Here is a 54,829-nt window from a genome sequence, read left to right as displayed (position 1 = left end):
TCCGTAATTCCGGAAATCCGCATCACCGACAAGGGCCTCGTCCTCGTGCCCGGCATGCGGATCGTACCCCTGTTCGAGCCTGCCTGACCCGCGGGCCGCTTTTTTGCCGGCTCGGAAGGAACCGGGCTCGCGTATCAAAAGTTGTGAAAGCGGGTCTCAACAGCCTCGCTTCCTCCCAAGCCTCTCAACAGCCTGTTCGCCCCTCGCGGTGACGGGCTGCTTCTTTTTGGGCACTCATGCGTTGGGAGGCGGGGCCCGGTGATCGCCAGCCTCACGTCGATCGACGGCCCGTCCTCGGAGCGAACTCATGCGTAGCCTTCTCACCCTCGTCATCGTCGGCGCCATCGCGTTCATCCTCGTCGGCATGTACGTGGCGCCGTCGCAGCCCGAACTGCGAACCTGGTACCTGCGCAACGCCTGCGAGCATCTCGACAAGATGAGCCCGAAGATCTGCGCACCCATCCGTGACGGCGCCGGAACCGAACGCACCTGAGCGCTTTCATTCGCGCCCGCGACTGGCTGCTGCGCAACCGACGCACCGGCGCCCTTACCATCGGGCAATGGCCGAACGCCCCGCTCTCGATCTTCGCGATTTGTGCAAGCGCCGACTGGGCCCTGGCCCCGGAGGGACCGGCCGGGACGATCCTTCGCGGCGTCGGCACGGTGGCACTGGTCGTCTGGGCAGCGGATGAGCTGGCGCGCGGCGTCAATCCCTTCCGCCGCATCCTGGGAGCCGGAGTGCTCACCGTCCTCGCGGCGCGCTGGATCGTTGGCGCGGTAGGATAGGACGCGTTCCGTGCGCAGGCTGCGTTTGCCCGCTTGCGGTGCGACGCAGGGCGCCTATCATCGGACTCCTGGATGCGAAACGAGGCGATACGGATGGCCTTCTTCATCGGAATAGCCTGCCCCTGGCTGGTGGTCGCCTTCCTCGATCTCATGGCGCTCAATCGAAGCCGGGACTTGGCTGCCGCCGCAGAGTAGGCGGCTTTCGCGAAAGGCCGCTGCGTCGCCGGGGGGCGTTGCCCTTCCGCTGAGCCCCGTCTACCTCCCCGGTCACAGGTGACAGCCGCCGGGTGGCGGGGCGGGATCGCGCGATGACGAGCAAGACTACAACTGGCCGCGAGAACGGACAACGCGCCGTGCGCGCCTGGCTCTACGTGCTGGCCGCCCTGGTGGTCTGTATGGTGGCCGTCGGAGGCACGACGCGTCTGACCGGCTCCGGACTGTCCATCACCGAGTGGCGCCCCGTCACCGGCGCCGTTCCCCCACTCTCGGCCGAGGCCTGGACGGCGGAGTTCGAGAAGTACAAGGACACCCCGCAATACCGCATCCTCAACCAGGGGATGGGCCTGTCCGACTTCAAGACGATCTACGCCTGGGAATGGGGTCACCGGCTCCTCGGACGCTTCGTGGGTCTTGCGTTCTTCCTACCGCTGCTGTGGTTCTGGTGGCGCGGCGCCCTGAGCCGTCGCCTCGGTCTCGGGCTCCTCGGGCTTGGCATCCTCGGCGGCCTGCAGGGCGCCATCGGCTGGATCATGGTCGCCTCCGGCCTGCAGCCCGGCATGACGGCGGTGGCACCGCTCAAGCTCGCCCTGCACCTCACCACCGCGAGCCTGATCCTCGCAGGCCTCGTCTGGCTCGCCGCGGGCCTGCGCACCGTGCCCGCTTCCCCGGTTCCGGTCCGGCTCGCCCGCACGGCTGTCGCCATCATGGTCCTGGTCCTGGCGCAGATCTTCCTCGGCGGTCTCGTGGCCGGCTCGAAAGCCGGGCTCGTCTACAACACCTGGCCGGGCATGGACGGCGCCTTCGCACCACCCCTGGCCGACCTGTTCGCCGTCCGGCCGTGGATCGAGAACTTCGTCGACAACCATGCCCTGGTGCAGCTCAATCACCGCCTCGTCGCCTACCTGCTCTTCGCGGTTGCGGTGATTCATGCGTTCGACGCCCGTCGGACGCTGCCGGGCAGCGGCACGGCACGGCGCGCCACGGGTGTGGCCGGCCTCGTCCTGGCGCAGGCCGTCCTTGGGGTGACGACCCTGCTCCTGGCCGTACCGCTCTGGGCGGGCCTCGCCCATCAGGTCTTCGCCATGGCGGTGCTGATGATGGCCACGGTGCATGCGCGCCTCAGCCCCGGCGCGACGGTGCAGCCAACCCGTTCGGATGCGACACCGGCCTTCGGTTTCGAAACCTTGTCCGGCCGCGCGGCCTGAATCGGCGCACCGGATTTCAATCCTGGCCGGCGCGCGCTTCGTGACACCGCACACGCACGCCGACGGATGTCCCTTTTCATCGGGATCCGCAGGCCGCATCTCTGGGACGAGCGAGTTTATTGCATCGCAGCGAACTCAGTCGGCACCTGGACGTTGTTCACGGTGCAGCGCCTGAGATCACGCGTTTCGCCCCCACACGACCATAGAGGATCAAGACGGCATGACGCTTGGTACACCCGTGTCGAACCGGACCGACGCGAGCAGGACTTCAGAGACCGGATCGCCTCGGCCCCAGGAAACCGTCACTCGGCGCCGACCGCGCGATCGACATACCCGCCGCATCGTCTTCGGTCTTGCCAGCATGCTTGGAATCGCCTGGGCCCTCGTGATCGCGAGCCGCTATCCCGACATCCTGCCAGGTCTCCTTCCCGGCTGATCCGGCGTCCGGATCTGCCGCAATCGTGCGCAATCCTGTGGAGGACACACGCTGGGTAGTTTTCCGCGGGAACGCTTTGAGCGGTCCAAGCGTAGCTTTCCCATGAACAGACGGAGCGGAACACTTCGGAGTCGGCAATGTTCCTGGCAGAGGACGGGCGCCCCGCGGGGCTGATCTGGAACTACACCCGTCGGGAGATTCTAGCGGACGGGATCGTCCACCTCCTCGGCGTCGCCCTCGGTCTCGCCGGGGCCATCGCGATCGTGATTCTCGCCGCACTGGCACCGTTAGCGGCGGTCGATCAGGCAGCCGTGGTCGTCTACGCCGCCGCTCTCGTCTCGATGCTCGGTGTCTCGGCCACCTACAACATGTGGCCCGTTGGTCGCCGAAAATGGCTCCTGCGCCGCGCCGACCACGCGCTGATCTATCTCATGATCGCCGGAACCTACACGCCCCTCGTGGCCTTGGTCGGCGCTGGCGGGACCGCGTGGAGCCTTCTTGCGGGCGTGTGGCTGGTGGCCGGCCTCGGCATCGCCCTCAAACTGACGATGCCCGGCCGGTTCGACCGCGCCGCCATCGGGCTCTACCTGCTTCTTGGTTGGAGCGGGCTCGCGGCGTATGACTCGGTGATTGCGCAGCTCCAGCCGGATGCCCTGTGGCTCCTGGCCGCCGGGGGGCTGCTCTATTCCTTCGGCGTCGTATTCCACGTCTGGCGTAGCCTGCCTTACCAGAACGCCATCTGGCACGCCTTCGTTCTGGCGGCCACGGCCTGCCACTACGGCACGGTCCTGACCACCGTGCTCAACGCAGGCGCCTGATCGAACGCTAAGTGAGCACGGTCTACTTGCCGGCGCAGAGGCCACGATCGGCAAGGGACGAGTGGTCCCGCGGATCGCAGTCCGTGGCAAGGAACGACGCCCATTCGGCCGTGGTGCCGTAGAAGGCGTTGCGATCGACGTCCCCGCGCACCCCCGGCACCCGGCCGGTGGAGGTGAACTGCCACAGCATCCACTTGCGCTTGGCGAAGCGGTGCTCGGGCTCGGCCGCCGTGGAGCGGACCCAGTGCGGGTAATCCGGCAGTTCGTCCTCGAGGACATCCTTGTGGAAGGTGATGTCCGTGTAGATGATCGGTCGCTTGCCCGTGTAACGCTCCATCTCGTCGAGCATGTAGCGGATCATCGCCAGGGCCTGCGCCTTGGGCAGCTTCTTCGGGCAGAGCTGAGAATGGCCGTTCCACTCGACGTCGAGGACCGGGGGGAGGGCGGTGGGATCGGACGGGACGTTTTTCTTGAACCACGCCATCTGATCCTGGGCTGAGCGGCACCAGAACACGAAGTGGTAGGCGCCGCGCGGCACGCCGGCGCGGGCCGCCCCGTCCCAGTTGGCGCGGAACCGCTCATCGACATGATCGCCGCCCTCGGTCGCCTTGATGAAGGCGAACTGGGTGCCGGCGGCGCGCACGGAGGTCCAGTCGATGGGCCCCTGCCACTTCGAGATGTCGATGCCCTGGATAGGATGCTGCTTGGCTCGGGCGACACCCGGATGGGGCTTCACATCGCCCTTGGTCGGGTAGAAATCCGTCGACGTCCCGGAGCAGGCGGCGAGGGCCGCGACGAGCGCGGCGCCGGCTACGCGGGCCGTCCAGCCGCCGAGGCCCACTTTGCCGTTGCGGTTGCGAAAGAGGGTCGGGGCAGTCCCGTTCGTCAGCGACATCGATGCCCGGCCCATCACTTTCCACGCACGCAACATTGGCTAGGAATGCCGGTGCGCGGTTAACAGAGCTTTGACGGCAATGCGGCGGTTTTCGGGAAGCCGTGGCGGCGTAGACACATACGCCGCAGGCGAGGTGATTGGCAGCACTGGCGCCCACAGCATAAGTCTTGGTTGCAGTTCGCCTTTTATCCAGGAGTCCGGATGCGCAAGACTGTGTTCACCATCGGCTACGAAGGCCTCGATCCGGAGCGCTTCACCATGGCGCTGACGGATGCGGGCGTCGGTACACTGGCCGACGTGCGCGCCGTCGCAAATTCCCGCAAGCGCGGTTTCTCCAAGAACGCGCTCAAAGCGGGTTTGCACGCGGCGGGCTTGGCCTACGATCACGCCCGAACCCTCGGCACCCCGAAAGCCGGGCGGCAGGCGGCACGGGCGGACGATGCCGCGCTCATGCGGAAGATCTACTGCGAAGAGGTCCTCGACACCGCCGATGGCAGCCTCGCCCTCGACGCCTTGTGCGACCTCGCCGTCCGCAGCCCGACCTGCCTCATGTGCTTCGAGCGCGACCCGGCGCGCTGCCACCGTCGGGTCCTCGCCGAGCGCATGGAGGCGCGCGGTTTCATCACCGTCGACCTGTTCGGTGCCGAGATCTGAAAGGAGATCAGACGATGCCGCCATCCGGCGACGGCCAGGATTTGCCGAGATGCGCCGCGACGGCGCCGGGGTCCTGACCGACGGTCGCGACGGCAGTCTCGATCTCTTCGACCGGTACCTCGAAGTACCGGGCCCAATAGGCTCGCGTCCATGGCTCGGTGACGTTCACCGTCCTGGGGGCGTGCGGATCAAGCGTCTGGTTGCTGGTCATCGGTGGTCCCTGGTCATGAACGTCGAGCGGTCCGGGACCAACGCTTGGCGCGACGTCACGGTTCGCAGAGGACACGACTCACGCGCTCGAACGCTGTGAGCTCTGACATCCAGCGCGGGGGAGGCCGGATATCGACCCATTTCTCCGGCGCAGTTCCTCACCTGCGCCACCAAGGACCCACTCGAACGGCGATTCTCAAAGAGGACAACAAGCGGGGGCATGTATTTCTGCCGTCCGCGAACCAATACGAGCTCCGGTGCGTTTACCGCCCAACGCAAACATAGGGACGAAACGCATCATGCGCACGAAGACATTCGCTATCGCCACGTCGATGATCCTGTCGCTGACGGGAGCCGCCTTCGCCCAGACTGCGGCAGGAGGCGGAAGCGCCACCGGCAACATGAACAACCCTGGTAGCGTGAAGAGCAATGGGGAGAAGGCGGACGAGCGCATGACCGGCTCCGCCACCGGCGGCACCACGGGCACCGTCGGCAGCCCCCCCGGCCGCGAAGGCGGTGCGGGCAACATGGGTGGCGGCACTGGCACCAGCTCCAACACCGGCGTCGGTATGGGTGCGGCTGGCAATTCGCAGGGTCCGCGCCAGTAGGAAGGCTTTCGCGGAACTCCCGGTCACAGCCGGTCCTTCCGTGAGTTCGATGGGTGCGCCTGCAGTTTTGCACGACTCATCACGGAAGCCCGATCCCCGGGTCGGACATCCAAGGTCGGAGCTCTGCTCCGGCCTTTTTCGTTTTGGACCGTATCGCCAGGACATTCGTCCAAGCGGGAATCGGCACAGGCATCCACGACCTGGACGTCATCGCTATCACGACGCTGTCCGAAGCCGGCGCTGCTCGGACGCACGAGCTACTGGGGTGATCACCTGGGCTCGGCCAATGAGATCGGGGCGCGAGATTGACTCAGACGTCCGGCAGGCCCCGCGCGAAGCACGGTCATCGAGCACAATGTCTGCCGATCAGAAACAGAACTTCGTTCTGTAAGCCGAGGTTGGCGGATGAACCGTCGCCAAACCTCCGAAGTCTCATGCACCAACACAAATGTGTTGGTGCGGCCAAGAGGACTCGAACCTCCACCCCTTGCAGGACTAGCACCTCAAGCTAGCGCGTCTACCAATTCCGCCATGGCCGCATCGTCGTCACCATCGTCTCGGAGCCGGCCGGTTAAGGCGTGGCGTCCGTTTCGTCTGGCGCGGCGCAGCAACTAGCAGATGGATCTGGAGCCGACAAGCGGGTTCGGAGGAAATTGCGGGTTCGGAGGAAAATGCGGGTTCAGAGGAAATCGACGCCGTCGAGCACCGGAACTGCGCCTTCGCCGATGGTGACGCCGGGCAGGCGCACGACTTCGGCCTTCCGGATCAGCTCGGTGACCTCGACGGAGATGCGGTTTCCCGTCACCACGATCTGTCCGCGCGCGATCGGGTGGTCGTTGGCCAGAATCTCGACCATATCGGTTTCGGTGGATTCGAGTTCGATCACCGCGCCGCGTCCCATGCGCAGCAGGAGGTGCAAGGGCATGTGCCGCCGCCCGAGCACCACCGTGAGATCGACCTTGAGGTCTTCGAGAACCGCCACGCGACCCGTTCCTTGCCCGTGGGACCGGCCGCGACACCCGCACCCATCCCCGGAGCCGACTGTCCATGCGTGATGGTGAAGTCTTGGTAAACGAAACCCGACCCATCCCGCGCCTCGCCGTCCCATCGGGGGACTTTTTCGCGGCGCCGGGCTCGCCGCCCGTCGAATGGCGAGTCAGCGACGGGCTCGTCCCCTATACGCAGGCGGTGGCCATCATGGAGACGCGGGCCGCCGATATCGCCGCCGGGCGAGCGCCGGAGTGCGTGTGGCTCCTCGAGCATCCACCGCTCTACACGGCCGGCACGTCGGCGCGGGCGGCCGACCTCGTCGATCCGGGAGGGTTCCCCGTCCATCGCAGCGGTCGGGGCGGGCAATACACCTATCATGGCCCCGGCCAGCGGGTGGCGTATGTGATGCTCGACCTCAACCGGCGACGCGCGGACCTGCGCGCCTACGTGGCCGCCCTGGAGGCCTGGATCATCGCCACGCTGGAGGCCTTCAACGTGCGCGGCGAGCGTCGCGAAGACCGCGTCGGCGTCTGGGTGCGCCGACCCGAGAAGGGGCAAGGGAACGGCGAAGGGGTCGAGGAAAAGATCGCCGCCATCGGCATTCGCGTCCGACGCTGGGTCAGCTTCCACGGCGTCAGCCTCAACGTGGAACCGGACCTCAGCCATTTTTCCGGCATCGTGCCGTGCGGCATCACCGGCCACGGCGTCACCAGCCTCGTCGATCTCGGCCGCCTCGTGACCCTGCCGGAGGTGGACATGCAGCTGCGCGCGCAGTTCGAGGCAATCTTCGGGACCACGGAAATGAAGGATTAGACCACCGGCACGCCGCGCCCCTTGGCCTGCTCACCGGGCTCCACGTGGATGACCACGACGGCCCCCTCGATGGCGCCCTCGATCGCCGCTTCCAGGCGGTCGCAGATCTCGTGGGAGTCCCGCACGGTCATCTCGCCCGGCACCACGAGGTGAAAGTCGATGAAGGTGGCCTGGCCCGCGTGGCGGGTGCGCACGTCATGGGCCTCCAGGGCGCCCTCGCCGTGGATCGAGATCAGCTCACGAATCTGGGTGACCATCTCCGCCGGGGCCGCACGATCGAGGAGGCCGCTCACGGAGTCGCGCACCATGGTCCAGCCCGACCACAGGATGTTGAGGGCGACGAGCCCGGCGATGACGGGATCGAGTACCACCGCACCGGTCAGGAGGACGAGGCCGAGGCCGATGAGGACGCCGAGCGAGGTGACCACGTCGGCCATGACATGCCGCGCATCGGCTACGAGGGCGGGAGAGCGCCAGGCCTTGCCGCGCCCGAGCAGGTAGACGGCCCACACGCCGTTGATCGCCGTCGCCACCCCGTTCACGGCCAAACCCAGGAATGGGGCGTCGAGGGGCTTCGGGTCGAGGATGCCGTGGAAGGACTCACGCAGGATCAGCATCGCCGCCGCAATGATGAGCGCCCCCTCGATGACGGCGGAAAAGTACTCGGCCTTGTGGTGGCCGTACGGGTGGTCGTCATCGGCGGGGCGCGCGGCCACCCGCAGGGCCACGAAGGCGAAGGCCGCAGCCACCACGTTGATGATGCTCTCGAGGGCATCCGAGTAGAGCGCGAGGCTGCCCGTCAGGGCGAAGGCCGCAAACTTGAGGCCCGTGACGAGGGTGCCGATGCCGGCACTCGCCAATGCGGCTTTCTGGGTGCGGTCCATAAAGCGAGTCCCGAGGTCCGATGACCTCGCCTTTAGCGGCCCTGGGCTGCGCAAGGCCACGGCAAAGGTTGAACCCGCCGCTGAACGATTGAGGCCCGGCTATGCCGCTCCGCCCTCACGCGCTCGGCGCGCGATCCTCGTTCGCGGCCTCGGGCGGAGCGGTCACGATAGGCTGGTCGCGTGCGGCTTCACGTCCGGCGCTGCGGGCGGCCTGTGCACGGGCACGCTCGGCCTTGCGTGCGTAGCCCCGGGCGATCCAGCCCCAGCGCGCCGCAGCTGCCAGGGCATCCAGGCGCCGCGCCTCACGCTCCCAGTAGGTCAGCAACTGGTGGTCCAAGGTGACGCGCCGGCGTGGTGCGCCGGACTTTGCGGAGGGCGTTGGCATCACGTTGACTCCCAGGGCGGCCGAAGGGCCGGATCGATCGCCAGAATCAGGCGGGCGGTGGGCTCGGGGGCTCCGAGGCAGCCTCGACGAGAAGCGCGTCGGGTTCGTCACGGAATCCGGAGCCGCCGGCATCGGCCACGGGAGAACCCGGTGTCCCGAACGGGCGACTCGGATAGGCCGCGCTGAATTTATCTCGGGCGGCTTGCGGATCGTCGGCCTTCAGGGTGATGCTGGGGCTGTCGGGAAGGGGCCAGCGCGGATCGGCGGGATCGCGGGGGCGCAATGCGTACCAGGCCATTCGGGGATCAGCTCCTGTCGGCACCCGCCCCGTTCACGCGCGGGTTGCAGGAATGAACCGGTGCGCTGCCTAGCGGTTCCCGCTCCGCGAAGCCGGAGGCCATTGATCCGGCGGGGTAAACCGTGCTGTTGGCGCGCCATGCGCGTCGATCTGTTTGATTTCGAGTTGCCGGAGGCGAACATCGCCCTGCGGCCCCCGACTCCACGCGACGCGGGCCGCCTTCTCCTGGTGCGACCGGGCGAAGCGTTGGCCGATCGGGCGGTGCGCGACCTTCCCGGCCTCCTGCGGGCCGGCGACGCCCTGGTGTTCAACGACACCCGCGTGATTCCGGCCCGGCTCCACGGCATCCGCCACCGCCCGGGGGCCCCGGGCCTGCGGATGGAGGCGATGCTCCATCTGCGTGAAGCGGCCGATACCTGGCGCGCCTTCGCCCGGCCCGCCAAGCGCCTCACCCCCGGCGACCGGGTGGTGTTCGGCAGGCATGGGATGAGCGACCCATGCAACCTCGGCGGCCTCGACGCGACCATCGCGCGGAAAGGCGACGCCGGTGAGATCACCCTGCGCTTCGACCTCTCCGGTCCGGCCCTGGACGCGGCCATCGCCGCAACGGGTGATCTGCCGCTGCCGCCCTACATCGCCGGCAAGCGCCCCACCGATGCGCAGGACGCCACCGACTATCAGACCGTCTACGCCGATCAGCCCGGCGCGGTGGCCGCCCCGACGGCCGGGCTGCATTTCTCGGAGGCGCTTCTTGGCGCCCTCGACGCCGCCGGTATCCGCCGCCACACGGTGACCCTGCATGTGGGGGCGGGCACCTTTCTGCCCGTGAAGGCCGACGACACCGACGACCACCGCATGCATGCGGAGATCGGCATTCTCTCGGCGGACACGGCGGAGGCCCTCAACCGGACCCGCGCGTCCGGCGGGCGCATCGTGGCGGTGGGCACCACGGCCCTGCGCCTCCTCGAGAGCGCCGCCGACGCCGAGGGACGCCTCCAACCGTTCTCAGGCCCCACGGAAATCTTTATCACTCCGGGCAAACCCATCCGATCCGTCGACGCCCTCATGACGAACTTTCACCTGCCGCGCTCGACTCTGTTCATGCTGGTCTCGGCGTTCTCGGGGCTCGAGACCATGCGGGCGGCCTACGCGCACGCGATCGCCCGCGGGTACCGGTTCTACTCGTACGGGGATTCGAGCCTGCTGTTTCCGGCCGGGCGTTAGGGCGTCACCCGCGGCGGCGGCGCGCCGCCTGCCCATCCGGCCGATCCGGTGCTAAAGGGCGCCGATGTCCGATCCGTCACCGTCCACCCTCCCGCAAGACTTCACCTTCCGGGTGGATGCCACCGACGGGTCCGCGCGCACCGGCGCCATCAGCATGCCGCGCGGAACCATCCGGACACCGGCCTTCATGCCCGTCGGTACGGCCGCCACCGTGAAGGCGATGTATCCCGGCCAGGTCCGCGACCTTGGGGCCGATGTGGTACTCGGCAACACCTATCACCTCATGCTGCGCCCCGGCCCCGAGCGCATGGCGCGGCTGGGCGGCCTTCATCACTTTATGAACTGGCCCCACCCCATCCTCACGGATTCCGGCGGGTTCCAGGTGATGTCGCTCTCGGCCCTGCGGAAGCTCGACGAGGAGGGCGTCACCTTCCGCTCGCACGTCGATGGATCGACCCACCACATGAGCCCCGAGCGGTCCATCGAGATCCAGGGTCTGCTCGGCTCCGACATCCAGATGCAGCTCGACGAGTGCGTGCGCCTGCCCGCCGACCACACGACCATCGAGAAGGCCATGCATCTGTCCCTGCGCTGGGCCGAGCGCTGCCGAATCCAGTTCGGCGAGCAGCCCGGTAAGGCGATGTTCGGGATCGTCCAGGGCGGCGATGTTCCGGCGCTACGCACGGAGAGCGCCCGTGCCTTGGTGGAACTCGACCTCAAGGGCTACGCCATCGGCGGCCTCGCGGTCGGGGAGCCGCAAGAGGTCATGCTGGCGATGATCGAGACGGTGGCGCCACACCTGCCGGACGCCAAGCCCCGATACCTCATGGGTGTCGGCACTCCCGACGACCTCATGCGATCGGTCTCGCGCGGCATCGACATGTTCGACTGCGTAATGCCGACGCGGGCCGGACGCCACGGCCTCGCCTATACCCGCCACGGCCGGATCAACCTGCGCAACGCCCGCCACGGCGAGGACAACCGTCCGCTGGACGAGACCTCGTCCTGCCCTGCGGCACGGGACTACAGCCGCGCCTACCTTCACCATCTCGTCCGCACGGACGAGATTCTGGGGATGATGCTGCTGACCTGGAACAATCTGTCCTACTATCAGGACCTCATGGCCGGGATGCGCGCCGCCATCGCGCACGGGCGCCTGGCGGAGTTCTGCGACGAGACCCGGCAGGCCTGGGCGAGGGCCGAGGCCGAGCGCGCGGCATGAACCGCCCTCAGGGGCGAGACAGCACACGGTAGAACCCGTCCGGATCGTCCGCACCCGTCGCGACGGCAGTCCCCAGGGCGGTGACGATGCGTGCCGCGATGGGCAGCCGGTAGTGCAAGGCATCCCAGTAATCCGTGTCCCGCGTCGTCACCGGCGAGGAAATGCGAAAGTCCACGACGCTGGTTCCGCGCCGGGCGCCGATCTCGGCCACACGCGCCTTGCAGGCGGCCTCGCGCGCGCCCTTGGACGTGCCGGGCAATCCCTGCGCTGCGACGTGAACCGGCATGAAGGCGACGACCTTGCGTGTCTCCGGCGGCATCCCGCCCAAAAGATCGTCGAGCCAAGCGAGGGCCGGCATGGGCGCCTCGACGGGATCGAGGGGCGGATCCGCCGGGGCCGCCTCGGGCATTGCCGCGCCGCCGCCGTGAATGTGGGCAGCGGCGCGCTTGGCGTCGTAGGTCGCTTCGGGCGGGGTGAAGACGGCGTAGCCGTCCGCCCGAAGGCGCGCCGGCAGGCCCGCCCAGCGGTGCAACGCCACCCGGGCGGCGGTGGCGAGACTCTGCCCATTGACCTGCCGCAGGAATCCCCACGGGGTCCCCTCGGCATAGAGCCAGGCCGGGAACGGCCGGAAGGTGAGGCGCTTCGTGTCCGCGTCGGCCGCGCACCAGTTGGCGTCGAGGCCGAACACCACAGATTTCGGACTCACGCGGCGCAGGAACACCCGGGCGATGGCCGCCTGCTCGAACGGGGTCGCGGCGTTCATGGCGAAATTGGCGAAACGCCCGCCGAGCACCGGCTCGAGTTGCTCGGGATCGAGGAGCCGTGACGTTGAGGAGCCGAACACCGCCGCGTCATAGAGGCCACTGCGGGCGATCTGCGGATACATGAAACGCTGGTTGCCATCCATCAATGGCCCCGGTGCCCGACCCGGCGCGACGCGCAGGCCGTAGGGATCGAACACCGCGACGAGCCCGATCACCCCGAGCCCGAACGCTGCCACGGACAGCCCGAACCCACGCACGAACCCGCGCCATTGCCCCGCCGTCCAATCCCTCGCCACCTCGCCCATCACATCCCGGCCGCTTGTCCCACGCGAAGCCGGTTTGACGCGGTTGACCCCCACCCGTCGAGCCCCTATTGCGGGCGTCGCTTCCCGACGGTTTCAGGCCCGAGAGCCACCGCCATGGACGCGAGCGCGTAGCTCAGCTGGTAGAGCAACGGACTTTTAATCTGTAGGTCTTGGGTTCGAACCCCAACGCGCTCACCACACATTCCCTGTGAGATTCATCTTTTGAGCCGCCTGCCATCGGCGTGGAACGGGCGTCGCCGCTCGTCGAACCCTCAATGGCATGAACGCTCGGACGTTCACGCCACCCGGCTTGGCAGGCAACCGTCGGTGTCGCCGCTGCCGTTCGGCGGCCGACCGTGATGCGGATGAGGGGGCTGGAAGCGACCCCGCGTAGCCTGGCTTTCAGCGTGCCACGGCGCCGACCATCGGCCCCAATGGCCGACTGAGATCGGAGCGGTTCATGGACGGCGCGTAGAGGCTCGACACGCTGCCGTCGAGGAACAGGGCGTTGCGGCAGCTCAAGGTATCCTTGAACAGGCGCGCGAACGCACCGAAGCTCACGGGGCGTTCCGAAATGGCGAAGACCGCCGTGCGGCCCTCGTCGCGCACACCGACGCCGTTGCGGATCTTCTGGCTCGGCCCGTCGCTGGAGATCTTGGGGTGGATATGCCCGTCCACCACCAGCATCGGCCCCGACTGCGTCGCGAAATCCGGCTTCGGGTTCACCCGGAGGTAACGGGTGGTGTCGAGGACACCGGCCCGGTCGCCCTTCACGTAGAAGACCCCGTTGGGTTTGAGGTGGAAGTTGCCCGGGCCGCTAGCGGTTGAAACGCCCTTCAGTTCGCGCCCCTCCTCGACATAGAGCCCCACGGGCGCCTGGTCCTTGTCGTACATGCCGGCATTCATGGCGAAGCGTAAGGACGGTCCCTGTCTGTCGCCGAGGGTTGAGAGCGACGAGTAGGGCTGTCCGTCCGCCCCGCGCCAAAACAATCGCACCTTGTCCCGGCGCAGATCGACGGTGCAGACCGTGTAGGTCTCGCCTTCCGCCTGGACCGGACGGCACGGCGCCGGCGCCGGAGCGGCGAGGACCGGCCCGACGAAGGTCAGGCATGCGGCGAGGGCGGGTGCGATCCACCACGGCATCCTGACGGCGGCATCCTGAGTTTCGAGACCGTACATCGCGATGGCCTTGCGGAGGGATGGGGGCAGGACGCGCTTCCTCGCCCGAAAGCGGATCGGTTTTCAAGCGTGCCGTCGTCGACGGGCATCGTCCTGCCGGTCCTTCACGTTTGCGGCAAGACCGGTCGATCCCTGAACCGTTGCGTGCATCGCTGCGTTTATGTGCCGTTGGGGGACGTTCGAATATCTCTCGGAGAGTGTGAGATGAAACGAGTGGTTCTGGCCTCGGCGGCCATGATCGGCGCGCTCGCCATGATTCCCGCCACGGCGGAGGCCCGTGGCGGCTTCGGAGGTGGTGGGTTCCGCGGCGGTGGTTTCCATGGTGGTGGTTTCCATGGCGGCGGCTTCGGCGGTGGCGGATTCCGGGGCGGCTTCGGTGGAGGCGGTTTCCGGGGTGGATTCGGCGGCTATCGCGGCGTGGGCTTCGGCGGCTACCGGGGCGGTTTCGGGGGCTATCGCGGTGGCTTCTACGGCCACCGGGGCGGTTTCTACGGCGGTCGCGGCTTCGGACGCGGCTACGGCTACGGGCTCGGAGGCCTTGGACTTGGGGTGGGTCTCGGCCTCGCGGCGGGCGGACTCTACGGCGGGTACGGCCCGGGCTATGGTTATGGCTATGGCGGCGGCTACGCACCCGTGGGGTACGGCGGGTACGATTACGGCTACGGCGGCGGATGCTACACTGTCCCGCGCGTGCGCTGGACGCCTTACGGTTACCGCCGGGTGTTGGTAGAGCGTTGCTTCTGAACGACCGTCATCATGGATGAACACCGGGGGCCGCCTTGCGCGGCCCCTTTTTCGTCTCAGCGCCCGATCTCACCCCGGCGCTTCGCCTCGTCTCGACGCATGGGCATGGCGTCGATGGTGGAGAACAACGCCTCGACCGGCAGCGGCTCAGCCGCAATACGCTTGGCTTCGCCGTCCTTGCCGACGAGGACCACCCGGAACGTGTCCGGCGGAAGCTTCAGGGATTCGCGCAGGCGCCGGGCCGGGGCTTCCGCACCCACGGCTTCCAGCACCACGAGGTCCCGTGCCCGCAGCGCGTCGGGCAGGGCCGCCAGGGCGGCTCGCTGGGCCAGCAGGCGGGAATCATCAGTGGCGGGCGCCGAAATCACAACGACCCGATGCGCCCAACGATGGGCCCCCAGGGGATCGTCCGCGGCGCGCGCGCCGGTGCCCGCCAGGAATACCGCCATCGTCAGCAAGAATCCGCGTATCATCGTGCCCTCCCAGGATACGGGTCAACGCACGGGAACGGCCCACGAACTCCATCCGAAATTGCTTTTCGGACGCGCGCACCAATCTGCGACCCAAACCCGATCCGCAGGAGCCCGACCATGACCACCGCGAGTCCCATGAACCGCCGTATCGTCCTGGCCGCCCGCCCTCACGGCGAGCCCAACGAGAACCATTTCCGCCTGGAGGAAGGCCGGGTGCCGACGCCGCGTGATGGCGAAGTGCTGCTCGCCAACCGCTTCCTCTCCCTCGACCCTTACATGCGCGGGCGGATGAGCGCGGCGAAGTCCTACGCCGAGCCCGTGGCCATCGGCGACACCATGGTGGGTGCGACGGTGGCCGACGTCATCGCTTCGAACCATCCCGGGTTCGAGGTCGGCGAGACCGTGGTGGGCTTCGGCGGTTGGCAGGAGTTCTACACTTCCGACGGCGAGGGCCTGCGCAAGCTCGACCCCGCCGTGGCGCCCGTCAGCACGGCACTCGGCGTCCTCGGCATGCCGGGCATGACCGCCTATACGGGGCTTCTGAACATCGGTGCCCCGAAGCCCGGCGAGACCGTGGTGGTGGCCGCGGCCACCGGCCCGGTCGGCTCCCTCGTCGGGCAGATCGCCAAGCGGAAGGGCGCTCGTGCCGTCGGTGTCGCCGGGGGACCCGAGAAGTGTACCTACCTCATCGACACCCTCGGGTTCGACGCGGCCATCGACCACCGCGCCGACGACTTTACCGACGCCCTCGCGGCCGCCTGTCCGGATGGCATCGACGTGTATTTCGAGAATGTCGGCGGTGCGGTCTTCGACGCCGTGCTGCCGCTCCTGAACACGTTCGCGCGCATCCCGGTCTGTGGCCTCGTATCGGGCTACAGCGCCACCGACCTGCCGCCCGGCCCCGACCGCATCCCGCTCCTCATGCGCGCGGTGCTGTCGAAGCGTCTCCGCCTGCAGGGCTTCATCGTCTGGGATTTCGCCGCCCAGGAGGCCGAGTTCCTGCGCGAAGTCGGCGGCTGGCTGAACCAGGGCGCCATCGTTCACCGCGAAGACATCGTGGAAGGCCTGGAAAACGCGCCGACCGCCTTTGCCGGGCTGCTCAAGGGCCGCAACTTCGGCAAGCTGCTCGTCAAGATCGCTTGATCAAACCAGGCGGCGCCTTGTCGACCAATTCGGACAAAGATAGAACATTTGCGGCGCGCGAGACGACCCGTGAGTCTCGGGGACAACCCGTCTGCCGACGATTGCCGGCGCTCCCAACTGGGCCCATGACAGGCGACGCCGACGCGTGCGGCCCGTCACCGGGCCGGGCTTCGCTCGGCGCGCGGTGAGATCGATCGAGAGGAGAGAGCGGCATGGCCGGCAGCGTGAACAAGGTGATTCTGGTGGGCAACCTCGGGCGCGATCCCGAGACGCGGCGCCTCGCCTCCGGCGATCCCGTCGTCAACTTGCGTATCGCCACATCGGAGTCCTGGAAGGACAAGATGTCGGGCGAGCGCAAGGAGAAGACCGAGTGGCACGCGGTGGTGATCTACAACGAGAACCTTGCCCGGGTCGCCGAGCAGTACCTGCGCAAGGGCTCGAAGGTCTACATCGAGGGCCAACTCCAGACTCGCAAATGGGCCGACCAGTCCGGCGTCGAGAAGTACACCACCGAGGTGGTGCTTCAGCGCTTCCGTGGTGAACTCACGTTGCTGGACGGCCGCTCAGGCGGCGGCGGCGGCGGCGAGATGGGCGCCGACGAGGAGGGCGGCGGCCAGATCAGCCGTGGCGGCGATTTCGGTGGCGGTGGCGGCGAGTACGGCGGAGGTGGCGGCGGTCGGTCCTCCGGCGGCGGGCGTCCTTCGGGCGGCGGCGACCGGCGGCCGGCCCCCTCGAGCGGCGGCGGTGGCGGTTCGAAGCCGAACTACGACCTCGACGACGACATCCCGTTCTAGCTTTCACAGGGTAGGGCGCGGCACCGAAGGGTGTCGCGCCCTTCTCGATTCCTCCGAAGCGTCGCCCGTTCCAACGAGCACCGGCAGAGTGGGACGGTACGGGCTCGGGCGAAACGCGGGTGACGCGCACGAATTCCGGTGCGTCCGGTACAAGCCGTTGCCGATCCATGGCTTTCCCGCGGCGGGATGCGGCGATCTGTGGCGGGTCGCTTCCTAATCGTTTATAGGAAGCGATAGGGGCAGGCGCGGCCCGGTTCGCCCGTGCGAACCAGGGCGATTGCCCCCGCAGAATCAAACACCCCGCGAGGAGCCGTCGTCGTCCGACGCCCCGCGCTTCGGGCGCCCACCAGGCAGAGATCCAGAACCTTGGCAGAGAACGACATTCCCGGCGCCGGAGCGCCCCCCGCCTCCGACATCAAGCCGGTTTCCATCGTCGACGAGATGCGTCGCTCCTATCTCGATTACGCCATGAGCGTAATCGTGAGCCGGGCCCTGCCCGATGCCCGCGACGGCCTCAAGCCGGTGCACCGGCGCATCCTGTACTCGGCCTACGAGAGCGGGCATCTGCCCGAGCGCAAATACGTCAAGTCGGCCCGCATCGTCGGCGACGTCATCGGTCTCTACCATCCGCACGGCGACCAATCGATTTACGACGCCTTGGTCCGCATGGCGCAGGACTTCTCGATGCGGCTCATGCTCATCGACGGGCAGGGCAATTTCGGCTCCGTCGACGGCGATCCGCCGGCGGCCATGCGCTACACCGAATCGCGCCTCGCCAAGCCGGCCAACGCGCTCTTGGCCGACATCGACAAGAACACCGTCGATTTCCAGCCGAACTACGACGAGTCGCGGGAAGAGCCGACCGTCCTGCCCGCCCGGTTCCCGAATCTGCTGGCCAACGGCGCCGGCGGCATCGCGGTGGGCATGGCCACCAACATTCCGCCGCACAACCTCGGCGAGCTCATCGACGCCTGCATCGCCCTCATCGACGATCCCGGCCTGTCCATCGAGGGGCTGACCGAGATCGTGCCCGGCCCCGACTTTCCCACGGGCGGCTCGATCCTGGGCCGGGCCGGCACGCGCCAGGCCTACGCCACGGGGCGCGGCTCCATCATCATGCGGGCGAAATCCCACGTAGAGGAGCTGCGCAAGGAGCGCGAGGCCCTGATCTTCACCGAGATTCCGTATCAGGTGAACAAGGCGACGCTCATGGAGAAGATCGCCGAGCTGGTGAAGGAGAAGCGCGTCGAGGGCATCTCCGATCTTCGCGACGAATCCGACCGCGACGGCATGCGCATCGTCGTCGAGATCAAGCGCGATGCCATGGCCGATGTGGTGCTGAACCAGCTCTACCGCTTCACGCCCCTGCAATCGTCGTTCGGCTGCAACATGGTGGCGCTCAACGGCGGCCGCCCCGAACTGATGAACCTGAAGGACCTGCTCCAGGCCTTCGTCGACTTTCGCGAGGAAGTCGTCTCTCGGCGGACCAAGTTCCTCCTCAACAAGGCCCGCGAGCGCGCCCATGTCCTGTGCGGCCTCGCCATCGCGGTGGCCAACATCGACGAGGTGATCCGTCTCATCCGGACCTCGCCCGATCCGAACTCCGCCCGCGAGGCCCTGATGGGTCGCGACTGGCCGGCGAAGGACATCGCGCCCCTCATCGCCCTGGTGGACGACCCACGCCACCGCATCAACGACGATGAGACCTACCGCCTCTCGGACGTGCAGGCGCGCGCCATCCTCGATCTGCGCCTGCAGCGCCTCACGGCGCTGGGCCGCGATGAGATCGGCGACGAGTTGCAGAAGCTCGCCGACGAGATCGCCGATTACCTCGACATCCTGCGTTCGCGCGTGCGCATCATGGGCATCGTCAAGGACGAACTGGCGGAAGTCCGCGAGTCCTTCGCCACGCCGCGCCGCACGATGATCCTCGATTGGGACTCCAACGTCGAGGACGAGGACCTGATCCAGCGCGAGGACATGGTGGTGACCGTGTCCCATGCCGGATACGTCAAGCGCGTGCCGCTCTCGACCTACCGGGCCCAGCGCCGAGGCGGCAAGGGCCGCTCGGGCATGGCGACCCGCGACGAGGATTTCGTCACCCGCCTGTTCGTCGCCAACACCCATACGCCGATCCTGTTCTTCTCGAACCAGGGTCAGGTCTACAAGGAGAAGGTCTGGCGCCTGCCCATGGCCGCTCCGAACGCGCGCGGCAAGGCGCTGGTCAACATCCTCGCCATGGATGCCGGCACCGAGCGCATCACCACCATCATGCCCCTGCCCGAGGACGAGGCGTCCTGGGAGACCCTCGACGTGATGTTCGCCACGGCGAGCGGGGGGGTCCGGCGCAACAAGCTCTCGGACTTCGTCCAGGTGAACCGCGCCGGCAAGATCGCCATGAAGCTCGATGCGGGCGACCACATCGTCCACGTGGAAATCTGCCGGGCCGATCAGAACGTGCTCCTCACCTCCAAGGAGGGGCAGTGCATCCGCTTCCCCGTCGAGGATGTGCGCGTGTTCAAGGGCCGTGACTCCACCGGCGTGCGCGGTATCAGCCTCGCCAAGGACGACCGCGTCATCTCGATGACGATCCTCAACTCGTTCGACGCGACGCCCGAGGAGCGCGGCGCGTTCCTGAAGATGCAACGGGCCGTGATCGGCGACACGGAAGGTGGCGATGCCGATTCCGAAGAGGTGGCGACCGACGCGCCGCTGCTTTCGCAGGAGCGGTACGCCGAAATGGGGGCCGCGCAGCAATTCGTATTGACCCTGTCGGAGCGCGGCTTCGGCAAGCGCAGCTCGTCCTACGAGTACCGCACGTCCGGGCGCGGTGGGAAAGGCATCACCGCGATGCGGGTCAACGCACGAAACGGCACCCTGGTGGCGTCCTTCCCGGTGCAGCCCTCCGACCAGATCATGCTGGTGACGGATGCGGGCCAGCTCATCCGCGTGCCCGTGGACGACATTCGCATCGTCGGACGCGCCTCGCAGGGCGTCACGGTGTTCAACACCGAGAAGACCGAGCGCGTGGTCTCGGTGGAGCATATCGAGGGCGAGGACGAATCCGGCGAAGGTGCCGGCGAGGTCATCGGCGAGGAAGCCCTTTAAGACCGACCCCGCTCGCGTCTCCCCATGAGCCGATCACGAAGACGCGAGCGCCGGATTAAAAGTCTTCCTGAGTAGTAGCAGTGTCTTCGAGAACGCCGATGATTGGTTGTGAAGACCTGTTGCAGTAAAGTCATAGCGGTCCGACAGGAGCCGTAATACCCCAGGGTCTAACGCAAGACTTGAACTGCGAGGACCCATCCCGTGCTGAAGACCTTCCTCCTGGCCAGTGCCGCCACCGCGCTCCTCGCCGGCGCCGCCTCCGCCGCCGATCTGCCGCGCCGGGCCGCTCCCCCGGTGTTCGTGCCGGTTCCGGTCTTCACTTGGACGGGTTTCTACGCGGGCTTCAACGCCGGTTACGCCTTCAACGAGCGCGACACGGTGCGCACCACAGGCATCGGCGCCCTGCAGAACAACGTCAACGCCGGCCTGCGCCGCGGTGATGTCCGTCTCTCTCAGGAAGGCTTCACCGGCGGCGGCCAGGTCGGCTACAACTTCCAGTTCACCCCGGGCTCCGGCATCGTCGTCGGCGTCGAGGCCGATGCGCAGTACACCGACCTGCAGCGCACCCAGGTCGACAACATCTTCCTGCCGGTGTTCAACCCGAACCGTCTGACCAACACCTACCGCTCGGAGCTCGGCTTCCTCGGTACCGTGCGCGGCCGCATCGGCTACGCCTTCGATCGCGTCCTCGTGTACGGCACCGGCGGCTTCGCCTACGGCGACGTGTCCCAGAACATCAGCTTCACCACCGGTATCCCGCAGACCTATGCCGGTTCGCGTTCGCAGATCGAGACCGGCTACGCCTACGGCGGCGGCATCGAGTACGCCCTGCCCACCGAGTCGTTCCTGAACTTCTTCCGCTCCAGCGCCGTCACCATCAAGGCCGAATACCTGCGCTACGACCTCGGCACCAAGAACCTGCTCGTCGGCACCACGGGCGGCCCCGGCATCGGCTACAATTCCCGCTTCACCACCGAGGGCAGCCTTGTTCGCGCCGGCGTGAACTACAAGTTCGGCTCCTACTAGGATCTCGTACGCGTATCTCCCCGGTCGATTCGGGTTGAGCGAGGCGGTCGTCCCCCGGGACGGCCGCCTTTTTCGTTGGCTCGATCTGGAGAAGGGAATCGACCCCGGCGGGGCCATCCACCCGGCCCCGGTTCCGTTCGTGCCAAAAATGCTCTACCTCGGGCCGCGATGATCCGCACCGCGCTCTACGCCGGCTCCTTCGACCCGGTCACCAACGGACACCTCGACGTGATTCGTCAGGCGTGCCGGCTCGTGCAGCACCTCGTAATCGCCATTGGGGTGCATCCGGGGAAAGCGCCGATGTTCACCGCAGGGGAGCGGGCCGAACTCCTGCGCGTCACCTGCACGCCCCTCGCCGAGGCTGAGGATGCACGCCTGGAAATCGTTGCCTTCGACGATCTCGCCGTCACGGCCGCACGGCGCCACGGCGCCACCCTGTTCATCCGGGGCCTACGCGACGGCACCGACCTCGACTACGAAATGCAGCTCGCCGGCATGAACGGCGCCATGGCGCCCGAGGTCCAGACGGTGTTTCTGCCGGCCTCTACGGGAGTCCGGCCCATCACCGCGACCTTGGTCCGCCAGATCGCCGCCATGGGTGGCGACGTCTCGCCCTTCGTGCCGGCCCTGGTGGCCGAGCGCCTGTCCACCCGCTTCAGCCGCGCCTGAGCGCGCCGTCCCCGTTCGCCAAGAGAGAGACCGCCTACCCATGCAGTTCGGACTCAACCGTCGCCTCGCCCTCCTCAGCCTAACGGCCTTCATCGCCCTGACGCCCGCCGCCCAGGCGGCGGACGAGAACACCGTGTTCCTCGACACCAAGGACGGCCGGGTTACCATCGAGTTGCGCCCGGATCTCGCCCCGAAGCACGTCACGCAGATCAAGACCTTGATCAAGCAGGGCTTCTACAACGGCCTCAAGTTCCATCGCGTCATGGACGGCTTCATGGCCCAGACCGGCGACCCGAAGGGCAACGGCACCGGTGGCTCCAGCCTGCCCAACATCCCGGCCGAGTTCTCGCAGACGCCGTTCCGGCGTGGCACCCTCGGCATGGCCCGCTCGTCCGAGCCGAACTCGGCGAACTCGCAGTTCTTCATCTGCCTCGGCGACGCGCCGTTCCTCAACGGCCAGTACACGGTCGTCGGCCTGGTCTCCTCGGGCATGGAAGCCGTGGACAAGATCAAGAAAGCGTCTCCCGGTGCGGCCGGCGGCGCCGTGCAGGACCCCGACAAAATCGTGAAAATGCAGATGGCCCAAGGCGCGAAATAGCATGATGGGCGCCGCCGCCAGCATGGCGCGCGCCGCCCTGGTGCTGGCGCCGCTGCTCGCGTGCGGGCGAATCGAGGCTGCGCCATCGGTGGGAGCGCCCGCTCCGCCGTTCGCACTCCGCAAGTGGGTTCAGGCCCCGGCCAACGGGATGGCGCAGGCGCCGGCCAGCCCCATCGACACCCTCACGGCCCTTTACCCTGCGCTCGCTGCATGCTGGATCGTGCCGGAAGGCCTCGCCCGCTTCGAGCGCACGGAAATCACCGCCCGCTTCGCCCTTCGGCGGGACGGGTCGGTCATCGGAATCCCGCGCATCACCTTCGCGACGGAAGGTGGCGACGGGCGGGCGCGTGCCCTGCTGGCGGAGGCCGCCGTTTCGGCGATCCGGCGCTGCACGCCCGCGCGGGTCACGGCCGCCCTGGGCGCGGCCATTGCGGGGCGCCCCGTCGCGCTCCGCTTCATCCATCACGGACCCAGAGGACAAGGAATCTAGAGCCATGGCAGACACCGAGACCCTCACCCTCGAGACCACCAAGGGCCGCGTCGTGATCGGCCTCCGCCCCGATCTCGCCCCGAACCATGTCGAGCGCCTGAAGACCTTGGCGGCGCAGGGCTTCTACGACGGCGTGCCGTTCCACCGCGTCATCGACGGCTTCATGGCCCAGACCGGCGACCCCACCGGCACGGGTTCGGGCGGCTCCGACCTCCCCGACCTCAACGCCGAGTTCAATGCCGAACCGCACGTGCGCGGCACCTGCTCCATGGCCCGCACCAACTTCCCGCACTCGGCCAACTCGCAGTTCTTCATCTGCTTCGGCGACGCGCGCTTCCTCGACAAGCAGTACACCGTCTGGGGCAAGGTGACGGAGGGCATGGACATCGTCGACACCCTCAACAAGGGCGAGCCGCCGCGCTCGCCCGACAAGATCGTCAAGGTGACCGTCGGCACCGCCTGAACGGCGGACGACGACCGTTGGGGAAGGGTCCGCGCGTCACGCGTGCGGGCCCTTCCGTCGTTTCGGGCGCGAGAGCATGCCGGCAGCGAGTTGACCCATGAATGCCGCCACGCTCCCCCCACGCGACCTGTTCCTGGCGTTCGCCGTCGTTGCGGTCTGGGGCACCAACTTCGTGGTCATCCGCATGGGCCTCGACCACCTGCCACCCCTGCTGTTCGCGGGCCTGCGCTTCGTCCTCGCCGCCCTACCGGGCGTCTTCCTCGTGGCCCGGCCCGCAGCCTCGTGGCAAAATCTCGCCGCCTACGGCCTTCTCATCGGCGCCGGTCAGTTCGGCCTCCTCTTCGTCGCCCTGCGCGGCGACATCGCGCCGGGCCTCGCCTCCCTAGTGGTGCAGGTTCAGGTGTTCTTCACCATCGGATTGTCGATTTGGCTCACCGGCGAGCGGGTGCGAGGCTACCAATGGGCCGCGATGGCGCTCGCCGTCGCCGGCATCCTGGTGATCGCCGTCCACACCGATGCGGCCACCACGCCGCTCGGCCTCGGCCTCGTGATCCTGGCCGGCCTGAGCTGGGCCGGCGGCAACATGGTCGCGCGCGCGAGCGGCGTGCGCGACATGCTGGCCTACGTGATCTGGGGCAGCCTGTTCTCGGCGCCGCCGCTGCTCGCCCTGTCCCTCGCCCTGGAAGGCTGGGACGCCATGCGCGAGGGGGTGATGCGGGCCGATGCCGCCACCTGGGCCGCCGTCGTGTGGCAATCCGTCGGCAATGCCCTGTTCGGCTACGCCGCCTGGGGCTGGCTCCTGGCGCGCCATCCCGCCGCCTTGGTCACGCCCATGGCCCTGCTCGTCCCGGTCTTCGGCATGGGCGCCTCAGCTGTCTGGCTCGGCGAGCCCCTGCCGCCCTGGAAGCTCGGCGCGGCCTCCCTCGTGATGGCGGGCCTCGCCCTCGGGGTCCTCTATCCGCGCTGGCGTCGCGTGTGAGGGGAGAGCGGGTCCGATAGGCAAGCCTCGGCCCCGGCGAGATCCTCCGGCGTGTTGATGTTCCAGAACGGATCGAGGGGCTCTGACGGCCACGACACCCGGACCGCGCCGTGCGTGCGCAGGAAGGTGCCGACCCGCCGCTCTTCGCGAACCACGAGGGCGTCGTAAAGCGCCGCGCGCAGGGCGACGGACCACAGGGCCACGGTGAAGTGCTCGCGTCCGTTGGAGGCCGCCATGGCGATGGCTGCGTCGCCCACCGCCCCCGACAGGCGGGCGACGAGATCGGCGGGTAGGAACGGCGCGTCGCCGGTGACGCTCGCTATGTGGCGAACGTGCGGATGCTGACGAGCGGCGTGATCGAGGGCCGCCAGGATGCCGGCGAGGGGTCCGGCATGGCCGGGGACATCGTCGGGCACAATCGCGCCGGGAAAGTCCGAAAACCGGGCGGGGTCGCCGTTGGCGTTGAGGATCAGCCCGGCGCCGCATTGGGGCGCGAACCGCTCCACCACCCGATCGAGGAGGGTTCGGCCGTCGAGGGTGCGCAGGGCCTTGTCGCCCCCGCCCATGCGCCGCGACAGGCCGCCGGCCAGGACGACACCGAGAACTTCGCCGGGCCCGGACACTATTCGATGACGATGCGCGGCGCCGCGCGAGGCGCCGGACCGCCGGTCAGGTTCCCCCAGAGCTTGGCCGCGATATCCCGATAGACCTTGGCGTGCGGCCCATCGGGATCGACGGCCACCACCGGGCGGCCCGCATCCGAGCTCTCGCGGATGGTCATGTTCAAGGGCACCTCGCCGAGGAACGGCACGTCGAGGCGGGTCGCCTCGTCGCGGGCGCCGCCATGCCCGAAGATGTGCGAGGCGTGGCCGCAATTCGGGCAAACGAACGTTGCCATGTTCTCGATCACGCCGAGGATCGGCACCGAGACCTTGCGGAACATGGTCACGCCGCGCCGGGCATCGATGAGGGCGAGATCCTGCGGGGTCGAGACGATGACGGCGCCGGAGAGCGGCGTCGCCTGCGCCATGGTGAGCTGGGCGTCGCCGGTGCCGGGCGGCATGTCGACCACGAGGATGTCGAGCTCACCCCAAGCCACCTCGCGCAGCATCTGGGTGATGGCGGACTGGACCATGGGGCCGCGCCAGATCATCGCCGTCTCGGGTTCGATGAGGAAGCCGATGGACATGACCTTGATGCCGTAGCCCTCCATGGGGGCGAGCAGACGTTCCTCGATGACCTTGGGCTTGCCCGACAGGCCGAAGAGCTTCGGCACGGACGGTCCGTAGATGTCGGCGTCGAGCAGCCCGACCTTCAGGCCCTGCGCCGAGAGCGCCAGGGCGAGGTTGCAGGCGGTGGTGGATTTTCCGACCCCGCCCTTGCCCGACGCCACGGCGACGATATGGCGAACGCCCGGCAGGGCCGGGCCGGTGCGCGGCGGCGGTGGGGCCGCCGGCCGGCCCGGGGCGGGCGGCTGAGGCGGCGTCGGAGCCTGCGCCGGGTGGTTCGGGCCGCGCTCGGAGGTCAGGCTTGCGAACACCCCCGAGACACCCGGAGTGGCAAGGATCGCACCCTCGGCCCGGCGGCGTATCGGCTCGAAGCGCTCGGCTTCGCTTGGGTCGATGAGGATCGAGAACATCACCCGGCCGGTGGGATCGACGACCACCTGCGACAGGCGGCCGGACGCCGGCAGGGTGGTGCCTCCGGCATCGACGGTGACGGCCGACAGAATTCTCAGGACATCGTCGCGGGTGATCGCCAAGGGTCGGGCTCCTTGCGCAACGGACGGGCTGAACCGGGCCGGACGCGAGATCGGGGGCGCTGTCCGCGCCGGTCGGGGCACTTCGCGCGCGCATGTCGGCTTAAGGGGACAGCATGGGCGCGCGGCCAGCGCAACCCCGAGCCGCGCGGCCCATCATCGCGACCACGGGGTGCTTCCCGATCCCGCCTTCGAAACCAATACGATACTCGCCCGTTGAGCCCACGAACCGGTGGCGGCTCCATCGTGAGTGATGCCGCAACCCGGATGCGTCGAGATCGAGTCGGAGAATCCACCCCCATGCACCAGGGCAACCACCGCGATCACGAGGGCGCCAAGAAGCTCTTCGCCCTCATCAAGGACATCAAGGTCGCGATGATGACCACCGCGGACCCGGACGGAAAGCTCTACAGCCGTCCCATGTGGTGCCAGGACGCGGACGAGAATGGCGACCTGTGGTTCTTCTCCAAGCTGCACTCGCCAAAGACCGCCGAGATCAGCAAGGACAACCAGATCAACCTCGCCTATTCCGACCCGTCGAGCCAGACCTACGTTTCCATTGCCGGCAAGGCCGAGATCGTCACCGACCAGTCGGTCATCGACGACAAGTGGACCGAGAGCCTGAAAACCTGGTTCCCCAACGGCAAGGACGACCCGGAAGTGGCGCTGATCCGCATTCACCCGGAAAAAGGTGAGTATTGGGACAGCCCCAACGCCACGGCGCTCCACATCTACGGCTACGTGAAGGCGGCCCTCACGGGCGAGTCGCCGAAGACCGAGACCAAGAAGGTCGACCTGGCCTGATCGCTCAGGAAAATCAGATAGTCTGAAAGGGCGGCCCATCGGATGGCGGGCCGCCCTTTCACGTTCCGGCACAGCATGCGCGATTGACTCAAGGCCGCCGCCCATGCGCCTCTCGCCACCGAGCGGGCGCGGGGTCCCGCGCCGGACCGGTCCGACCATGCTCGACCTCGCGACGCGGGTGTACAACCACAGCTTCAAGATCGACCCCATCGTCCGGTCGCTCCTCGACACCGATTTCTACAAGCTCCTGATGGCGCAGACGATCTTTCGCCGCCGTCGCGATACGCGCGTGACCTTCGGCATCCAGAACCGCTCGAAGAGCGTGCGGCTCGCCGATTTCGTCGATGCCGGCGAGCTCCGCGAACAGCTCGATCACGCCCGCACCCTGACCCTGAGCCGGGGAGAGTCGACCTGGCTGCGCGGCAACACCTTCTACGGCCAGCGCCAGATGTTCGCGCCCGACTTCATGGACTGGCTCGAGACGTTCCGCCTGCCGGAGTACGAGCTCGAGGCGCGCGACGGCCAGTACGTGCTCACCTTCCACGGGCCGTGGATCGAGACGACCATGTGGGAGGTGCCGGCCCTCGCCATCCTCAACGAGTTGCGGGCGCGGGGCGTCGTACGCCACATGGGCAAGCTCGAACTTCAGGTGCTGTATGCCCGCGCCATGACCCGGGTGTGGGAGAAGATCGAGCGCTTGGCGCGCCTGCCCGACCTGTCCATCGCGGATTTCGGCACGCGCCGGCGCCATGGATTCCTGTGGCAGGACTGGTGCGTCGAAGCCATGCGGGCGGGGCTCGGCGACCGGTTCCTCGGGACCTCGAACTGCCTCATCGCGCTGCGCCGCGAGGTCGAGGCGGTGGGCACCAACGCCCACGAACTGCCGATGGTCTATTCGGCTTTGGCCGACGGCGACGCCGCCCTGGCGCGGGCGCCCTACGACGTGCTCGCGGACTGGCAGCAGGATTACGCCGGTAACCTCCTCGTCATGCTGCCCGACACCTACGGCACGAGCGGCTTCCTCGCGCATGCCCCCGACTGGATGAACGCCTGGACCGGCATCCGCATCGATTCGAAGGAGCCCATCGCGGGCGGCGAGGAAGCGATCGCGTGGTGGCGCTCGCGGGGCTGCGATCCCCGCGAGAAGCTGGCGATTTTTTCAGATGGGCTCGACGTCGACACCATCGAGGCCATCCACGCGCATTTCCATGGGCGCATGCGCATCGGCTACGGCTGGGGCACCCTGCTCACCAACGACTTTCGCGGCTTGGTGCCGGAGGAACGCCTCGATCCCATCTCCATCGTCTGCAAGGTCATCGCGGCCGATGGCCGTCCCACGGTGAAAATCTCCGACAACGCGTCGAAGGCCATCGGACCGGATGCCGAGATCGCACGCTATCGCCGGGTGTTCGGCGTCGAGGACGCCCCGGCGATGCCGGTCCTCGTGTGAGGTCCGCTCAGACCTCGGCTCCCTGGACGATGACGCCGTACCAGCCGAGTCCCGCATAAGTCTCGTAGCCGGGGGTGCGGTGAAAGGCGGTGACGGCCCCCGTAAGGGGATCGCGCTCCGCGCCACTGGTCCGGCCGGCCGGCTGGAGGCTCAGGGTTTCCTCCAGGACGCCCCGCCCGTCGGACGCCGCCAGCACGCGGCGGTGCGCATCGACGAGGAGCACGCGTGTCCGGCCCCGGTCCTCCGGCGACACCCGGACGCCGTCGACGATGGTACGGGCCTGTGCCTCCCAATCGAAATGGATCGCCAGCACGCCAACCGGCCGCGCCCTGCTCTCACCGCCCGCGCGGATACTGGCACAGTAGGTCGCCACCTGGGCGTTCCCGAGACGGACCTGCCGTGACACATCGGCGGCGACGTAGGCGTCGCCATCGGCCAAGCTGGCGGCCCGACGGAACCAAGGCTCGGACGAGACGTTACGGCCGATGACGTCGCGGAAGCGCCCGGGCCGACCATGAGCCAGGACGATGCCGTCCGGCGAGCACAGCCACAGGTCGAGATAGACCGTGTAGGCGTCGAGAATCACCCCGAGGCGTGCGGCGGCGTGGGCTGCCCGTTCGGGGGATGGCGTGGTGGCGCAGTCCACGATGGCCGCGTCGGTCGCCCACCAGCGTACGTCGCAGGTCCGCTCGTAGAGGTTGCGATCGATGAGTTCGACGGCGTTCAGAGCGAGGTCGATGAGCCGGTCGTCGCGGGTGTGGCTCGACAGATCCTCGACCTGAGCCTGGAGCCCGGCGATCCGGTCGGACAACTCGGCCTCCAGCGCCCTTGCGATCCCCTCGACCTCTCCGCCGATGGCGCGCACCTCCTGGGCGACAACGGCGAAGCCGCGTCCCATCTCGCCGGCGCGTGCCGCTTCGATGAGGGCGTTGAGGGCCAGGATCTTGACCTGGCCGGTGATGCCCTGGATGCGGCGGCTCTTCTCGGACGAGATGCGCTTCAGTTCGGCGATCTCCGCCGCCACGCCTCGTAGGCCGGTCCCGGGAGCGCTCGGCGGCGCTGGCGAAACCACTGCCCCCTGCTTGAGGCTCAAACCCGACATCCGTCCCTCGTTCGTCCTGACACTCCAACATAAAAATGATCGAGAGCAGCTAAGCTCCTGTTAAAATCCTCACAATCGCACTGACTTATTGTATTTTTCCAGTGCTATCCGCTCAGAATTGGAATTTGCGAGTGTTGATTTTGGTCGACGATCCTCCCAAGCATGATCTCGGTCAGATCTCATACGCAAAGGCGGCGGGTCGGCATCCGATTGTGATGGTTGCGTCGAAGTACGAAGCTAGCCGCCAACGAAGCAGCTTGGAAGGTGCTGGACAAAGGTCCGATGAACCCGATGGATTTGCTGCCCCGGATCGTCGGACATATCCGATCGGCAGCGCGGGCGGCCCGTTCCGCTCCCCGGCAACGCGGCGTCGATGAGACGTCCGATGGCGCCTTGTGCTGGCGCATGTCAGGCGACAAGGACAGTGGGGAGCGAAAACACGCGGGGAAGCCCAGCATGCGGATCGATCTCAACGCCGATCTCGGCGAGGGCTACGGCCCCTACAGGGTGGGCGACGACGCCGCCCTGCTCGACATCGTCACGTCGGCCAACGTCGCCTGCGGCTTCCATGCCGGCGATCCGGGCATCATGGTCGCGACCGCCCGAGCGGCGAAGGCGCGCGGCGTGGCGCTCGGCGCGCATCCGGGCTTCGACGACCGGCGCGGATTCGGCCGCCGGGTGATCCGCGCCACGCCCGGTGAGATCGAAGCCGATGTCGCCTATCAGATCGGGGCGCTCCAGGCCTGTGCGGCCTTGGCCGGTCACCGCGTCACCCATGTGAAGGCGCACGGGGCATTGGCCAACCTCTCGAATGCCGAGGACGACGTGGCGCGAGCCATCGCCAGGGCCGTGCGCGCCGTCGACGACACCCTCGTCGTTCTTGTAATGCCGGGCCTCGCCGCCGAGCGGGCGGCGGAGGCGGAGGGCCTGCGGGTGGTACGCGAGATCTACGCCGACCGCGCCTACGCGGAGGATGGGCAGCTCGCGCCGCGCGGCGAGCCGGGCGCGGTGATCACCGACCCCGAAGCCGTCGCCGCGCGGACCTGGCGCATGGTGGAGGAGGGCGCGCTCCTCACCCTGACCGGCCGCCGCATTCCGGTCTCCATCGATACGGTCTGCGTCCACAGCGACGACCCGCATGCGGTGGACACCGCCCGCGCCCTGCGCCGGACCCTGGAAGAAGCCGGTTTCACCCTGGCGCCATTCGCGGACTGATCACGCCTCCGCGATCAGAGCCCGGCCGGCAAGGGATCGTTTTGCGGCGCTGCACCGTTCCCCCGGCGCGGCGCTCCATCCGAGGGCGGCCGGCGTAGGCGTCGAGACGGAACCGGCATGGCGACGAGACCCAGTGCGAAACCTTCGCTGATGCCACCGCGCCCGACGCGGATCGCCGCCGCCGAGACGCCAGCCCCGACCATGACCTCGCCCCTCATCGTCGCGGCGCTCATCGTCACCGGACTCTATCTCGGCCGCGACGTGCTCATCCCCATCGCCATCGCGATCCTGCTCTCCTTCGTCCTCGGCCCACTGGTGAACTTCCTGAGGCGCTGGCATTTCGGGCGCTTCCTGTCCGTCGCCACCGCCGTGCTGATGACTCTGAGCGTGGTCGGGGCGCTCGGCACCCTCATCGGGGTGCAGCTCGCCGACATCGCAGGCGACGTCCCGCGCTACCGAACTACCATCGAGGGCAAGGTCGAGGGTCTCAAGGACACCCCCGCCGGACGCATGGCCGACTATGTCGCCAGCATCGGGCGGACCATGCACCAGGACGGTCCGAAGCCAGAGCCCAAACCCGAACCCAAATCGGATGCCGTCCCCGCCGCTCCGCCGCCCGAGAAGGCGATCCTCGTCGAGGTGAAGGACCGCGCGCCCGACGCCCTCACCATGGCGGGCGCCCTGCTCTCGCCGATCCTGCATCCACTGGCCACCATCGGCATCGTCTTCGTGGTGCTGCTGTTCCTGCTGATGCAGCGCGAGGATCTTCGCGATCGCATGATCCGCTTGGCCGGATCGAGCGACCTGCACCGGACCACGGTCGCCATGGACGACGCGGCCAAGCGCCTGAGCCGCTACTTCCTCGTCCAACTCGCCCTCAACGCGTCCTTCGGCATCGTAGTCGGCATCGGCCTCTACCTCATCGGCGTGCCGAGCCCAGTCCTGTGGGGCATCTTCTCGGCCCTCATGCGGTTCGTGCCGTATATCGGCGCCTTCGTGTCGGCGGTGTTTCCCCTGGCGCTGGCAGCGGCCGTCGATCCCGGCTGGTCCATGGTCGTCGAGACCCTGATCCTGTTCCTCATCCTGGAGCCCCTGGTCGGCCATTTCATCGAGCCGATGCTCTATGGCCACTCCACCGGCATGTCGCCCTTCGCCGTCCTCGTCTCGGCCCTGTTCTGGACCTGGCTCTGGGGACCCGTCGGGCTGTTGCTTTCGACGCCGCTCACCGTCTGCCTCGTGGTCCTGGGGCGCCACGTCGACAAGCTCGAGTTCCTCGACGTGCTGTTCGGCGACCGGCCGGCCCTCACGCCCGTGGAGAATTTCTATCAGCGTGTCCTGGCCGGCGACCCGGACGAGGTGCAGGAACACGCCGAACTGATCCTCAAAAGCCGCCCTCTGGCGGCGTATTACGACGAGGTGGTGATCAAGGGCCTCGAACTCGCGGCTCGCGACGCAGCCCGCGGTGTGCTCACACCCGAGCAGAAGAACGATATCCGTCAGAGTCTCGCCGGCCTCGTCGAGGACCTGGCCGAGCGAGACGATGACGCGGGCGCGGACACGTCCGAGACGAAGGCCGTTGGCAGCGACTGGCGCGCCGACGGAACGGTCCTGTGTGTCTCCGGACGCAGCTTCGTGGACGAGTCCGCCTGCGCCATCCTGGCTCAGCTCCTGCGCAACCGCGGGATCGGCGTGCGCGTCGTGCCGTTCTCGGAGGTGGCGCGCGCGCGGATCGACACATTCGAGGTCGGCCCGGCGCGACTCGTCTGCATCGTCTCCACCGCCATCAGCGGGGAGCCGACCCACCTTCGGCGCCTGGCCGAACGCCTGAAGCGCAAGCTGCCCCAGGCGTACACCGTCGTTGGCCTGTGGCAGGCCGACGAGGGCGACCGCGACGAGGCCGCCCAGGGCCGGGCGATCCCGGCCGATACCCACGTCACATCCCTGCGTGGCGCCGTCGAGGCCATCGTTGCTGCCGCCGACCCCTCCGCCCCCGATCCCGTGGACGTGGATCAGCCGACGCCACACCCCGTCGGCACCCCCATTCCCGCCTGAACGCGACGCATCCGCCCTTCGGGTCTTGACGGCAGGCCGTGGCGGCCGCTTCGTTGCCGCCCCGGTCCCTGAGAGGAAGCCCCGATGAGCGTCGTCGATCTCGCGCGGTTCATGGACGACCTCGCAACGGAGTCGGGTCAGGCGATCCTGCCGTTCTTCCGGGCCGCCTTCGGCATGGACGACAAGGGCCACGGCAGCGGCACCTTCGATCCCGTGACCGAGGCCGACCGCGCGGCAGAGGTGATCCTGCGCGGACTGATTCGCCGCACCTTCCCGACCCATGGCATCCTCGGCGAAGAGTTCGGCCCCGAGAACCTGGAGGCCGAATGCGTTTGGGTTCTCGATCCCATCGACGGAACCCGCGCGTTCATCGCCGGACTGCCGACCTGGGGCACCCTCATCGGCCTCACGCACAACGGCGCACCCGTGCGGGGCCTCATGCACCAGCCCTTTCTCGGCGAACGTTTCTCGGGCGACGGCGCCACGGCGCGGATGCGCTCGGCAAAGGGCGAGCGTGTCCTGCGAAGCCGACGCGGCACGAGCCTGAAGCACGCCCTCCTGGCCACCACCGACCCGCGCCTGTTCGCCGACGGACCCGAGCGCGATGGATTCACCGCCATCGAAGCCGCCGTGCGGATGTCGCGCTACGGCACGGATTGCTACGCCTACTGCATGCTGGCCGCCGGACAGATCGACCTCGTGGTCGAGGCCGGGCTCAAGCCCTACGACATCGTCGCGCTCATCCCCATCGTCGAGGGCGCCGGCGGCGTCATCACTGCTTGGGACGGAGGCCCCGCCGCCCCCGGCGGGCGCGTCGTGGCGGCGGGCGACCGTGCGCTCCACACCGAGGCGTTGCGACTCCTGAACCCATAAGTCAGGCCTTCGAAATCAACCTTTGGCATCCGCTTCCGCCGGGATCGCTTCGGCGACGTTGCCGGGTACGAAGGCGTCGAAGGCCGCCCAGAAATCCTCGCGGATGGCGTCGCGCTCCGATAGAATCTCGTGCCGGGCACCGGGCAGCACGAGAATGTGCGCGCCGCGCACCAAGCGTGCGAACCGCTCCGTCGCCCGCGTCTCGCAGACCGGGTCGGCACCTGCCGCGACGATGAGGCTCGGGATGGCGATGGTGGCGGCCACCCGCCTGTCGCGCAGGCGCGCCATGGCGCGGAACGCCCCGGCGAGCCACGCGATGGTGGGGTCCCCCACCGCACCCGCCCCGACGGCGCGCGCGGCCTCGGCGTTGCGAGCGTAACGCACCGGGTCCGTCGACAGCCGGTTTCCCGAAAACGGCTTGGTGGCGATGGAGGTCGCCTTGCCGAACGGAATGTACCGGCGTCCGAAGCCGAAGCGGTGAAGGAAGCGGGACAGCACCGAGGCACCGGCGGGCCAGCGCACCATGCGGATGGCGAGCATCGGCGCCACGGTGACGATGCGCCCGAACGGCAGCCAGCCCTCGTGGGCACCGGTGAAGGCGACGGCGCCCCCCATGGAATGGGCGAGGCACACGTGGGGCCGCGGCATCAGCGGCCTGAGGACCGCCTCAGCGACGGCCTCGAGATCGCGACGATAATCATCGAAGCGGGCGACATGGCCCTTGTGGGCGTCGGCGACCTGACGCTGCGATTCACCCTGGCCGCGCCAGTCGAACGCCACGACGGCGAAGCCCCGCCCACGCAGATCACCGATCGTCTCGTAGTACTTCTCGATGAACTCGGCCCGGCCCTGGAGCAGGCAGACGGTGCCTTTCACGAGGCGTGTCGTGGGACGCCAATGCGCCACACGCAGTTCGAGGCCGTCGCCGGTACGGACCGCCTTGAGCGCGCCACCGGGTGGGACCGGATTGTCCGGCGTCGAGCGCAACGTCAGCATCGACCAATCCTCATGGGGTCCCGTCTCCTCCCGGCAGTCTCACGTACGACGAAAATTCGAAAAATCCCGTTCGATCCGGCGATCCAGGCTCTTGTGGGGACAAAGGCCGGCGCCAATATCATGGTGGCACCGGCCATTACGGCGGTGCGACCGGTCCGGCCCTTGGGCGGACCAGACTTCAGCATGTTGCTTCTTATGGAGAATATGTCATGCGTCAGTTCGATCTTGCACCCCTTTACCGTTCCACCGTCGGGTTCGACCGCCTGTTCTCGGCCCTCGACCAGTACGTCGCTGCCGATCCGGCTCCGACCTACCCGCCCTACAACATCGAACGCACCGGCGAGAACGCTTACCGGATCACCGTGGCGGTCGCCGGATTCACCGAGGCCGACCTATCCATCGAGGTCAAGGAAAACGCGCTGACCCTCAAGGGTGAGCGGACGCCCGACGCGAACAATCCGGTGACGTTCCTGCATCAGGGCATCGCCGCCCGCGCCTTCGAGCGGCGCTTCCAGCTCGCCGACTATGTCCAGGTGACGGGCGCAGCGCTGGAAAACGGACTCCTTCACATCGATCTCGTCCGCGAGATCCCGGAGGCGAAGAAGCCGCGCCACATCCAGATCGCGACCGGACGGGGTTCGGCCGCGCCGGCCATCGAGGGTAAGGTCAAACAGGCCGCCTAAGTCCGCCATCGACACCGCTTGAATGAGCGCCCCGGCCGTTTCGCCGGGGCGCTTTGGCGTGGGGATCATCCCCGCTGTCAGGATTCGTCGTCGAAGCGGTCGCCACGGCCCGGCTCCTTGCAGCGATAGCCGACGAAGCAGCGCGGCGTGTCGCGCGCGGGCACGAAGGCCGGAATCGTGACCTCGGTGATCTCGCAGAAGCCGCGATCGCGCACGAAGCGGTCGTAGGTCGCGCCGCCAGTCCCCAGCACCACGCCACCCTGGCGAGAGACGGTGTCTTTCGCCTGCGCGCAACTCATGTCCGTGGTGGATGCCCGCTGTGCCTCGGCGGGGCCGATCACGCCAAAACAGATCAGGGCGAGGAGAAAGCGGGTCATGCGGTCCGTCCCGTTCGCCGCGCACAACGGAGCGCGGCCACGGAGAGAACGCCCCGCGGTGATCCGCGATCCCGGGACGCGCCGTCGCGTACGGTCTACAAGTCGCCGAAGATGAGTTGGCCCTGCGGACTCGGCCGCCGCGCCGGCGTCCCGGTCCGGGGCGCGGGTTTGGCCGCGCGCCGGACCGGTGGGCGCTTGGCCGACGGCTCCGCCCGCAGGCGCGCCTTGGCGCGATCGCGGGCGATGGCTTCCGGGGCGTTGGGATCGTCGTCGAGCCACTTGCCGCGCTTGATCACCTCGTTGACCCGGCCCTGGTTGACGCCGACCTTGAAGGCGATCTCCTGCTGGGTCATGCCCGTGGAGGCATGGAGATCGAGGATCGCGCGGGCGAGTTCGGGCGTCATCTTCTGTCCGGTGAGGCGCCGGGCCGGCTTGACGGTGCGGGTGGCGCGGTCGCGCTCGCGCAGGCGTTCCAAGAGGGCCAGCGCCATGAGCATCCCGTGCTCGCGGAGCGACTCCTCGAATTCCTTCAACGTTGCCATGCTTGGCATCCTTGCCGGCGCCGGCATCCATGCTCGGAACCGGGACCGTCGTACAAACGTGCCGCACGCCTTGGAGTTGCGCGCGACGGGAACGGGATGGTTGGGCCCGCAGCCCCGGTCTGACAACCGGCCCGGCCCGTCATCCACCGGTATTCACGCGAGTCATGGCTCGCTTGGTTCCGGGGGCAACCTTCGGATAAACGGCATGTCCGCCCGCTGAAACCAGGATGCTTCGCGCGATGATCAGTCCGATCGTTTCCGTCTCCCGCGAGGGGCCGCCCCCCGGCGTGCCCTCGCTGGTCGATGCCCTGGAGGGTGGGGCGGTCCTGATGTTTCCCGACCTCGATTTTCCGTTCAGCGCATTCGAGGAACGCTTCGTCGAGCGGCCCTTCGCCGACGGCAAGGCCAAGAACGTCAACATCCGGGGGTTGAACGCCGAACTGCGGGGGGCGGCCGGCACACCGGAGGAACGGGAGGCGCTTCGCCAGCTCCTCATTCGCTATCGCGCCTTCGCGGAAGGGCTGATCGCCCGGCATCTGCCAGCCTATGTCGGGAAGGTTTCGTTGGCGGGGACTTCCTACCGGCCGTTCGAAGTCGATCAGCGCAAGCTGAGCTGGCGGCGCGACGACACCCGCCTGCACGTCGATGCCTTCCCGTCGAACCCCATCGGCGAGAAGCGCATTCTTCGGATTTTCCGCAACATCAACCCGGAGGGCCAGCCGCGCCTGTGGCGGGTGGGCGAGGACTTCGCCTCCATGGCGGAAAAGTTCGTTCCGACGCTGCCCGGCTACTCGCCGCTCTCGGCGCGCCTCCTTGCGGCCCTGAAAATCACCAAGGCCCGGCGCTCCGAATACGACCACCTGATGCTGCATCTGCACGACGCCCTGAAGCGGGACATGGATTACCAGACCGACGCCCCCCAGGCCGAGGTCCGCTTCACCCCCGGCCAGACCTGGGTGACGTTCTCGGACCTCGTGATGCACGGCGCCATGGGCGGCCGCTACATGCTGGAGCAGACCGCCTATCTCAGGGTCGCCGACCAGGCCGACCCCGAGCGCAGCCCTCAGCGCATCCTGGCCCGCACCCTCGGCCGGCCCCTGCGCTGACGTTTTCTCAACCCGGACAAGGACCCGCCATGATCCTCGAAATCGCCCAGATCGACATCAAGCCCGGCTCGGAATCCGACTTCGAGGCCGGCATCGCCAAGGCTTCGGAAATCTTCCGGGCCGCCAAGGGCTGCCGGAGCTTCGCCGTCCGCCGCTCCATCGAGAAGCCGCAGCGCTACCGCCTGCTCATCGAGTGGGACACCCTGGAGGCCCACACCAAGGACTTCACCGGGTCTCAGCCCTGGCAGGATTACCGGGCCATGGTCTCTCCATTCTTCGAAGCTCCGCCGAGCGTCGAGCATACGGAACTGGCGCTCAAGGCGTTCTAACGATCCGAGCCGCGGCTCGGTGTTGCGGATGCAACCCCGTTGTTCCATGCCGGCCCGCGCACGGCGCGGGTTCGGATGCCCGGTGACAGGGACACGCGGACTGCGTACCACGGTGTCCGGAAATCCACTTCGAGCGATCCTCGCCCATGCTTCAGCGCCCCCTCCGCATCGGCACCCGCGGCAGCCCGATGGCGCTCGCTCAGACCGGGATGGTGCGTGACCGGATCGTCGCCGCCAATCCCAGGCTCACGACCGAGATCGTGGTGGTCAACACCGTGGCCGACCGCATCCTCGACCGGCCGCTTTCGGAGATCGGCGGCAAGGGTCTATTCACCAAGGAACTCGAACAGGCGCTGTTCGCCGACGTGGTCGATGTCGCCGTCCATTCCATGAAGGATGTGGAGACCTGGCTGCCCGAAGGCCTCGTCATCGCCTGCATCCTCGAACGCGACGATCCGCGCGACGCGTTCCTGTCGCCCCGTGCCGCCGGCTTCGCCGACCTTCCCGCGGGCTCCCGCGTCGGCACCTCGTCGCTTCGCCGGGCCGCGCAGGTGCTCATGCGCCGCCCGGATCTGCGCATCGTCCCCTTACGCGGCAACGCCAACACCCGAATGCGCAAGCTGGAGGAGGGGACCTGCGACGCCACCCTCCTGGCGCTCTGCGGCCTGGAGCGCCTCGGCATGGCCGAGATGGCCCGCAGCGTGCTGGCCGTCGACGAGATGCTGCCGGCGGTGGCGCAAGGCGCCCTCGGTATCGAGTGCCGCGAAGAGGATGCCGACGTGCGGGCCCTGCTCGCCCCCCTGGTCAGCCCACGGGCGACGGCCGAACTCGCCGCCGAGCGCGGCTTGCTCGCGGAACTCGACGGCTCGTGCCGTACGCCCATCGCGGCCCTCGCCCGCATCGACGGCGACACCCTGTCCCTCGACGGCCTGCTATTCCTGCCGGACGGCAGCGCCCATTGGGCGGTCCAGCGCTCCGGCTCAGTCTCCGATGCCGCCCGCATCGGCGCCGAGGCCGGCGCGGAGCTGAAGCGCGCGGCGGGCGACACCTACTTCAAGCATCTCCAATAGCCGTCAGATCAGACTGCGCTCGATGGCCTCCTCGTCGCAGACGACACCGGCCGCGCGGGCATATTCGAGGCCGAGCGGGTGGGGCACCCGCGTGACGGGCGCCGCATCGGTGAACGCCCCGAGGAACACCCGCATGACGTGGGCGACGGCCTCGGGCGTCACCGAGCGCAGATCGTCGGCGTAGTAGCGACCGGCATTGGCCGTGCTGGTGACGATCTCGTAGGCGGGGAAATACACCGCGCGTGGCTCGGCCTCGACCACCTCCTCGGCCGCCACCCGCAGGGCCGCCTTGCTGTAGGCGTTGGAAACCAGGACGTGCCGATCCGCGTAGGACGCGATGAGCGGCACCGGCGACACCGTGAGGATCACGCGCGCCTTCGCGTTCACGGAGAACAGTCGGTCGAGGAAAGCGAGCAGGTCGTCGCGCACGCCTCCGGCGCGCGCGTTGACGAAGGCGTAGCGGTCCAGATCGAAGCCGTCGCCGATCACCCCCGGCGCCACGGGCAGGGCCGCCCCATCGGCTCGGTGCTCCCAGCCCTCCGTGAGCCCGAGGGTGAACACGAACACGTCGAGCTCTTCGAACATCTTTCGGACCGCCGCGAGGTGGGTTTCACGCGACGCGAGCAAGGCGGCCTCGTCCGAGAATCCCTCGGGCTCGATGGCCGGACGGAACGGATCGACGAGGCGACCGTCCGGCCGGGTCCAGACCGCGAGGTCCGGCACGTAGGTGCCGTAGGCCCGGTCGAACAGCTGGAGCAGTTGGCGCGCGGTGTAGACGTTGCCGTAGCGGGCGCAATAGGTGCCGTACTGGCGCGCCTCCGCCGCCCCCGGTGACAGGCCGGCGGGCGCCGCCTCGGCGAGGTAGCGGCCGAACCCGGCCTCCGTCAGGGCGCGCGCGACGTGCTGGGCGAAGCAGCTCCCGGCGGTGGCAACGCGCGCGCCCGGCGGAATGAGAAAGGCGCCGCTCGGCCCCGGCGCCAGGGCGAACGGGGGCACGCCGGCCACGACCTTGCGCCAGAATCGCTCGGCCGGTAGATCGGCGTAAGGGTTCATCACCACGGCGGCACCTCTCATCCGATCGCTCACAGGCTGGCCGCACCGGGCCTTCGCACGGGTCGAAACCCTCGCGCGATCCGTCTCATCACCGGGTTCTTGGTCGCCATCCTGGGCGGGACCGTGGCGCCGGTCGTCTGCCGAGGCGGACCCGAAGCGCAACGGCCCCCGCATTGCCGTGCTGGGCAATTGTCAGGCCGACGGCATCGCGCGCGCCCTCGCCCTGCTTCTGCCCGACGCCCGGGTCACCCTGGTGCCCCTGGCGACCCTGCGCCGCGACCACGCCACCCTGGCGCGCCTGCATCACCACCTCGCCCCGTTCGACCACGTCTTCTCCCAGTTCTTCCCCGAAGGCTTCATCGCGGGCGGCAACGTCCACGCCCTGGCGCGGAACGACGGGCGGGTGCGCCTGTACCCGACGATCCTGTTTCCCGCCTTCCACCCCGACATGGTCCATGTCGGCGATGTCAGTGCACTCTCGGCCGCCCGCCTCGTGCACTCACCCATGGGACCTTACCATTCGGCCATCGCGCTCTGCGCTTATCTCGAAGGCCGCACGGTGGACGAGACCCTTGCCCTGTTCCGGGACGACGTGTTCGCGCGCCTCGGCTACTACGACGCCTGGATCGACGCGAGCGCCTACCTCCTCGGCAGCGCCCGCGACATCGATTTCCCCCTCGACGCGGAGCTGCCGCGCTGGGCGCGCCGAGGCTGCTTCATGCACGTCCTCAACCACCCGAAGTTCTTCGTGCTCGCCGACCTCGCCCGGCGCCTCGCGCGGGAAGCGGGCCTGGCGCCGCTGGACCTGGCGGCGGAGGATTACCTCGCCGACGATCTCGTGGCGGATGCCGTCTGGCCGCTCTACCCTGAGATCGCGCAGCGCTATGGGCTGGCCGGGACCATCCATTTCAAGCCGAAGGAGCGGGACGGCGCGGCGCCCGTCCTCCTCGACCGCGAAGCCTACATCGCCGGCAGTTTCACGGCCTACGCCCGGCATCCGGTGGAGTCCCTCGCCTGTCCGCGCGTGGCGGCCTGGCGTGGGGACCCGGCGGTGCGGGCAATGTTCTCCTGAGATCGGTCAGCCGGTGGCGTGCGAACCCTTCGCGGCGGCGATGCCGCGGGCGAGTTCGGCGATGGGCTGCATTCGGAACGGCTTGGCGACGAACAGGCTGTCGCTGACGGCCCGCCCCCGGGGATGCGTGCCGCTGGAAGCGTAGACCACGGGCCGGCCGGGATGCAGGGCCCGGAACGCGTCGGCGACACTCCAACCGTCGACGAAGCCGGGCAGGTTGATGTCCGTGAACAACCAGTCGATGGCGCCCCCCGCCTCGCGAATGGTCGTGAGGGCCGCCTCGCCGCTGGAGGCGGCGGTCACGGACGATCCGCCCTGCTCGCAGACGCGGGTGAGCATGTCGAGGAGCAGGTAGTTATCCTCGACGATCAGAACCCGGCAGCGGGAATCCATCACATCTCCCAACACTTTGCACGGACGCGTGTATCCTGTAATGGTTAAGCCTGCATCAACGTCAGCGACGGTTCGCTCGTGCCGATATTCGCGCCATCCCTCCATGAGATCCCGACCCTCGCCGACCCGTTCGACACAGATGTCGTCTCGCGATGCGCCGGTGGAGTGCCGGTCTACGATCCGGCGACTCTCGCCGAACTCGAAGGCGTGTTCGGTCACGCGCGGCTGATGGACCTTCTGGCTCACCTCAAGCTCGAGATCTCGCAGCGGCTCGGCTGGCCCGAAACCGAGCGTCTGGCCCTGCGGCACGATGCGCACACCCTGTTGTCGGTCAGCGGGTCCCTCGGCTTCTTCGATCTGTCACGGCGCTGCCTGGAGATGGAGCAGGCCTGCCTCCTCGGCGCCGATCTGGTGGCTCCCCTGAACGCGGCCCGGGCAGCGGCCGAGGGGGCGATCGCGGCCATCTGCGACATGGAAGCCCTGGCGGCCTGACGGAGTACGCGCCGCAGAGAGTCGGACCGTTGCCTCGATGCGACAGGGTGGACCGGAAAGTCGGGTTCGGTCCCGCCGGTCCCCATGCCGCCATCTTGTCGGAGGAAGTTCGTCGCATCGACGACACGGTGCGGGGGCACACGGCGTCTGCCACGAATCGGTGGTGGAAACGCACCGTCAAGGTTGACGGAACCTTCGCTTAACCTGACCGGCTTAGACAGACGAGCCTGAAGACGCCGTGCGAGCCACCCTTCGGGACGCACCGGCCGCAGGCACCGTCCGAGGAGAACAGGACCATGACCACGATCGCGCGCTCCCGCGTGTTCAGCCTCGCGGCGGCGCTCTGCGCCGCCCTCAGCGTCGCAGCCTGCAGCAACGACAAGGATCTCGCCGACGCCTCCGGCTTCGGCGCCGGCGCGGGCGGCGCCTACGGGGCCGGGGCGGGCACGCCCGGCAGCGCCCAGGACTTCGTGGTCAACATCGGCGACCGGGTGTTCTTCGAATCCGACTCGACGGATCTGACGTCCACGGCCACGGCGACCCTCGACAAGCAGGCGAGCTGGCTCCAGCGCTATCCGCGCTACACCTTCCTCATCGAGGGGCATGCCGACGAGCGCGGCACCCGCGAGTACAACTTCTCCCTCGGTGCCCGCCGCGCTCAGGCGGTGAACGACTACCTCGCTTCGCGCGGTATCGCCTCCGGTCGCATCCGTACCGTCTCCTACGGCAAGGAACGGCCCGTGGCCGTGTGTAACGACATCTCGTGCTGGTCCCAGAACCGCCGCGCCGTCACAGTCCTCGACCGGGGCGCCGGCTCCTGATCCGCCGGCCGGGTCCGGCACGACGGCCGGGCCCACTGGACGAGCCTTCCTTTTGCCGCGATGCGGGACACCTGTTATGGGGCGGAAGGCCGCTGTGGCGGCCTTCGCGGGATACGTTCACCGGTGCCGATCGCCATGCTCCGTCGCCTCCTCCTGACAAGCTGTCTCACCCTCCTGGCTCTGTCTCCGGCGACCGCCCAGGACGGGTCCGATTTCGTCGTGCGGCTGAACCGGATCGAGAATCAGTCGCGCCAGCAGGCGGGGCAGATCGAGACGCTCCAGTACGAGAATCGTCAGCTCAAGGAGCAGCTGCGCAAGTTCCAGGAGGATGTCGAGTTCCGCCTGCAGGAGGCCAAGGGCGGCCGCGGCGCGGCCTCCCCAAGCGGCGCGCCGCAGAAACCGGCCAAGCGCAGTGACGCCTTCGATCCTGAGCAAAATCCCGGCCGGCCGGGCGCGCCGATGCAGCTCGGCGCCACGACTCCGACCGCACCGGTGGCCGAGCCCCCCCGTGCCCGCACTGTGCCGCCGACGGTGGTCGAGGCCGACGACGAAGAGCCGGGCCTGTCGGCTCCCGGCTTCGGCGGCCCCGTCGATCTGACGCCGCCGTCGCGGGTACCGACCACGGGCGCCATCGCGCAGCCGGCCCGCCCCGGAATCGCGGCCACCGCCACGGGCGACGCCCGGGCCGACTACGAATCGGCCTACGCCTACATCCTCCAGCGCCAGTACGAGCAGGCCGAGATGGGCCTGCGCCAGTTCATTCAGTCCCATCCGCGCGACGGGCTCGTGCCGGCGGCGACCTACTGGCTCGGCGAGAGCTACCTTCAGCGCAATCGCAACCGGGAGGCGGCCGAGCAGTTCCTGAAGGTCTCCACCGACTACGCCCGTTCGCCCCAGGCGCCGGATGCGATGCTGAAGCTCGGCACCTCCCTCAACGCGCTGGGCGCCCGCGAGCAGGCCTGCGCGACGCTCGCCGAACTCGAGCGCAAGTTCCCCGGCGCCGCTCCCTCCGTGCGCCAGGGCGTGACCCGCGAACAGAAACGCGCCCGCTGCGCGGCGTGACCGTAACGGCGTTCGACCCCGCCGCCATCGAGGCGGAACTCGCTCCCTTCGTCGCCCCTACGATCCCGCATGGCGGCGTGCTCCTCGCCGTCTCGGGCGGCCCCGATTCGACGGCTCTGATGCGGGCCGCCCTCCGGGCCGGACCGACGGTCTCCCTCCACGTCGCCACCGTGGATCACGGGTTGCGGGCCGCCTCGGCCTCGGAGGCCGAGGGCGTCGCGGCGATGGCCCGGAACCTCGGCCTGCCGCACCGCACCCTCGTCTGGACCGGTCCGAAGCCCACCAACGGCCTTCAGGCGGCGGCTCGCTCGGCCCGGTACGGGCTGCTGGGCGATCACGCGAACGATCTCGGGGTCGGGTGGGTGCTGACCGGGCACACCCGCGACGATCAGGCCGAAACCGTCCTCATGCGGCTCCTGGCCGGGAGCGGCCCGGCGGGTCTCGCCGGCATGCGGGCCGTGCGCCTCCTCGTCGGCGCGGTCCGTCTCGGGCGGCCGTTCCTCCACCGACCGAAGGCCGACCTCGTCGCCTATTGCGCGGCGCATGGACTTGTCCCCGTCCAGGATGAATCGAACGCCGATCCGCGCTTCACCCGGGCTCGGCTGCGTCGCCTCCTGCCGGACCTCGCCCGCGAGGGCTTGAGCGACACGCGTCTGACGCGTCTCGCCGCACGCTGTGCCCGCGACGACGAAGCCCTGACGCAGACCGCGCGCACCGCCTATCTGGCGGCGCGCCGTCCGGCCGACGGTCCCAGCCTAGTCCGCCTCGACGCGTCGAGCCTGGCCGCCCTGCCGGACGCCATCCTGATCCGTGTCCTCATCCAGGCCCTCGCAGAGGCCGGGGCGGGGCGGCCGCGCCTGGAGCGGATCGAATCCCTTGTGCTCGAAGCCCTGCGCCCCGCCCTCCGGGATCGGACACCCCTGCGCCGGACCCTGGCGGGGATGCTGGTTTCCCTGACGCGGGTCAGGGGGCTCACCCTCGCGGCCGCGCCCGCACGGACCGATCGCGATGGGGCTGGGGACGGCCTTGCCGCAGGCGCACGCGATTTACTTGGCAAGGGAGACGGGGCTGCCTACATTGGCCTGGAGTGTCCGGACTGATAACCGCCCATTCGCGCCGCGGGCCCGGATGCCCCCCCAGGGATTGATCGATGAACCCGAACTTCCGCAATTTCGCCTTGTGGGTCGTCATCTTCCTGCTCGTGCTCGCCCTCGTGACCCTGTTCCAGAATCCGGGACATCGCGGCGGCGGCGCCGAGATCGCCTACAGCCAACTCCTGAACGATGCCGATGCGGGCAAGATTCAGACGGTGGTGATCTCCGGGCAGGACGTGAGCGGCACCTATGTCGGCGGCGGCAACTTCTCGTCCTATGCGCCGAACGATCCCGGTCTGGTCTCCAAGCTCCAGAGCAAGGGCGTCCAGATCACCGCGCGTCCGCCCTCGGACAACACGCCGTGGTTCATCCAGCTCCTCGTCAGCTGGCTGCCGATCCTCGTGTTCATCGGCGCCTGGATTTTCCTCAGCCGGCAGATGCAGTCCGGTGCCGGGCGCGCCATGGGCTTCGGCAAGTCGAAGGCCAAGCTCCTCACCGAGGCTTCGGGCCGGGTGAGCTTCGACGACGTGGCCGGTGTCGAGGAAGCCAAGGAAGATCTTCAGGAGATCGTCGAGTTCCTGCGCGACCCGCAGAAGTTCCAGCGACTCGGCGGCCGCATTCCGCGCGGCGTGCTCCTCGTCGGCCCCCCCGGCACGGGTAAGACCCTCATCGCCCGGGCCGTGGCCGGTGAGGCCAACGTGCCGTTCTTCACCATTTCCGGTTCGGACTTCGTCGAGATGTTCGTCGGCGTCGGCGCCAGCCGCGTCCGTGACATGTTCGAGCAGGCGAAGAAGAACGCCCCCTGCATCATCTTCATCGACGAAATCGACGCCGTGGGTCGCCATCGCGGCGCCGGCCTCGGCGGCGGCAACGACGAGCGCGAGCAGACCCTCAACCAGCTCCTCGTCGAGATGGACGGGTTCGAAGCCAACGAGGGCGTGATCATCATCGCGGCCACCAACCGGCCCGACGTGCTCGATCCCGCCCTGCTGCGTCCGGGTCGGTTCGACCGCCAGATCATGGTGCCGAACCCCGATGTCGTCGGTCGCGAGCGCATCCTGCGCGTCCACGTCCGCAAGGTGCCCCTGGCGCCGGACGTCGACCTCAAGGTCATTGCGCGCGGCACCCCGGGCTTCTCGGGCGCCGATCTCATGAACCTGGTGAACGAATCCGCCCTGCTCGCCGCTCGTCGTGGAAAACGCATCGTCACGATGCACGAGTTCGAGGACGCCAAGGACAAGGTGATGATGGGGGCCGAGCGCCGCACCCTGGTCATGACCGAGGACGAGAAGCGGCTGACTGCCTATCACGAGGGCGGCCACGCCATCGTCGCCTTCAACGTGCCGGCTACCGATCCCGTCCATAAGGCGACGATCATCCCGCGCGGCCGGGCCCTTGGCATGGTCATGCAGCTGCCCGAGCGCGACAAGCTGTCGATGTCCTTCGAGCAGATGACTTCGCGCCTGGCCATCATGATGGGCGGCCGCATCGCCGAGGAAATGACGTTTGGCGCCGACAAGGTGACCTCCGGCGCCCAGTCCGACATCGAGCAGGCGACCCGCCTCGCCCGCATGATGGTGACCCGCTGGGGCTTCAGCCCCGAGCTCGGTACCGTCGCCTACGGCGAGAACAACGACGAGGTGTTCCTGGGCATGTCCATGGGCCGTCAGCAGACGGTGTCGGAGGCCACCGCCCAGAAGATCGATGCCGAGGTCCGCCGCCTCGTGGAGACCGGTCTGCAGGAGGCGCGCCGCATCCTCGGCGAGCACAAGGACGACCTCGAAGCCCTGGCGCAAGGGCTGCTCGAGTACGAGACTCTGTCGGGGGACGAAATCCGCAATCTCATCGCCGGCAGGCCGCCGGTGCGGGATTCCGGTGATGGTCCTTCGAATACGGTGCGCGGCTCCTCGGTCCCGTCCGCCGGGCGCGGGCGCCCGCGCGAGACCGATGGCGGCCTGGAGCCGCAGCCCCAGGCCTGATCCTCCATCGAACCGAGGCGACGATTCCGTGAGCCCGCCCCCCGGCGGGCTCACGCATATCCGGGGGCCGTTCACCGCATCGGAGTCTCCCACCGCCGCGGATCGGGCCGCCCGTCTTTCTCAACCGGTCCTTCAGGCTCGACGCATCAAGCTCAGCGGACCGACGTTCAGGAGGGCGGCTTGGTGGGACGGACCGGGACCGCCCCATATCCGACAAGCGCCATCGCAGCCAACAAAAGACGGATCGCGAAAACCATGTCGCGCAAGTATTTCGGAACCGACGGCATCCGGGGCCGCGCCAACGGCGTCATCACGCCGGAACTCGCCCTGAAGGTCGGGCAGGCGGCCGGCATCATCTTCCAGCGCGGCGACCACCGCCACCGTGTGGTCATCGGCAAGGACACCCGCCTGTCCGGCTACATGATCGAGACCGCCCTGATTGCGGGCTTCACCTCCGTCGGCATGGACGTGCTCCAGCTCGGGCCGATGCCGACGCCGGCGGTGGCGATGCTGACCCGCTCCATGCGCGCCGATATCGGGGTGATGATCTCGGCCTCGCACAACCCGTTCGAGGACAACGGCATCAAGCTGTTCGGGCCCGATGGGTTCAAGCTCAGCGACGAGGTCGAGCGCGAGATCGAGGCCCTCATCGACGGCGAGCTGCACAAGCGCCTGTCCGGCTCGCGCGACCTCGGCCGGGCCAAGCGCATCGAGAGCGTGCATGCCCGCTACATCGAGTTCGCCAAGCGTTCGCTCCCGCGCAACGTCACCCTCGACGGCCTGCGCATCGTGGTCGATTGCGCCAACGGCGCGGCCTACCGCGTCGCGCCCGAAACCCTGTGGGAACTCGGCGCCGAGGTGATCGGCATCGGCGTCGAGCCGGACGGCTTCAACATCAACCAGGACGTCGGTTCGACGGCACCGGCGGCCCTCGCCGCCAAGGTCCGCGAGTTGCGGGCCGACATCGGCATCGCCCTCGACGGCGACGCCGACCGCGTCCTCATCGTCGACGAGAAGGGCCAGTCCGTCGACGGCGACCAACTCATGGCCGTCGTCGCCCGCTCATGGCAGGAGGACGACCGCCTGACCCAGCCGGGGCTGGTGGCGACGATCATGTCCAACCTCGGCCTCGAGCGCTATCTCGGCGGCATCGGCTTGTCCCTGGCGCGCACGGCGGTGGGCGATCGCTACGTCCTCGAGCACATGCGCGAGCACGGCTACAACCTCGGCGGCGAGCAATCGGGCCACATCATCATGTCGGACTACGCCACCACCGGCGACGGCCTCGTCGCCGCCCTCCAGCTCCTCAGCGTGGTCAAGCGCTCGGACCGGCCCGTGAGCGAGGTCTGCCACTGCTTCGACCCGTTGCCGCAGATCCTGCGCAACGTCCGCTACCGCGCGGGCGAGCCCCTTCGGGCGGACGCCGTCATCACCGCCATCGCCCAGGCCCGCGAGCGCCTCGGCAACACCGGACGCCTCGTGATCCGCGCATCGGGCACCGAACCGGTGATCCGCGTGATGGCCGAGGGCGACGACCGCACCCTGGTATCGGATGTCGTCGACACGGTGGTGGACGCCGTGGCGAAGGCCGCCGCCTGATCGGCTACGGATCGTCTTCGGCGACCCGATGGTTTTCGGTGCCGCACGGGACGCCCTGTTTCCTCTGGCTCGGCGCTCGCCGATGACGTTGGCGCTCCCATCCCGACATGTCAGAACTGGGTCGCGGCGAGGGGGGGGCGACCGGGGCGCCTGCGTTCCGTCTGCCGACTGATGAACCCCGGTTCGGACAGGAGAAGCCCCCGAGCGGCGAGCGGACAGTCTCAGCCGCCGGTCATCGGTGGGAAGAACGCGATTTCCGAGGCACCGGCCAGGGGCGCAGTCGATTTCGCGTGGATGCGGTCGATGGCCACCCGCACCACACCGTCGCCCTCGAACGCGTAGGCGTATTCCTCGCCCCGGCCGCGCAGCCACCGGAGGAGATCCGCGACGGTGTCGAGGCCCGCGGGCAGATCCACCACCTCCTCGGCCTTGCCGATGCGCTCGCGCACCCAGGCGAAATAGACGAGCTTCATGGCGAGCCTCTCAGCGTGGGTCGTCGATGACGTGCTTGATCCCCGCCCGCATGTAGTCCCACCCGGTGTAGAGCGTCAGGGCTGCGGCGATCCACAGCAGGTAGGTTCCGGTCTGGATCGTACCCGGCAGGATCGTCTCGCCGGCGGGACCCGCCACGAGGAAACCGATGGCGATGAGTTGCAGGGTGGTCTTCCACTTGGCGACACGGCTCACCGGCACGCCGACTTTCAGCTCCGCCAGATACTCGCGCAGGCCCGAGACCAGGATCTCCCGGCACAGGATCACGATGGCCGCCCACAGGGTCCAACCGTGGATGGTGGTGTCGGCGGCGAGCATGAGGAGGCAGGCGGCCACCAATAGCTTGTCGGCGATGGGGTCGAGCATCCGCCCCAGGGCCGAGCTCTGGTCGTAGGTTCGCGCCACGTAGCCGTCGAGGTAGTCGGTGATGGCGGCCAGGATGTAGACGCCGAGGGCTGCGAAGCGGGCGGTGTTCTCCACCGGCCAGTACAGCAGGGCGACGACGACGGGCACCGCCACGAGCCGCCCGTAGGTCAGACAGTTCGCGAGCGTCCAGGCCGGTGAACGGCGACGGGTTGGGGTCGGCTCCATCGGCGCGGTGAAACCATGGGGTGGGGTGGGGGTCAACCGCTATGCCTCTCTCATGAGGGGACGGCCCGCTCAGGCCTGGATGTATCAGGATTGGGCGTGGAAGAAGTCGTAAACGGCGCGCGCCGTGGCCGCGTTGACGCCGGGCGTCTTCGCCAAATCCTCGAAAGCCGCCCGCTGGATCGCCTTCACGGTGCCGAAATGGTGCAGGAGCGCGCGCTTGCGCGTCGGACCGATGCCGGCAATCTCGTCGAGGGGGTTCTTGATCATTTCGCGCTTGCGCTTGGCCCGGTGGGTGCCGATGGCGAAGCGGTGGGCCTCGTCGCGCAGGCGCTGGACGAAGTACAGGGTCGGGTCGCGGGGCGGCAGCTTGAACGGCGGGCGCCCCGGCACGAAGAAGGTCTCGCGCCCGGCATCGCGGTCGCGCCCCTTGGCGATGCCGACGAGGGCGACGTCGGTGACGCCCATCTCTTCCAGGGCCGTGCGCGCGGCGTCCAGCTGCCCCTTGCCGCCGTCGATGAGAACGAGGTCGGGCCAGACCGGCATGGTCTCGGAATCGACCTCGGGCATGGCAACCTCGGCCGGCTCCGCATCGGCGATGGCCGCCTGGATGGGATTGCGCGGATTCTCCTTCACCAGCCGCTTGAACCGGCGCTGCAGCACCTCGCGCATCATCCCATAATCGTCGCCCGGGGTCAGCTCTTCGGACTTGATGTTGAAGGTGCGGTAATGGGTCTTGGCGAAGCCCGTCGGCCCGGCGACGATCATGCCGCCGACCGCGTTCGTGCCCATGATGTGCGAGTTGTCGTAGACCTCGATCCGGCGCGGCGCCGCCGCCAGCCCGAACGACTGCCCGAGGGCCACCAGCAGCTTGCCCTGCGAGGCGGTGTCGGCGAGGCGCCGGCCCAAAGCCTCCTTGGCGTTGCGCTGGGCGTACTCGACGAGGTTCTTGCGCTCGCCGCGCTGGGGCAGGTGGATGTCGACCCGGTAGTCAGTGCGGCTCGACAGGGCGGCGGCGAGGAGCTCGGCGTCCTCGATGACGTGGGACACGAGGACGAGGCGCGGGGCCGGCTTGTCGTCGTAGAACTGGCCCATGAACGAGGCCAGCACCTCGTCGGCCGTCATGCTGCGGTCGGCCTTCGGAAAGTAGGCGCGGTTGCCCCAGTTCTGGAAGTTGCGGAAGAAGAACACCTCGATGCAGAACTGCCCGGCCTGCTCGTCGAGGGCGAACACGTCGGCCTCCTCGACGCCTTGCGTGTTGACCCCTTGCGTCCCCTGGATCGCCGACAGCGCGGAGATCCGGTCGCGAAACCGCGCCGCGCGCTCGAACTCCATCAGTTCGGAGGCCGCCTGCATCTCCTCCCGCATGCGGTCCTTCACGGCGTTGGACTTGCCGGCGAGGAACGCCTTCGCGTTGTCGGCCAGCGCCTGATACTCGGGCAGGGCGATCTCGCCCGTGCACGGGCCGGCGCAGCGCTTGATCTGGTAGAGCAGGCACGGCCGGGTGCGGTTCTCGTAGTAGCTGTCCGTGCAGGTCCGCAGCAGGAACGCGCGCTGGAGGGCGTTGACCGTGCGGTTGACCGCCCAGACGTTGGCGAACGGCCCGTAATAGCTGCCCTTGCGCCGGCGGGCGCCGCGATGCTTGACGATCTGCGGCGCCTCAGAATCGGCCGTGACCAGGATGTAGGGGAACGACTTGTCATCCCGCATCAGCACGTTGAAGCGCGGCTTCAACTGCTTGATGAGGTTGGCCTCGAGCAGCAGCGCCTCGGTCTCGGTGGCGGTGGTGACGAACTCCATCGCCGCGGTCTGCGAGATCATCCGGGCGATGCGATTGGAATGCGCCTGGCCGCGGGCGTAGGAGCCGACGCGGGCCTTCAGGTTCTTCGCCTTGCCGACGTAGAGCACGTCGCCCTTGGCATCGAACATCCGGTAGACGCCCGGCCCCGACGGCAGGGTGGACCAGAACCGGCGGATGATCTCCGTCCCGGCCTTCACCGCGCCCTCCTCGAAATCGAAATCGATTTCGGGGGATTCGTCGGTCTGTGAGAGTTCGGTGGCGTCGTCCGCCTCGTCCCCCTCGTCGAGATCCTCCGGCGGCACGTCCGAGAGGCTCTTGTGTTTCGCGGTCTCGCGGTTGTTCTCGCGGCTCATGGGGCTGATCTAAGCCGCCCGGATTCGCGAGGGAAGGGGCGATCAGTCGAACAGGGCGTCGATGTCGCCCTGATCGACGTGACCGTCGTCGCCGGCGAGCTTCGGCCCGTTGAGGAGCGAGCTCTCGTCCTCGATGTCGATCTTGCCGCCGTTGACGCCGAGAAGTTCGCTGAACGTGTCGAGGCCGCCCCAGGCGTCGATCATCCGGTCGAGGTGCTCCTCGATGAATTTCAACACGCCGACGATCTTGTTGATGCGCTGGCCGGTGAGATCCTGGAAATTGCAGGCCTCGAAGGCGATGACCACGCGCTCGAGGATGGCGTCGATGTTCTCGCGGCCCGCCATGGTGGTGGTCATGGCGCGCAGCATGCTGGCGTTGGTCTCGATCTCCTCGATGGCGCCCAGGATGGTGCTCGTGGCCTGCTCGGTGGAGTCGACAACGGCGTCGAGTTCCCCAGCCACCCGGCGCATGCCCTTGCCGGTGTTCTCGGAGCGGTAGAGCGTGGCGATCTCCTGCTTGGTGCGGGTGATCGCATCCTTCATGATGTCGAGCTCGGAGCGCATGGCGAAGGCTTCGCTCAGCTCGCGCCGGCAAGCCTCCACGGTCTCCACGGTGCTGGTCTGAGTGACGCGCCGCAGGTCCTGGATTGCCGACAGGATTTCTTCGAGGCGGGTGTTGTTCAGGGTCACGGCCTCGGAGGGCACGGCCGCCTCCGGAACCGTTACGCTCGCGGCGATGCCGAGGCTGTCTTCGATGCGGTAACGTTTCGTGGTCATCGGTGAGATCAAGCCCGCCAGAGGTCAGCGCTGAGACCATCGGCCAAACTGGTTGCCATTTCTTGAATGGCGCAACGATCGGGCAACCTTTACCGCGCGTTCACGCTGAATCCTCGTAGCCTCCGTCTCACCCCGTTTTCGTGAAGGATTCACCACGTTCCTTCACCGGACACGGACCCTCCGCCCATGATCCTCGACCGGACGAGACCCCAACGGGTCGCAGGTGTCGGCAGGAGGGATCATGCGGTTCGAATGGTGGGTGGCCGTATCCGGCCTGGCGATGGTGCTGGGCGGCGGGGCCGCACAGGCGCAGGCGGGTCCGGGCGGCTACGGCGGCGGGTTCATCGAGTTCCTGATGAGCGAGGCTCCCCCGTCGGGTCCGGTGCGGACGACTGGCCGGACCGAGGGCGCCATCCCGCGCCGCCTCTCGTCGGGTGATCGCCTCCCCGAGGCAATGCCGCAGGCCCCCGCCGATGTCGCGCCCGCACGCATGCGCCTCGCAGCCCTGCCGCAGGCGGACGAGCGGGACCCGATCGCAGCCCATGCGAGGTCAGGAGCGGAGACCATCGCCCGCACGCCCGACCCACGCTTCGCGCGCCAGGTCGTGGACTACGACGGCGGCCGGCAGCCGGGCACCATCGTGGTCGATACGCCGACGAAGTTTCTCTACCTCGTCCAGCCCGGCGGCAAGGCGATCCGTTACGGCATCGGCGTCGGGCGGCCGGGCTTCGCCTGGTCGGGCCTGAAATCCATCAGCCAGAAGCGCGAATGGCCGGATTGGACCCCGCCGTCGGAGATGATCCGGCGACGTCCCGACCTGCCGCGCCACATGGCCGGCGGCCCCGGCAACCCGCTCGGAGCGCGCGCCCTCTATCTCGGCTCGTCGCTCTATCGCATCCACGGCACCAACGAGCCGCACACCATCGGCCAGTCGGTCTCGTCGGGCTGCATCCGAATGATGAACGAGGACGTCATCGACCTCTACGAACGTACCCCGGTGGGCACCCGCGTCGAAGTGCTCTGAAACGAGGAAGGACCGGTTCCGCGGGGCGCGGAGCCGGTCCTTCGAATTCCCTTCGACCCGGCCGCCCGAGGACGGCCGGGTTTTGGGGATCACACCCAATCGTCGTCGCCGCCGCCGCCGAGGTCGCCGCCGAAATCATCGCCCGCGTCGCCGCCGAAGGATGCTTCCTGGAAGTCGTTGCCGCCGCCGAGCGCCGAGCCGAGGTCGGAATCGCCGCCTGCCGCCGCACCCGCTGCGGGCAGTCCCGCCGCAGCCGAGCTCCCGAGGGACGAATGACCGCCCGCGAACGCGTTTGACAAGGCGCTGCCGAGCAGCATGCCGCCTGCCGCGCCCGCCGCCATCGGCAGCGCGGTCGCCATGAAGCCGCCGCCACGCGCCGGTGCCTGCTGCTGACCACTCCAGGGCCCGCCCTGCTGGGGACCGCCATAGCCGGGCTGCTGGCCGTAACCAGGCTGCTGCTGACCGTATCCCGGCTGCGGCTGGCCCTGGTTGCCCCAGGCCTGACCCGCCGGACGCTGCGGCTCCTGACGCTGCGATCCGCCACCGAAGATGCTCGACAGGAAGCCGCCACCGCCCTGAGGCTGCTGCTGGCCCGCCTGTTTGGCCTGCTCGAGCTGCTGGTTCAGGCTCTTGATCGCCTCTTCCTGCACGTAGATGAGCTGCGCCATCGCGTAGGGCGCGTAGGGCTGGGCGCGCAGCTTCTCGGCAATGAAGCGCTCGGCTTCCAAATCGCGGGGCTGGCTCGCGGCCTGCTCCAGGCGCTGGAAAATGCCGCCGATGACGTCGCGTTCTTCGCTGTTCATGGAGTCGTCCTCCTGGGCAAGCCGGCGGCGTCGTCACCGCCCTGGCGGTTCACAGATGGGGGATGCCATCGGCTTTTGTCAGGGGCTCAACGCAAACTCCGCCGTTCCGGATGCAACGATTCGTTTCGGGCCATGGCCGGAACGCGAAAAAGCCCGGCCTTTCGGCCGGGCTCTTCGTTGGTTCGTGGAGCCGGTGGCGCCCGGCGAGGGGCGCCGGTCGGGTCCTAGTACGAGCCGAACTTGTAGTTCAGGCCGGCGCGGACGACGGCGAACTCGGTGTCGCGGACCTGACGGCCACCGCTGGCCAGGACGACGCCCGGGCTGTTGGTGAAGATGGTCGCGCCGGCGTTGTTGACGGCGAAGGCGCCGGCGTTGCGGTTGTTCTGGTCGAGCTTCACGTACAGGCCTTCGACCTTGAACGTCACGGCCGAGGACTTGAAGAAGTTGAAGAACGAGTCCGTGGGSAGCGCGTACTCGATACCGCCGCCGGCGGCCCAGCCGGTCTGGAAGCTGTCGCGGCTGCCGCTGTTCAGGCCGAACTCGCGACCACCGCCCGAACCGTAGGCGAAGCCRCCGGTGCCGTACACGAGGGTGCGGTCGAAGGCGTAGCCGAGGCGGCCGCGCACGGTGCCGAAGTAGTCGAGGCTCGACACGCCGGCCGGGTTGAACACCTGCTGGGCGGCCAG

Annotated in this window: 59 protein-coding genes and 2 tRNA genes (1 of these 61 cut by a window edge); 37 read left to right on the top strand and 24 right to left on the bottom strand. The window is 68.4% G+C overall.

Going from position 1 to position 54,829, the window contains the following annotated elements; genetic code table 11:
• The 4 genes from ASF28_RS00300 to trhA form a co-directional block, all read left to right on the top strand.
• On the top strand, positions 1 to 87 hold the 3' end of the coding sequence (locus ASF28_RS00300) for an adenine deaminase C-terminal domain-containing protein (protein ID WP_056086080.1). 1,722 nt of this gene lie to the left of the window's left edge; only the last 87 of its 1,809 coding nucleotides appear in the window; the start codon falls outside the window, past its left edge; it ends in the stop codon at positions 85 to 87.
• A gap of 220 nt (positions 88 to 307) precedes the next feature.
• Positions 308 to 493, top strand: coding sequence for a hypothetical protein (locus tag ASF28_RS00295; RefSeq protein ID WP_056086077.1), 186 nt, complete (start codon positions 308 to 310; stop codon positions 491 to 493).
• Positions 494 to 1,094: 601 nt separating this feature from the next.
• Positions 1,095 to 2,210 carry a COX15/CtaA family protein gene (locus tag ASF28_RS00290; RefSeq protein ID WP_056086074.1) on the top strand — a complete coding sequence of 372 codons (1,116 nt, stop codon included), beginning with the start codon at positions 1,095 to 1,097 and terminating at the stop codon, positions 2,208 to 2,210.
• Positions 2,211 to 2,783: 573 nt separating this feature from the next.
• Positions 2,784 to 3,464, top strand: a complete 681-nt coding sequence (gene trhA / locus ASF28_RS00285; protein ID WP_056086072.1) for a PAQR family membrane homeostasis protein TrhA — start codon at positions 2,784 to 2,786, stop codon at positions 3,462 to 3,464.
• Between the two features lie 22 nt (positions 3,465 to 3,486).
• Here the strand turns inward: trhA and ASF28_RS00280 are convergent, their stop codons facing one another.
• The gene (locus ASF28_RS00280) at positions 3,487 to 4,359 is read right to left on the bottom strand and encodes a glycoside hydrolase family 25 protein (protein ID WP_147708574.1); all 873 of its coding nucleotides are present in this window, start codon (positions 4,357 to 4,359) and stop codon (positions 3,487 to 3,489) included.
• A gap of 201 nt (positions 4,360 to 4,560) precedes the next feature.
• On the opposite strand from ASF28_RS00280, the gene ASF28_RS00275 reads away from it, so the two are divergent.
• The gene (locus ASF28_RS00275) at positions 4,561 to 5,013 is read left to right on the top strand and encodes a DUF488 domain-containing protein (RefSeq protein WP_056086068.1); all 453 of its coding nucleotides are present in this window, start codon (positions 4,561 to 4,563) and stop codon (positions 5,011 to 5,013) included.
• A gap of 7 nt (positions 5,014 to 5,020) precedes the next feature.
• On the opposite strand, the gene ASF28_RS00270 is transcribed toward ASF28_RS00275, so the two are convergent.
• Positions 5,021 to 5,224 carry a DUF3606 domain-containing protein gene (locus tag ASF28_RS00270; RefSeq protein ID WP_056086065.1) on the bottom strand — a complete coding sequence of 68 codons (204 nt, stop codon included), beginning with the start codon at positions 5,222 to 5,224 and terminating at the stop codon, positions 5,021 to 5,023.
• A 298-nt stretch (positions 5,225 to 5,522) separates the two neighbouring features.
• Between ASF28_RS00270 and ASF28_RS00265 the strand changes: the two genes are divergently transcribed.
• Complete coding sequence (locus ASF28_RS00265) at positions 5,523 to 5,831, top strand: hypothetical protein (protein ID WP_056086062.1); 309 nt, start codon at positions 5,523 to 5,525, stop codon at positions 5,829 to 5,831.
• Positions 5,832 to 6,285: 454 nt separating this feature from the next.
• On the opposite strand, the gene ASF28_RS00260 is transcribed toward ASF28_RS00265, so the two are convergent.
• Positions 6,286 to 6,370 (bottom strand) — tRNA-Leu (locus ASF28_RS00260).
• 140 nt (positions 6,371 to 6,510) lie between these two features.
• On the bottom strand, positions 6,511 to 6,813 hold the full coding sequence (locus ASF28_RS00255; protein WP_056086060.1) for a FliM/FliN family flagellar motor switch protein: 303 nt from the start codon (positions 6,811 to 6,813) through the stop codon (positions 6,511 to 6,513).
• Between the two features lie 65 nt (positions 6,814 to 6,878).
• Between ASF28_RS00255 and lipB the strand changes: the two genes are divergently transcribed.
• Positions 6,879 to 7,634, top strand: a complete 756-nt coding sequence (lipB, locus tag ASF28_RS00250; RefSeq protein ID WP_082475920.1) for a lipoyl(octanoyl) transferase LipB — start codon at positions 6,879 to 6,881, stop codon at positions 7,632 to 7,634.
• Here lipB and ASF28_RS00245 read toward each other — a convergent pair.
• The 3 genes from ASF28_RS00245 to ASF28_RS21265 all read right to left on the bottom strand — a co-directional run bounded on the left by ASF28_RS00245 (position 7,631) and on the right by ASF28_RS21265 (position 9,201).
• A complete protein-coding gene (locus ASF28_RS00245; protein WP_056086055.1) occupies positions 7,631 to 8,518 on the bottom strand; it encodes a cation diffusion facilitator family transporter in 888 nt (295 codons plus the stop codon). The genes lipB and ASF28_RS00245 overlap by 4 nt on opposite strands.
• A gap of 115 nt (positions 8,519 to 8,633) precedes the next feature.
• Complete coding sequence (locus ASF28_RS00240) at positions 8,634 to 8,843, bottom strand: hypothetical protein (protein ID WP_370692779.1); 210 nt, start codon at positions 8,841 to 8,843, stop codon at positions 8,634 to 8,636.
• Between the two features lie 106 nt (positions 8,844 to 8,949).
• Positions 8,950 to 9,201 (bottom strand): hypothetical protein, encoded by a 252-nt coding sequence (locus ASF28_RS21265; protein WP_082475919.1) that lies wholly within the window; start codon positions 9,199 to 9,201, stop codon positions 8,950 to 8,952.
• Between the two features lie 138 nt (positions 9,202 to 9,339).
• Here ASF28_RS21265 and queA point away from each other — a divergent pair, with 138 nt between their 5' ends.
• Together queA and tgt are read left to right on the top strand one after the other, a co-directional pair.
• The gene (queA, locus tag ASF28_RS00235) at positions 9,340 to 10,425 is read left to right on the top strand and encodes a tRNA preQ1(34) S-adenosylmethionine ribosyltransferase-isomerase QueA (protein WP_056086050.1); all 1,086 of its coding nucleotides are present in this window, start codon (positions 9,340 to 9,342) and stop codon (positions 10,423 to 10,425) included.
• 64 nt (positions 10,426 to 10,489) lie between these two features.
• Positions 10,490 to 11,647, top strand: a complete 1,158-nt coding sequence (tgt, locus tag ASF28_RS00230; RefSeq protein WP_056086049.1) for a tRNA guanosine(34) transglycosylase Tgt — start codon at positions 10,490 to 10,492, stop codon at positions 11,645 to 11,647.
• Between the two features lie 7 nt (positions 11,648 to 11,654).
• Here the strand turns inward: tgt and ASF28_RS00225 are convergent, their stop codons facing one another.
• Positions 11,655 to 12,716: a hypothetical protein gene (locus ASF28_RS00225; RefSeq protein WP_056086046.1), complete on the bottom strand. Its 1,062-nt coding sequence runs from the start codon at positions 12,714 to 12,716 to the stop codon at positions 11,655 to 11,657.
• 122 nt (positions 12,717 to 12,838) lie between these two features.
• Between ASF28_RS00225 and ASF28_RS00220 the strand changes: the two genes are divergently transcribed.
• Positions 12,839 to 12,914 (top strand) — tRNA-Lys (locus tag ASF28_RS00220).
• A 204-nt stretch (positions 12,915 to 13,118) separates the two neighbouring features.
• On the opposite strand, the gene ASF28_RS00215 is transcribed toward ASF28_RS00220, so the two are convergent.
• Complete coding sequence (locus ASF28_RS00215) at positions 13,119 to 13,859, bottom strand: phosphodiester glycosidase family protein (RefSeq protein WP_056086043.1); 741 nt, start codon at positions 13,857 to 13,859, stop codon at positions 13,119 to 13,121.
• 240 nt (positions 13,860 to 14,099) lie between these two features.
• Between ASF28_RS00215 and ASF28_RS00210 the strand changes: the two genes are divergently transcribed.
• Entirely contained in the window at positions 14,100 to 14,639 is a 540-nt protein-coding gene (locus tag ASF28_RS00210; protein WP_056086040.1) for a hypothetical protein, read from the top strand.
• A 56-nt stretch (positions 14,640 to 14,695) separates the two neighbouring features.
• Here ASF28_RS00210 and ASF28_RS00205 read toward each other — a convergent pair whose 3' ends face one another.
• Positions 14,696 to 15,088 carry a DUF4174 domain-containing protein gene (locus ASF28_RS00205; protein WP_244474851.1) on the bottom strand — a complete coding sequence of 131 codons (393 nt, stop codon included), beginning with the start codon at positions 15,086 to 15,088 and terminating at the stop codon, positions 14,696 to 14,698.
• A gap of 141 nt (positions 15,089 to 15,229) precedes the next feature.
• On the opposite strand from ASF28_RS00205, the gene ASF28_RS00200 reads away from it, so the two are divergent.
• From ASF28_RS00200 to ASF28_RS00160, 9 genes are all read left to right on the top strand, one after another.
• Positions 15,230 to 16,255, top strand: a complete 1,026-nt coding sequence (locus tag ASF28_RS00200; protein WP_056086035.1) for an NADP-dependent oxidoreductase — start codon at positions 15,230 to 15,232, stop codon at positions 16,253 to 16,255.
• 212 nt (positions 16,256 to 16,467) lie between these two features.
• Complete coding sequence (ssb, locus tag ASF28_RS00195; protein ID WP_056086032.1) at positions 16,468 to 17,049, top strand: single-stranded DNA-binding protein; 582 nt, start codon at positions 16,468 to 16,470, stop codon at positions 17,047 to 17,049.
• Positions 17,050 to 17,415: 366 nt separating this feature from the next.
• Complete coding sequence (gyrA, locus tag ASF28_RS00190; RefSeq protein WP_056086029.1) at positions 17,416 to 20,157, top strand: DNA gyrase subunit A; 2,742 nt, start codon at positions 17,416 to 17,418, stop codon at positions 20,155 to 20,157.
• A gap of 201 nt (positions 20,158 to 20,358) precedes the next feature.
• Complete coding sequence (locus ASF28_RS00185) at positions 20,359 to 21,183, top strand: outer membrane protein (protein WP_056086025.1); 825 nt, start codon at positions 20,359 to 20,361, stop codon at positions 21,181 to 21,183.
• A gap of 168 nt (positions 21,184 to 21,351) precedes the next feature.
• Positions 21,352 to 21,852, top strand: a complete 501-nt coding sequence (gene coaD / locus ASF28_RS00180; protein WP_056086022.1) for a pantetheine-phosphate adenylyltransferase — start codon at positions 21,352 to 21,354, stop codon at positions 21,850 to 21,852.
• 40 nt (positions 21,853 to 21,892) lie between these two features.
• The gene (locus tag ASF28_RS00175) at positions 21,893 to 22,450 is read left to right on the top strand and encodes a peptidylprolyl isomerase (protein WP_056086019.1); all 558 of its coding nucleotides are present in this window, start codon (positions 21,893 to 21,895) and stop codon (positions 22,448 to 22,450) included.
• Between the two features lies 1 nt (position 22,451).
• Positions 22,452 to 22,940, top strand: a complete 489-nt coding sequence (locus ASF28_RS00170) for a hypothetical protein (protein WP_157085248.1) — start codon at positions 22,452 to 22,454, stop codon at positions 22,938 to 22,940.
• 4 nt (positions 22,941 to 22,944) lie between these two features.
• The gene (locus tag ASF28_RS00165; RefSeq protein WP_056086016.1) at positions 22,945 to 23,403 is read left to right on the top strand and encodes a peptidylprolyl isomerase; all 459 of its coding nucleotides are present in this window, start codon (positions 22,945 to 22,947) and stop codon (positions 23,401 to 23,403) included.
• Between the two features lie 97 nt (positions 23,404 to 23,500).
• Entirely contained in the window at positions 23,501 to 24,382 is an 882-nt protein-coding gene (locus ASF28_RS00160) for an EamA family transporter (protein ID WP_056086013.1), read from the top strand.
• Here the strand turns inward: ASF28_RS00160 and mobA are convergent.
• Together mobA and ASF28_RS00150 are read right to left on the bottom strand one after the other, a co-directional pair.
• Positions 24,358 to 25,005, bottom strand: coding sequence for a molybdenum cofactor guanylyltransferase MobA (mobA, locus tag ASF28_RS00155; protein WP_056086009.1), 648 nt, complete (start codon positions 25,003 to 25,005; stop codon positions 24,358 to 24,360). The genes ASF28_RS00160 and mobA overlap by 25 nt on opposite strands.
• Positions 25,005 to 26,144 carry an Mrp/NBP35 family ATP-binding protein gene (locus ASF28_RS00150; protein ID WP_056086006.1) on the bottom strand — a complete coding sequence of 380 codons (1,140 nt, stop codon included), beginning with the start codon at positions 26,142 to 26,144 and terminating at the stop codon, positions 25,005 to 25,007. The genes mobA and ASF28_RS00150 overlap by 1 nt, the downstream gene beginning before the upstream one ends.
• A 297-nt stretch (positions 26,145 to 26,441) precedes the next feature.
• On the opposite strand from ASF28_RS00150, the gene ASF28_RS00145 reads away from it, so the two are divergent.
• Both ASF28_RS00145 and ASF28_RS00140 read left to right on the top strand, forming a co-directional pair.
• Positions 26,442 to 26,945, top strand: coding sequence for a pyridoxamine 5'-phosphate oxidase family protein (locus ASF28_RS00145; RefSeq protein WP_056086003.1), 504 nt, complete (start codon positions 26,442 to 26,444; stop codon positions 26,943 to 26,945).
• A gap of 157 nt (positions 26,946 to 27,102) precedes the next feature.
• Complete coding sequence (locus ASF28_RS00140; protein WP_056086001.1) at positions 27,103 to 28,395, top strand: nicotinate phosphoribosyltransferase; 1,293 nt, start codon at positions 27,103 to 27,105, stop codon at positions 28,393 to 28,395.
• Between the two features lie 7 nt (positions 28,396 to 28,402).
• On the opposite strand, the gene ASF28_RS00135 is transcribed toward ASF28_RS00140, so the two are convergent.
• Positions 28,403 to 29,497, bottom strand: a complete 1,095-nt coding sequence (locus ASF28_RS00135) for a methyl-accepting chemotaxis protein (RefSeq protein ID WP_082475918.1) — start codon at positions 29,495 to 29,497, stop codon at positions 28,403 to 28,405.
• A gap of 456 nt (positions 29,498 to 29,953) precedes the next feature.
• Between ASF28_RS00135 and ASF28_RS00130 the strand changes: the two genes are divergently transcribed.
• From ASF28_RS00130 to hisN, 3 genes are all read left to right on the top strand, one after another.
• Entirely contained in the window at positions 29,954 to 30,712 is a 759-nt protein-coding gene (locus tag ASF28_RS00130) for a LamB/YcsF family protein (protein WP_056085998.1), read from the top strand.
• A gap of 150 nt (positions 30,713 to 30,862) precedes the next feature.
• Positions 30,863 to 32,764, top strand: coding sequence for an AI-2E family transporter (locus ASF28_RS00125; protein WP_147708593.1), 1,902 nt, complete (start codon positions 30,863 to 30,865; stop codon positions 32,762 to 32,764).
• Positions 32,765 to 32,848: 84 nt separating this feature from the next.
• A complete protein-coding gene (gene hisN, locus ASF28_RS00120) occupies positions 32,849 to 33,637 on the top strand; it encodes a histidinol-phosphatase (RefSeq protein WP_056085994.1) in 789 nt (262 codons plus the stop codon).
• A gap of 15 nt (positions 33,638 to 33,652) precedes the next feature.
• Here the strand turns inward: hisN and ASF28_RS00115 are convergent, their stop codons facing one another.
• A complete protein-coding gene (locus ASF28_RS00115; protein WP_056085993.1) occupies positions 33,653 to 34,633 on the bottom strand; it encodes an alpha/beta fold hydrolase in 981 nt (326 codons plus the stop codon).
• A gap of 209 nt (positions 34,634 to 34,842) precedes the next feature.
• Between ASF28_RS00115 and ASF28_RS00110 the strand changes: the two genes are divergently transcribed.
• Positions 34,843 to 35,316, top strand: coding sequence for an Hsp20 family protein (locus ASF28_RS00110; RefSeq protein ID WP_056085991.1), 474 nt, complete (start codon positions 34,843 to 34,845; stop codon positions 35,314 to 35,316).
• A 77-nt stretch (positions 35,317 to 35,393) separates the two neighbouring features.
• Here ASF28_RS00110 and ASF28_RS00105 read toward each other — a convergent pair whose 3' ends face one another.
• Entirely contained in the window at positions 35,394 to 35,693 is a 300-nt protein-coding gene (locus tag ASF28_RS00105) for a hypothetical protein (protein WP_056085989.1), read from the bottom strand.
• 95 nt (positions 35,694 to 35,788) lie between these two features.
• Positions 35,789 to 36,235 (bottom strand): hypothetical protein, encoded by a 447-nt coding sequence (locus ASF28_RS00100; RefSeq protein ID WP_056085987.1) that lies wholly within the window; start codon positions 36,233 to 36,235, stop codon positions 35,789 to 35,791.
• A 239-nt stretch (positions 36,236 to 36,474) separates the two neighbouring features.
• On the opposite strand from ASF28_RS00100, the gene ASF28_RS00095 reads away from it, so the two are divergent.
• From ASF28_RS00095 to hemC, 3 genes are all read left to right on the top strand, one after another.
• A complete protein-coding gene (locus tag ASF28_RS00095; RefSeq protein ID WP_056090956.1) occupies positions 36,475 to 37,341 on the top strand; it encodes a Kdo hydroxylase family protein in 867 nt (288 codons plus the stop codon).
• 29 nt (positions 37,342 to 37,370) lie between these two features.
• Positions 37,371 to 37,670: an antibiotic biosynthesis monooxygenase family protein gene (locus tag ASF28_RS00090; RefSeq protein WP_056085985.1), complete on the top strand. Its 300-nt coding sequence runs from the start codon at positions 37,371 to 37,373 to the stop codon at positions 37,668 to 37,670.
• Between the two features lie 146 nt (positions 37,671 to 37,816).
• Positions 37,817 to 38,740, top strand: coding sequence for a hydroxymethylbilane synthase (gene hemC / locus ASF28_RS00085; protein WP_056085983.1), 924 nt, complete (start codon positions 37,817 to 37,819; stop codon positions 38,738 to 38,740).
• Between the two features lie 3 nt (positions 38,741 to 38,743).
• Here hemC and ASF28_RS00080 read toward each other — a convergent pair whose 3' ends face one another.
• Entirely contained in the window at positions 38,744 to 39,793 is a 1,050-nt protein-coding gene (locus tag ASF28_RS00080; protein WP_056085982.1) for a GSCFA domain-containing protein, read from the bottom strand.
• A 178-nt stretch (positions 39,794 to 39,971) separates the two neighbouring features.
• On the opposite strand from ASF28_RS00080, the gene ASF28_RS00075 reads away from it, so the two are divergent.
• Positions 39,972 to 40,865 carry a WcbI family polysaccharide biosynthesis putative acetyltransferase gene (locus ASF28_RS00075; RefSeq protein ID WP_056085980.1) on the top strand — a complete coding sequence of 298 codons (894 nt, stop codon included), beginning with the start codon at positions 39,972 to 39,974 and terminating at the stop codon, positions 40,863 to 40,865.
• A 6-nt stretch (positions 40,866 to 40,871) separates the two neighbouring features.
• Here ASF28_RS00075 and ASF28_RS00070 read toward each other — a convergent pair whose 3' ends face one another.
• Positions 40,872 to 41,258: a response regulator gene (locus tag ASF28_RS00070; protein ID WP_056085978.1), complete on the bottom strand. Its 387-nt coding sequence runs from the start codon at positions 41,256 to 41,258 to the stop codon at positions 40,872 to 40,874.
• A gap of 78 nt (positions 41,259 to 41,336) precedes the next feature.
• Between ASF28_RS00070 and ASF28_RS23110 the strand changes: the two genes are divergently transcribed.
• The 6 genes from ASF28_RS23110 to glmM all read left to right on the top strand — a co-directional run bounded on the left by ASF28_RS23110 (position 41,337) and on the right by glmM (position 48,305).
• Complete coding sequence (locus ASF28_RS23110) at positions 41,337 to 41,750, top strand: Hpt domain-containing protein (protein WP_244474850.1); 414 nt, start codon at positions 41,337 to 41,339, stop codon at positions 41,748 to 41,750.
• A gap of 296 nt (positions 41,751 to 42,046) precedes the next feature.
• Entirely contained in the window at positions 42,047 to 42,571 is a 525-nt protein-coding gene (pal, locus tag ASF28_RS00060; protein ID WP_056085974.1) for a peptidoglycan-associated lipoprotein Pal, read from the top strand.
• A 135-nt stretch (positions 42,572 to 42,706) separates the two neighbouring features.
• On the top strand, positions 42,707 to 43,633 hold the full coding sequence (ybgF, locus tag ASF28_RS00055; protein WP_056090953.1) for a tol-pal system protein YbgF: 927 nt from the start codon (positions 42,707 to 42,709) through the stop codon (positions 43,631 to 43,633).
• A complete protein-coding gene (gene tilS / locus ASF28_RS00050; protein ID WP_244474849.1) occupies positions 43,630 to 44,733 on the top strand; it encodes a tRNA lysidine(34) synthetase TilS in 1,104 nt (367 codons plus the stop codon). The genes ybgF and tilS overlap by 4 nt, the downstream gene beginning before the upstream one ends.
• A gap of 50 nt (positions 44,734 to 44,783) precedes the next feature.
• Positions 44,784 to 46,706, top strand: coding sequence for an ATP-dependent zinc metalloprotease FtsH (gene ftsH, locus ASF28_RS00045; protein ID WP_056085972.1), 1,923 nt, complete (start codon positions 44,784 to 44,786; stop codon positions 46,704 to 46,706).
• Positions 46,707 to 46,961: 255 nt separating this feature from the next.
• Positions 46,962 to 48,305: a phosphoglucosamine mutase gene (glmM, locus tag ASF28_RS00040; RefSeq protein ID WP_056085970.1), complete on the top strand. Its 1,344-nt coding sequence runs from the start codon at positions 46,962 to 46,964 to the stop codon at positions 48,303 to 48,305.
• A gap of 221 nt (positions 48,306 to 48,526) precedes the next feature.
• On the opposite strand, the gene moaD is transcribed toward glmM, so the two are convergent.
• The 4 genes from moaD to ASF28_RS00020 all read right to left on the bottom strand — a co-directional run bounded on the left by moaD (position 48,527) and on the right by ASF28_RS00020 (position 52,316).
• Entirely contained in the window at positions 48,527 to 48,778 is a 252-nt protein-coding gene (gene moaD, locus ASF28_RS00035; RefSeq protein WP_056085969.1) for a molybdopterin converting factor subunit 1, read from the bottom strand.
• A 10-nt stretch (positions 48,779 to 48,788) separates the two neighbouring features.
• Positions 48,789 to 49,388 (bottom strand): CDP-diacylglycerol--glycerol-3-phosphate 3-phosphatidyltransferase, encoded by a 600-nt coding sequence (gene pgsA / locus ASF28_RS00030; protein ID WP_056085967.1) that lies wholly within the window; start codon positions 49,386 to 49,388, stop codon positions 48,789 to 48,791.
• A gap of 84 nt (positions 49,389 to 49,472) precedes the next feature.
• Positions 49,473 to 51,539 (bottom strand): excinuclease ABC subunit UvrC, encoded by a 2,067-nt coding sequence (uvrC, locus tag ASF28_RS00025; protein ID WP_056085965.1) that lies wholly within the window; start codon positions 51,537 to 51,539, stop codon positions 49,473 to 49,475.
• A gap of 42 nt (positions 51,540 to 51,581) precedes the next feature.
• Positions 51,582 to 52,316: a protein phosphatase CheZ gene (locus ASF28_RS00020; protein WP_056085963.1), complete on the bottom strand. Its 735-nt coding sequence runs from the start codon at positions 52,314 to 52,316 to the stop codon at positions 51,582 to 51,584.
• A 241-nt stretch (positions 52,317 to 52,557) separates the two neighbouring features.
• On the opposite strand from ASF28_RS00020, the gene ASF28_RS00015 reads away from it, so the two are divergent.
• Positions 52,558 to 53,340 (top strand): L,D-transpeptidase, encoded by a 783-nt coding sequence (locus tag ASF28_RS00015; protein ID WP_056085961.1) that lies wholly within the window; start codon positions 52,558 to 52,560, stop codon positions 53,338 to 53,340.
• A gap of 89 nt (positions 53,341 to 53,429) precedes the next feature.
• Here ASF28_RS00015 and ASF28_RS00010 read toward each other — a convergent pair whose 3' ends face one another.
• Both ASF28_RS00010 and ASF28_RS00005 read right to left on the bottom strand, forming a co-directional pair.
• Positions 53,430 to 54,143: a DUF2076 domain-containing protein gene (locus ASF28_RS00010; protein WP_056085959.1), complete on the bottom strand. Its 714-nt coding sequence runs from the start codon at positions 54,141 to 54,143 to the stop codon at positions 53,430 to 53,432.
• A gap of 224 nt (positions 54,144 to 54,367) precedes the next feature.
• The coding region (locus ASF28_RS00005; RefSeq protein WP_443189703.1) for an outer membrane protein at positions 54,368 to 54,829 on the bottom strand (462 nt) is incomplete at its 5' end.

It is taken from the genome of Methylobacterium sp. Leaf99 (genome assembly GCF_001422375.1).
Classification (GTDB): Bacteria; Pseudomonadota; Alphaproteobacteria; order Rhizobiales; family Beijerinckiaceae; genus Methylobacterium.
This window is presented reverse-complemented; position numbering and strand designations above follow the sequence as displayed.

Coding starts and splice junctions, on each gene's coding strand:
- uvrC (WP_056085965.1), bottom strand. CDS start 51,539: ATGAGCCGCGAGAACAACCGCGAGACCGCGAAACACAAGAGCCTCTCG.
- ASF28_RS00265 (WP_056086062.1), top strand. CDS start 5,523: ATGCGCACGAAGACATTCGCTATCGCCACGTCGATGATCCTGTCGCTG.
- ASF28_RS00215 (WP_056086043.1), bottom strand. CDS start 13,859: ATGCCGTGGTGGATCGCACCCGCCCTCGCCGCATGCCTGACCTTCGTC.
- trhA (WP_056086072.1), top strand. CDS start 2,784: ATGTTCCTGGCAGAGGACGGGCGCCCCGCGGGGCTGATCTGGAACTAC.
- queA (WP_056086050.1), top strand. CDS start 9,340: ATGCGCGTCGATCTGTTTGATTTCGAGTTGCCGGAGGCGAACATCGCC.
- ASF28_RS00070 (WP_056085978.1), bottom strand. CDS start 41,258: ATGGATTCCCGCTGCCGGGTTCTGATCGTCGAGGATAACTACCTGCTC.
- ASF28_RS00105 (WP_056085989.1), bottom strand. CDS start 35,693: ATGACCCGCTTTCTCCTCGCCCTGATCTGTTTTGGCGTGATCGGCCCC.
- ASF28_RS00095 (WP_056090956.1), top strand. CDS start 36,475: ATGATCAGTCCGATCGTTTCCGTCTCCCGCGAGGGGCCGCCCCCCGGC.
- ybgF (WP_056090953.1), top strand. CDS start 42,707: ATGCTCCGTCGCCTCCTCCTGACAAGCTGTCTCACCCTCCTGGCTCTG.
- ASF28_RS00280 (WP_147708574.1), bottom strand. CDS start 4,359: ATGTCGCTGACGAACGGGACTGCCCCGACCCTCTTTCGCAACCGCAAC.
- ASF28_RS00110 (WP_056085991.1), top strand. CDS start 34,843: ATGCGTCAGTTCGATCTTGCACCCCTTTACCGTTCCACCGTCGGGTTC.
- ASF28_RS00200 (WP_056086035.1), top strand. CDS start 15,230: ATGACCACCGCGAGTCCCATGAACCGCCGTATCGTCCTGGCCGCCCGC.
- glmM (WP_056085970.1), top strand. CDS start 46,962: ATGTCGCGCAAGTATTTCGGAACCGACGGCATCCGGGGCCGCGCCAAC.
- coaD (WP_056086022.1), top strand. CDS start 21,352: ATGATCCGCACCGCGCTCTACGCCGGCTCCTTCGACCCGGTCACCAAC.
- ASF28_RS00010 (WP_056085959.1), bottom strand. CDS start 54,143: ATGAACAGCGAAGAACGCGACGTCATCGGCGGCATTTTCCAGCGCCTG.
- ASF28_RS00125 (WP_147708593.1), top strand. CDS start 30,863: ATGCCACCGCGCCCGACGCGGATCGCCGCCGCCGAGACGCCAGCCCCG.
- ASF28_RS00130 (WP_056085998.1), top strand. CDS start 29,954: ATGCGGATCGATCTCAACGCCGATCTCGGCGAGGGCTACGGCCCCTAC.
- ASF28_RS00270 (WP_056086065.1), bottom strand. CDS start 5,224: ATGACCAGCAACCAGACGCTTGATCCGCACGCCCCCAGGACGGTGAAC.
- ASF28_RS00175 (WP_056086019.1), top strand. CDS start 21,893: ATGCAGTTCGGACTCAACCGTCGCCTCGCCCTCCTCAGCCTAACGGCC.
- lipB (WP_082475920.1), top strand. CDS start 6,879: ATGCGTGATGGTGAAGTCTTGGTAAACGAAACCCGACCCATCCCGCGC.
- pgsA (WP_056085967.1), bottom strand. CDS start 49,388: ATGGAGCCGACCCCAACCCGTCGCCGTTCACCGGCCTGGACGCTCGCG.
- ASF28_RS00145 (WP_056086003.1), top strand. CDS start 26,442: ATGCACCAGGGCAACCACCGCGATCACGAGGGCGCCAAGAAGCTCTTC.
- ASF28_RS00170 (WP_157085248.1), top strand. CDS start 22,452: ATGATGGGCGCCGCCGCCAGCATGGCGCGCGCCGCCCTGGTGCTGGCG.
- ASF28_RS00160 (WP_056086013.1), top strand. CDS start 23,501: ATGAATGCCGCCACGCTCCCCCCACGCGACCTGTTCCTGGCGTTCGCC.
- ASF28_RS00275 (WP_056086068.1), top strand. CDS start 4,561: ATGCGCAAGACTGTGTTCACCATCGGCTACGAAGGCCTCGATCCGGAG.
- ftsH (WP_056085972.1), top strand. CDS start 44,784: ATGAACCCGAACTTCCGCAATTTCGCCTTGTGGGTCGTCATCTTCCTG.
- ASF28_RS00115 (WP_056085993.1), bottom strand. CDS start 34,633: ATGCTGACGTTGCGCTCGACGCCGGACAATCCGGTCCCACCCGGTGGC.
- ASF28_RS21265 (WP_082475919.1), bottom strand. CDS start 9,201: ATGGCCTGGTACGCATTGCGCCCCCGCGATCCCGCCGATCCGCGCTGG.
- hisN (WP_056085994.1), top strand. CDS start 32,849: ATGAGCGTCGTCGATCTCGCGCGGTTCATGGACGACCTCGCAACGGAG.
- ssb (WP_056086032.1), top strand. CDS start 16,468: ATGGCCGGCAGCGTGAACAAGGTGATTCTGGTGGGCAACCTCGGGCGC.
- ASF28_RS00295 (WP_056086077.1), top strand. CDS start 308: ATGCGTAGCCTTCTCACCCTCGTCATCGTCGGCGCCATCGCGTTCATC.
- ASF28_RS00080 (WP_056085982.1), bottom strand. CDS start 39,793: ATGAACCCTTACGCCGATCTACCGGCCGAGCGATTCTGGCGCAAGGTC.
- ASF28_RS00210 (WP_056086040.1), top strand. CDS start 14,100: ATGAAACGAGTGGTTCTGGCCTCGGCGGCCATGATCGGCGCGCTCGCC.
- ASF28_RS00290 (WP_056086074.1), top strand. CDS start 1,095: ATGACGAGCAAGACTACAACTGGCCGCGAGAACGGACAACGCGCCGTG.
- ASF28_RS00090 (WP_056085985.1), top strand. CDS start 37,371: ATGATCCTCGAAATCGCCCAGATCGACATCAAGCCCGGCTCGGAATCC.
- pal (WP_056085974.1), top strand. CDS start 42,047: ATGACCACGATCGCGCGCTCCCGCGTGTTCAGCCTCGCGGCGGCGCTC.
- ASF28_RS00020 (WP_056085963.1), bottom strand. CDS start 52,316: ATGACCACGAAACGTTACCGCATCGAAGACAGCCTCGGCATCGCCGCG.
- ASF28_RS00135 (WP_082475918.1), bottom strand. CDS start 29,497: ATGTCGGGTTTGAGCCTCAAGCAGGGGGCAGTGGTTTCGCCAGCGCCG.
- ASF28_RS00015 (WP_056085961.1), top strand. CDS start 52,558: ATGCGGTTCGAATGGTGGGTGGCCGTATCCGGCCTGGCGATGGTGCTG.
- tgt (WP_056086049.1), top strand. CDS start 10,490: ATGTCCGATCCGTCACCGTCCACCCTCCCGCAAGACTTCACCTTCCGG.
- ASF28_RS00140 (WP_056086001.1), top strand. CDS start 27,103: ATGCTCGACCTCGCGACGCGGGTGTACAACCACAGCTTCAAGATCGAC.
- ASF28_RS00205 (WP_244474851.1), bottom strand. CDS start 15,088: ATGGCGGTATTCCTGGCGGGCACCGGCGCGCGCGCCGCGGACGATCCC.
- hemC (WP_056085983.1), top strand. CDS start 37,817: ATGCTTCAGCGCCCCCTCCGCATCGGCACCCGCGGCAGCCCGATGGCG.
- moaD (WP_056085969.1), bottom strand. CDS start 48,778: ATGAAGCTCGTCTATTTCGCCTGGGTGCGCGAGCGCATCGGCAAGGCC.
- ASF28_RS00100 (WP_056085987.1), bottom strand. CDS start 36,235: ATGGCAACGTTGAAGGAATTCGAGGAGTCGCTCCGCGAGCACGGGATG.
- ASF28_RS00225 (WP_056086046.1), bottom strand. CDS start 12,716: ATGGGCGAGGTGGCGAGGGATTGGACGGCGGGGCAATGGCGCGGGTTC.
- ASF28_RS00245 (WP_056086055.1), bottom strand. CDS start 8,518: ATGGACCGCACCCAGAAAGCCGCATTGGCGAGTGCCGGCATCGGCACC.
- ASF28_RS00165 (WP_056086016.1), top strand. CDS start 22,945: ATGGCAGACACCGAGACCCTCACCCTCGAGACCACCAAGGGCCGCGTC.